Here is a 51823-nt window from a genome sequence, read left to right on the forward strand (position 1 = left end):
GATGCGCACCTGCGCGCCGTCCACGTCGAACACCCGGGTGCGCGGATTCACGCGTCCACCCGCGAGCCGCGTGCCGCCCGCGCGGGACTGGCCGTTGGCGTCGCGCACCACGGAGGGATGGAAGCGGAGCACGGGGCGCGCGCCTTCATCGAGGAACTGGAGGGAGTCGCCCGTGTCCTGGATGCGCCGGACGGAGGGCGGCAACGTGACGGTGTATTCGGCGCGGTGCGTCGGCTCGCCGTCGCGTGCCTCCGGCAGCGCGTCCAGAATCCAGGCCTCCTCGACCCGCGAGGTGCGCCAGCCCTCGGCGGTGGTCTGCGTGCTGCCGACGGGCCACCAGAGGTGCCGCTCGCCGTGGAACGCGGCGAAGCGCTCACGGTGGAGCGCGCCCGAGGTGGAGGCGGCCGGGCGGACATGGAAGCTCAGGCCGCGCGTGGTCAGCGTCAGCGCCCCGTCATCCGCGAGCTGGACTTCGAGTTGCCGGGCCGAGGGTGTCGCGGGCGCTGGACGCGTTCCGAGGTCGGGGAAGGAGGCCTGCGCCAGCGCCAGGGCGGTGGTGGCGGAAGGGGCCTGTTCCCACTGGGCCAGGGCCTGGCCTCGTGCGGAGGCCAGCGCGTCCTCACCGGGCGGCGTCAACCCCTCCTTCCCGCATGACAGGAGGATGACGCTCCCCACGAGTATCAGGCGCCTGCTCCAGACCGCGCGATGTGACTGCATCCAGGAACTCCGGTTCGAAAGGAGCGGCGGGACGGCGCGTGCCGTGCCCCGACGCTGTGAGTCATCTGTGACGGAATATCCGCTCCTCGGTAGGATGGGCAACGCGAACCGCGTCGCAGGCGTGAGTTGTGCGCCGTGTGGAGCTCCAGGCGCTCGACGCTGGAAGCTTCCGTTCCCCCTGTCGCGGAGCGGGTACGTCAACCGAGGAGAACGCACCATGCAGAAGATCACGCCCTTCCTGTGGTTCGACGGCAACGCGGAAGAAGCCATGAAGTTCTACGTGTCCGTCTTCAAGAAGGACTCGAGGATTCTCAGCCTCAACCGCGCCGGGAGCTCGGATGCCGCGCCTGTCGTCTCCGGCACCTTCCAACTGCACGGACAGCAGTTCATGGCCTTGAACGGGGGGCCTCAGTTCAAGTTCACGGAGGCCATCTCCCTGTTCGTGGATTGTCAGACGCAGGTGGAGGTGGACGCGCTGTGGTCGAAGCTCCTGGAGGGCGGAGGCCAGACGCAGCAGTGTGGCTGGCTCAAGGACCGCTTCGGCCTGTCCTGGCAAATCGTCCCGTCCGTGCTGGGGAAGATGCTGGGCGACAAGGACCCGGAGAAGGCGCGCAGGGTCATGGAAGCCATGCTGGGCATGGTGAAGCTTGACATCCAGGGACTGCAGCGCGCGTACGACGGCGCGGGCCAGTAGGTTGAATGATTGCGCTGCGGGACTGCATGCAAAGACTAGCGCGCGTTGCCTGACTTCCGTGAGGGGCCTTGTCTCACACGCCGGGCCACTCGCGCGCGGAGGTTGAAGGGCACGCCCCATTCGCGCGCGAGCCGCCCGGCGCGTGCCAGCAGCTCCGCCCGGAGGGGCCTGTGTGCGTGAGGCAGCCCCACGAGGATGCGGTTGTCCGACGTCTTCACGTCGAAGGCATAGAGCTGGGGGAAGCTGGCCTTCCACAGTGGGTCCATCAGCGAGCCGGGCCGGCCTGACTTCCGGAGCACGTTGCCCACGACCACCCCGTCCGGCGTCAGCCTCGCCTGCGTGGCTTGCATGAACTCTCGCGTCGCCATCGCCGGAGGGATGGTGCGCGCGCCGTAGGCATCCAGGATGATGACGTCATACGGCGCCCCGGGTGATTCGATGAAACGCCGTCCGTCCGTGAGATGGGCGTGCAAGGCCTCGTCTTCGTGGAAGTCGAAGTATCGCCGGGCCATGTCCAGCACCTGGGGCTGGATTTCCACCGCGTCGATGTGCGCGTGCGGGAGCACCGCGCGGAGGAAGGTGGGAATGGCGCCGCCTCCCAGGCCCACGACGAGAATGCGCGAGGGCTCCGGCACGAAAGCCAGCGTCGCCGCGACGGCGCGCGTGTAGTCCAGCTCCAGGCGCAGAGGGAAGCCCGGCCACACCGCGCTCTGGAAGGCGCCAATCCACCCGAACTGGAGGTAGCGACGCCCCTCGTCGTCCTCACTGACGATGATGGGGCCACTCGCGGACTTCGCGACGTGCAGAATCGTGCGGGGAAACTCGAAGGCGCGGGAGACGCGACCCAGGGCCACGACGGTCCGGTGGAGCCGCCTCGCCCGCGAAGGCCCCTTCGGTTTCCGCCGGATGGGGCTGGCGGTTTCCTGCCTCCAGGGCTCCAGGCCCCACGCTTGTCCTGCCTGACGCATCCACCTCACGCCCCGAGCATACGGGCTCCTCGGCGCAGGGGAAGGGTGCGTCGAGCGCCCCGCTTCCGCCCCAGGACGCCGAGGAGCGCGAAGGCCAGTGGGCCCGCGAGGCTGGCGCCGGAGGCCGCGCAGCCGCCCGAGCTTCCCGAGCCCTCGTCATCCGGCTGCTGGGGCGTCGTGCCGGCGTCGGCCGGCGTGCCCGTGCCCGCGTCGGCCGGGGTGCCCGCGTCGGCCGGCGTGCCCGTGCCCGCGTCGGCTGGCGTGCCCGCGTCCGGCGTCTCCGTTCCCGGAGCGGAGACATCCCCATACGCGCCGATGTGTGCCGGGCTCACCTGGGCGCGCGGCTCACTCGCGGTGTGTTTCACGTACTGCCGGGTGACGGGCTCGCTGCTGGCCTCGGCGGGGAGCGCCACCGCCTGACTCCTCAGGGATGAGCCCGTGGCCAGGCGGAAGTCCTGTCCAGCGAGGTCGATGAACCCGGGGGCGGCGCCGGTGAGATTCCCTCCCGCGTCCACGACGGCGCCGGTGAGCGTGCCGAAGGTGCTCACGTAGCCGGGCTTGTACCAGTTGCCGCCATGCCGGAGCGTGCCCGCCGCGTCCGTGAGGGACAGGGTGTTGCCATTGGCCGCGGCGACCAGCACCACGTTGTTCGTCACGTGCGCCGTCTGGTCCTGGTGCGACAGCCGCAGCAACGTGGTCCGGTCCGTCCGGCTGGACACCACGGTGTTGTGGAAGAAGTAGAGCGTGCCCCGGTAGTTGGCAGTGGTGTCGGAGTCGCCACCGAAGTGGACGACTTGCCGGTTGCCCGCGCCCTCGGGCTCCAGCAGGACATTGCCGTAGACGAACGTCCGCGCATACGACGGCGCCGCGCGCAGCGTGCCGCTGGACGAGTCCACCAGGTCGAGCTGCCGGTTGCCGCCCTCAATCCAGTTGTACCGGATGACGCTGCCCGCCGAGCGGTCCTTCAGGTTGTTGCCCAGGCAGCCAGCGCAGAGCGGACCGAAGCGGTTGAACTGGTAGGTGATGCCCAGGGCTTCGGTGTACGCGTTGTGCTCCAGGATGCTGCCGGAGTTGCCGTTGCCCAGGAGGTGGCTGTGCTCGACGGTGATATTCGACGCCTGGTTGGCGATGAACAGGCCGTTGCCACTGTCCTCGAGCACGCAGCCCCGGATGGTGATGTGCTCGCCCTTCTCGATGAAGATGGCGGCGGCGTTGTCCAGGTAGGTGGACGCGCCATTGCGGCCGGTGAAGGCGCCGCGCGCCCGGCGCAGGTGGAGGTTCTCCACCACCAGGTGCGCGGGCAGCGTGTCCGCGGGCTGGTTGGAGCCGCCAATCTTCAGGATGCCGCGCTCCTCGCCCCAGTAGTTGAGCTGCGAGCGCGTGGTGGCGTTCTCGCCGACGATGACGGGCAGGTTGCCCTGTGCGTCCTTCACGCCGCGCACGGTGATGGGCGCGGCGGCCGTGCCCCTGCGGCCCAGGACCCACTTCTCCGCGTAGGGCGTGGGCCGTGCGTGGACGAAGACGGTGTCCCCGGGCTCGAGCGACTCCCAGGGCACGTCACCCAGGCGGGTGTACTGCTGGTCGGGGCCCACGCGGTATTCCGCGGCCTGGACGGCCAGCGGCTGGAGCAGGACGAGGAGGGCGGCTCGCGAGAGGTTCATGGCTCGCAGTCTGGCGGCTCCGCCCGGTCCAGGTCCACGCGAGCCTGACGCTCCTCATGGACGTGGGTGAAGTGCACCGGGAAGTTTGTACGCGGGGCGTCCGCGTCCACGGTTGGGGCGAGCCCCGCATGCTTCAGCGATAGCGGCGCCCCTCCGGGCCCTGATAGGGTTCTGCACGGGGCGGCCCTGGGTTTGCTTCCTTCTCACTCCAGAGGTAGCGGATCCGCTCTCCGCCCCGTTTTTTCCTCCCGCTTGGAGTCACCATGGGCGCCCCTTCGCTCGACGTGACGGGTGATACCGCCGCGCTGCTGCTCCGGACCACGGGGCGGGTCTTCCTCCCCTCCGGACTCTCGCCCAGCGGTGACCGGCGGGCGCGGGAGCAGGGAATGGATGCCCTGGAGGCGGACCTCGCGGGGGTGGGCTACACGCTGGACGGCCCGCTCCGGGAGGCGCTGCTCGCGCTGCCCACCGAGGTCATGGCGGCCTCCGGCCGCTTCGTCTACGACACCTGCGCGGCGACCCTGGGGGCCAACCGGCCCTTCGTTCCCTTGTTCCGGAACTTCCCCGAGAGCGTGCCGCACGACACCCATCGGCTGTACGTGCAGCGGATGCTGGGCTGGTTGTTCCAGTCGCCCGAACAGCCGTGCATCCACTGCGGCGCGCAGGACACGGTGCATGCGCTGTCGCCGTGCGCCCACCTGGTCTGCGAGCGTTGCTTCGATGGGAGCGACTACAGCGCGTGTCCCAGTTGTCACCGCCGCTTGTCACCGTCGGAGCCGTTCCTCAAGCCCACGGCGCTCAAGGCCGCCGGCAGCGTGTATGGCCAGACCGCCGGCCGGTTGACGCGGCTGTCGCTGGGCACCGACTTGGAGGCCACGGCGAGTGAGGTGCTGCGGCGCCTGGTGTCCCGGTCCACGGTGCTGCGTCCGGGCGAAGTGATATTGCTGAAGCTGCTCGTCTCCTCCTTCGGGGTGCGCATCCTGGGGTGGCTCCCACCGCGCATCCCGGTGAAGGAGACGCTGGCGCACGTCATCGGCCTCCTGCTTCAAGATGCCCACACAGCGGGAGACGTGCTGGCCGGCGCCGCGGCGCACGTGAAGACCGCCACGGATGTGCTCCGGGTGCTCGTCGCGTGGGCGGGTGGCAACCCCGACCTCACCGTCAAGATTCCGCTGAAGAGCCCTCCTCGTCCGGTGCGGCGCGCCGTCCTGCGGATGCTGGAAGGCCTCTCCGTGCTGAACCTCACCGAGGACCTCCGGCGCCACCCTGGCCTGTGGAAGGCTCAGGCGAAGCTCCTGCATGTCTTCGAAGAGTGGCAGCGCCATCCGAAGGTCTCGCTCGCGTTCGCTGTCTTGCGTGAGACGGTGTTGGCGCCGGAGACACCATTCGGAGCAGCCGTGCTGAGTCTGGCCAGCGAGCATCCGGCGGACTTTGAAAGGGTGGAGGTCGACGGAGGCGTCCGCCTTTCCTTCCGCTCCTGGGCCTCGCACGTCGAAGCGGCGCTGGACGCGAGCGATGTCCGCGGCGCGCTGCGGCTGCTGCGGCAGCGGCCCGGCGAGTTGCTGCGCCGGTTGGACCATGTGAGCCGCCTGTCGGTGGCCCAGTCGGGCTCCGCCGCGCTCGACCCGGAGCTGCTCGCGGCGCTCGAGGCCGTGCTGCCTCGGGCCGCGCCCGCGCTGCTGCTCACCGCCGCGGCGCACCTGCGCCAGCGGCACAAGCCCTTCGCCAGGCGCGTGTTCTTTCCCAAGGGCGAGGCCACCCACGCCTGGGGCATGGAGGACCGGCGCCCCTTGCTCCCCGGTGACGCCATTGGCCAGCTGGTGGCGCCGCTGGAGCGGGAGCTGCTGCGCCGGGCGGAGGCGCTGCCGGCCTTCCCTCAAGCGGTGCTCGACGAGGCCCTGGCTGACCTGCTGGTGCCGCTGGCGGAGAAGACGGCCTCCCGGGCGTTGGTGGCGGTTCCGCGTGGAAGCCTGCTGCCGTTGCCGGAAGGGAAGACCTTGCGCTTCTTCGTCCATTGGACGGAGCCCAAGGGGACGCGGGTGGACCTGGACTTGTCGGTGGCCTTCTACGACAAGGATTGGTGGTTGGTGGACCTGTGTGACTTCACGAACCTGCGGCTGGCGGACGACGCCGCGGTGCATTCGGGGGATGTCACGTCCGGGCCGCTGCCGATGGGAGGCGCCGAGTTCCTGGATGTCCATGCCCCGCGACTGCTGGCGCAGGGCGTTCGCTACGCCATCCCGGTGGTGTTCTCCTACAACAGCGTCTCGTTCGACCGCATGGAGGACGCGTTCGCGGGCTTCATGGTCCGGGAGGGCGCTGGCGGACCTCACTTCGATGCGCGCGCGGTGGAGCAGCGCTTCGACCTGCAAGGGAGCGGGCAGATTTCAGTGCCGCTCGTCATCGACCTCGTCGAGAAGCAGCTCCGGTGGGTGGATGTGAAGGTCCCTCCCGAGGACGGCTTCCAGAGCGTGCGTCGCTCCCGGGGGGAGCTCGCGCACCTTGGCAAGGACACCCTGGCCTACTTCGGCACCGGCGCCCGCCCCACGCTCTGGGAGCTGGCCTGTCTTCATGCGGCCACGCGCACCCGCACGGTGCAGGTCCGGCGCAGGGATGGCACCGTGTCCGTCCTGAAGCGGGCCCCAGGCGAGGACACCACCGCCTTCCTGCGCAGGTTGCGTGGCATTGAAGCGGATTCCATCACCCACGCCTTCACGCCCGGCACGGCGCCCACGTTCTTCGCGGGGATGACGGACGCCCCGTCGCTCCCAGCCGGCAGCGAGGGCTATGCGCTGCGCTTCCTCCACACGTCCGCGGAGTCCGTTACACGGCTGGCCGCGGGTGACCTGGTGTCCGCGCTGAAGCCCTGACGCGGTCCAGGTGTGCCCGGGTGGAAGTGTGAATAGTTGGTGGAAGGGCAGGGCGAGGCCATCGAGTACCAGGCGGACGGCGCCGGCTCCTTCACGATGAGCGAGAGCCCGGTGCCGACCCGGCTGAAGCGCGTCGCCTGGCAGTAGCCGGTGGAGGGAGCCCTGGCCGGGTGTGGCCAGGGCCCCCTGTCCGCGCGTTACTGACAGGCGATGCCAGGCAGCCCGCGGTAGGCGCCCTGCGACGTCCAGCGCGTGAAGGGCGTCCCGCAGGCGCCGCCGTAGGGGTCATCCGTGCCGTAGCCGGGCACCCAGTATTCGAAGTGCAGGTGCGGTCCCGTGGATGCGCCGGACGATCCGACCTGGGCCACCCAGTAGGCACACGAGAGCGAGGTGTTCCGGGCGAACTGCTGGGTGAACTTCTTCAGGTGCCAGTACAGCGTCTTGGAGCCGTCACCGTGCCGCATGATCATGTAGTTGGCGGTGTAGAGGCCACAGGCGGCGTAGGGGTTGCTCTGGTTCCAGTAGTTGCAGCGGTCGTAGTAGCCATCCACCGAGGACTCGATGACGCCGCTGGCGGCGTTCATGACCCAGACGCCGTAGTCCATCTTCCCGAACCCGCCCGACAGGGCGTAGTCCGTGCCGGTGTGGCCGCTGTAGCGCACGCCGCCGCACGCGTAGTCCCTGCCGCCGTAGTCCTTGTAGGCACTGACGACGCAGCCTCCGTTGCCGCACTGGTCCCCGAGCATCGAGATGGGGAAGCGGAACATCGTCTGGGCATGAGACGCGGCGGGGAGCGCCAGCAGGGTGAGCGCCAGCGCCAGGGTGAGCTTCCGTGTCAGCGCGCGAATCATCGGGCATCTCCCAGGTCCGGAGCCGCCTGGCCCGTGCGTACATTGATTTTCCAGAACGCGCCGCCGCCGGCGTTGTAGCGAAGGACGTCAGGGCCGAGCCACTCCATGTGGTGGCTCGAGACGGGTGGGGGCACGAAGTTGGCGGGGACCCCTTCGAAGAGCATCCAGTTCTCCATGCCGACATTGGTGAGCTGCCTGGGGGCCTCACCCTCCACCGACGTGACGTAGAATGACGCCACGCTGGTCCTGCCGGACACGAAGACCACCGTCTTCCCGTCCGGAGAGATGGAGGGCGTCGCGTCCACGCCAGGCCCGTCCGCCAACACCTTCACGCGGCCGTTCAGGTCGATGATGCCCACGGACGTCTCGTGCGCCTCGTTCCCGCGGGCCTTCAGCGTGGCCACCAGCGCGTCACCCTTCGCTGTCGGGAACAGGTCTCCGCCCACCCCCTGTGCCAGCAGCTTCTCGCGGACGCCGGGGCCGCGCAGGCGCAGGTTGCCCTCTCCGTCCAGCAGCGCGACGTTGGGCCCCACCGTGCGCGCCTCTCGGTACTTGAACTCGCGGTCCACGACCTTCACGGCGCCGGTGGCCTCGTCGTACTGGACGATGGCCAGCAGCGGCAGGTCATCCGTGCCCAGGGGCTGCGTTGGGATTTCGGCGACGATGCCCGCGAGCATTCCCGGGCCCTGTCCGAAGAGGTTGATGAACCGGGCCTTGGGGCCGAACTCTCTCTGGACCGCGGGGGCGATGCTCTCGCGGGCCTTGGTGACGCGGCGAAGGTCCGCGGGGTTCATGCGCTCTGTTGCCGTGGCGCTGGTCGCGGCCAGGGTCAGTGTCGCGAGCGCGAGGATTGATTTTTTCATCTCTCACCGAGGAAGGAGGAAACGACGCGGGGGGACACCCCATGGCGTTATCGGGCGCTCCTCGTCTCGGTTTCTTGGAATATTTGTTTTACTGTATTATCGCAATATTCCTGTTTTCGAGAATCAGTGTCTGGCGGAACATGACTCCGGGCGCACTTTCACAGGAGAAACGGAAAGTGCGATAATCGTGAAGGCAACCAACGCCTTCAGGGGAGCGACTGACATGGCTTTGTACTACGTGCAGAACTTCACTTACGACGGTCCTGGCAGCTCGAAGATGTATGGCGCCATGGGGGCCCACAACCACGACCAGGCCAATCAGTTCACCAAGGACTGTATCGCCTACCTGAAGGGCATTGGCTGCACGAACGTGCAGGAGACGGGCAGCTTCGCGAGCAACCAGGCCGAGCCGTTCAAGGGCAAGGAGATGAGCTGGGACGTGCTCCAGAGCAAATGGGTGAAAGCCTAGGCTAGAGGCCCCGGAGCAGGGGCCGGCCGTGGGACAGGCCGGGCCAGGGGATGGCCAGGGCGACGAACAGCATGGCCAGCAGGAGTCCCACCGCCCAGGTGCGGTGTCTGGACCGCGAGGGCGCCTCCCTCCGCGACATCGCGGAGGTGACGTGCGCGGCCGTGAGGGCCAGGAGCATCAGCAGCGGGTGCTCCAGGCCGAAGAAGCGCAGGTGGCCCATGGACATGCTCATCCGCAGCGCGTCCAGGCTCCGCGGCGTGACGGGGCTGAGCGCGAAGTAGAGCGTCATCCCCAGCAGCATCTGGAGGTCGAAGGCGGAGACGAAGACGCGCTGGAGCCGCCGGTCGCTGGACGTCCAGTCACGGCCTCGCGCCCAGCCCAGCAGCGCCTTCACGAGCGCGAGTACGCCCAGCACCACCACCCCCCAGCGCAGCCAGGAGTGGAGGAGCAACACCCCCGAGTAGAGCATGGTGCCTACCCTTCCTTCTTCGGGGGCATCGCCTCAATCCAGCGCTGGATGAGCGCCCGGCCCTGCTCGTCCACCACGCGGGTGCCCACGGGCGGCATCTGCATGAAGTCCCCGCGCTGGCCCATGCGGTGGAGCAGCGAGCTGTGCTGGACGTCGCCCGGCGCCACGCGCTGCGAGCTCCTCCCGAACATGCCCGACGTCTGCATGATCGCCTTCACGTTCACGGAAGTGCGCCAGGTGTCCGTCTCCTGCACGGCGCCGAGCTCGCCCGCCTCCAGGCGCAGGTGCAGGCCGGAGCCGCTGCCCAGCGCCATGCGGTTGGCGCTGTGGCACGACACGCCGCAGTTCATGTGCAGGTAGCCCAGGGCGGCCTGCTCCACTGGCGTGCCGGGAATGCGAGGCACCTTCGCGGGCGGGTGGCTCAAGCGCCCCTCCTCCACCAGCTTCGCCAGCGTGAGCCCGCGCGCGCCGTCATGGGCCAGCGCGACGGCCTCGAAGCCGAGCACCTCGTCGCCGCGCCCGCGGTGACAGGACTGGCAGGCCAACTGGCTGGGGATTTCGTAGCCCTCCGTGCCGGGCACGTCCTTCTCGCCGTCGGTCAACTCGAGCGCCGTCTTCCCGTCTTCGCTCCAGCGGTAGGTGGTCCGCAGCCAGCCGCCGTCCGGGCGCTTCCAGAGGAAGCGCGTCTCGATGGGGCGCCCCTTCCAGCGGAACTCCTTCCAGAGCTTCGTGCCCACGGGGAAGCGCCACTCGTCGCTATTGGACGTGTCCACCTTCGTGCCGGGCGGCAGGGAGATGAAGCGCGCCTTGTCCAGGCCGTCGCTCCAGAGCTGGAGGCCGGGCTCGTAGGGGCGCACCTCGGGAGGAATCGCCCGGGTCGCCCACCCCGTGCCGCCCTCGCCGTAGAGGCCGGTGCAGGCCAGGTGCTGGAGCGCCTGGCACTGGATGCCGCCGTTGACTTCCTTCCAGCCCGCATCGGTGGGCGTCTTGGTACAGCCTCCGGCGGACACCATGATGCTGAGCAGCAGCGCACTCGTGCGTGGCGCGGACATCGGACCTCCTGACACCTTCCAGCCTAGCGGCTCGGGCGCCGCGCTTCGTGCGTCTTGCTGACGCACCCCGCGGCGCTCACTTGGGGACGGGGTACTTGGCCAGCTTGCGTTGCAGGCTCCGCCGCTGGATGCGCAGCAGCCGGGCGGCCTGGGAGATGTTGCCCCCGCAGTCGGCGAGCACGCGCTGGATGTGCTCCCACTCCGCGCGGGCCAGGGAGGGCACCTCGTGGGTGAGCGCGGCCTCCTGTCCGGAGGGGAGGGTGGCGCCGGCGAAGGCGAGCAGGATGTCGTCCACGTCCGCGGGCTTGGCCAGGTAGTGCGTGGCGCCTCGCCGCACGGCCTCCACCGCCGTCGCGATGCTGCCGTAGCCCGTCAGCACCACGACGGTGATGCTCGCATCCAAGGCCTTCAGCTCGCGCACCAGCTCCAGGCCGGAGCCGTCGGGCAGGCGCAGGTCGACGACGGCGTAGCTCGGGCGCAACGCCCGCGCGGCCTCGAGCGCCGCTTGCGCGCTGGCCGCGCCGTGGGCCTGGAAGCCATGCCGCACGAAGGCGCGCATCAGCCGCTCGCGGAAGCGCTCGTCGTCGTCCGTGACGAGCACCCTGGCGGGGGCTTCACCCGGTGGCATCGGACGACTCCTTCCTCAAGGGCAGCTCCAGCGTCACGCGCGTTCCCTGGCCCTCCTCGGAGCTCAGCTCCAGGCGGCCTCCGCACAGCTCGGCGTACGTCTGGGTGAGGAACAGGCCCAGCCCCATGCCCTGGCCCGCGGGCTTGGTGGTGAAGAAGGGCTCGCCCAGCCGGGGCAGCAGCGCGCGTGGGATGCCGGTGCCCCGGTCCTCCACGATGAAGCGCAGGCGGTCCACCTCGCGGTGCGCGGACACCACGACGCTCGCCTGGGTGGCCTCGCTGGCATGCAGCCCGTTGCGCACCAGGTTCGTCAGGACCTGCACCAGCCCTCGCACGGGGCACCAGAAGGGCACGTCCGGGCCGGGCTCGAACTGGAGGCGCGCCTGGTCCGCGGTGCTCAGTTGTTCCCGGAGGCGCGCGAGCACGTCGCCCGGGGTCGTCCGCTCGGGCACCTCGCCCAGCGTCTGGCCCGCACGCGCGCTCATGCGCTCCAGGATGTCCCGGCAGCGCTCCACCTCGTCCCGGATGAGGCGGGCGTCCTCCAGCGCCTCCTGGGGCGCCTCCAGGATGAGGGTGTCCAACTCGTTGGCCGCGATGGCGATGGTGCCCAGCGGCGTGCCCAGCTCGTGCGCCGCGCCGGCCGCCAGCGTGGACAGCGACGCCAGCTTCTCCGCGCGCGCCGCCAGCCGCTGCGTGCGCGCCAGCGCGGCCTGCCGAGCTCTCAGCGCGGCGGCCACGCGGGCGACGACGAAGGCGATGATGAGCGCCGTCAGCGTGAAGGCGACCCACATGCCCACGACGTGGAGTGAGTCCAGGCCGTGGCTGCCCGGCGGGTTCACCGTGTCCGGCAGCGGGACGTGGAAGGCGAAGAGGCTGGTGGAGCCCAGCACGGACAGCAACGCGATGAGCACCGTCCAGCGGGGGCCCAGCACGATGGCCGCCAGCGTCACGTGGACGAGATACAGCATGGCGAACGGGTTGGCCGGGCCACCGGACAGCGCGAGCAGCCCCGTCAGCAACGCGGTGTCGAACGCGAGCACGGCCCCCAGCAGGCCGGGGCGGACCTCGGGCTCGCGGCGGAGCCAGAGCGCCAGCAGCAGGTTGGACACCGCCGTCGTGGCCACCAGGGCCAGCAGCGGCGTCACGGGCAGCGCCAGCCCCAGCACCCGGACGGCGACGCCCACCGTCAGCGCCTGGCCCGCGGCGGCGTGCCAGCGCAGGCGGACCAGCCACCCGAGCGCGATGTCGCTGGAGGACAGCCGCGCCGCCATGTCTCCGGTGGAGCGCCGGAAGGCGGAGCGCGGCAGGCGCGGGGGCGAGGCCAGGACGTCAGGCGACGGCGCCTCGGCGTGAGTCGGCGCGGTGGACACCCGCACGTCATATCCCGGCGTCGGAGGCGGGGTGTGCGTCAAGTTGACGCATTGCCCTGCCGGGCCGGTGCCCGAGCCTGCCCCTGGAGCGTGCTCCGCAGCTGGGAGATGTCCCGGGCGGGCGGCGCGCCAAACAGCCGGCCGTACTCCCGGCTGAACTGCGAGGGGCTCTCATAGCCCACCGAGTGCCCCGCCGAGGCCGCGTCCAGCGCCTGCCCCAGCATGAGGCGCCGGGCCTCCTGGAGCCGCAGGTGCTTCTGGTACTGGAGCGAGCTCATGGCGGTGATGCGCTTGAAGTGGTGATGGAGCGCGGACGTGCTCATGTGCGCCACGCGCGCGAGCTGCTCGATGCGCAGCGGCTCCGCGTAGTGGTGCTTGAGCCAGGTGATGGCCCGGTTGACGGAGTCGAGCCGCTCCCCGGCCACGGCGATGTGGCGCAGGTTCGCGCCGTGCTCGCTCGACAGCAGCCGGTAGAGCAGCTCCCGGATGAAGAGGGGCGCCAGGAAGGGGATGTCCCGAGGCGTCTCCAGGAGCCGCACGAGCCGGGTGGCCGCGTCGAGCAGGTCCGGCTCGGCCGGGCTGAGCAACATGCCCGGTCCGGCCGGTGGGGTTCCGGTGGGCTCCAGCGCGGCCTCCAGCATCAAGGCGCCCAACTGCCCCGGGTCCAGGTCCACGCGGAGGCACAGGTACGGCGCCTCGGGCGTGGCCTCCATGACCTGGCCCGTGACGGGGAGGTCCACCGACACCACCAGGCACTGCTCCGGGCCGTAGTGAAAGACTTCATTCGCGAGCATGACCTGCTTGCGGCCCTGCGCGACGATGCAGAGCGCAGGTTCGTGCAAGGCATGCAGGGGCTCGCTCGGCTGCGCGGCGCGAATCAGGACGACCCGCGCGATGGCAGTCTGATGGATGCCATCCGCGGGCGTGTGCCTCTGAATCAACCGCGCCAGCGCGGCCGAGTGCTTGGAGGTGGAGGAGGGCGTCATCGGGTGGAGAAGCGTATGCGGCCCGGCCCTCCGGTTCAGCGTCATCCGCCGGTTCGTGCAGGATTGGGCAAGAACCCGGCAGCATCGGAGTACTGCGTCAGCGGCGGGAGCGCGCAGATTGCGGCCATCCACTCCGCAATCACGAGGCGCATCCACATGTCTGGAATCAAGGGGAAGGTCATCGCCATCACCGGGGCGAGCAGCGGAATCGGGGAGGCGACGGCTCGCCTGCTCGCGAGCAAGGGCGCGCATGTCGTCCTGGGCGCGCGCCGGACGGACCGGCTCGAAGCCCTGGCGTCGGCCCTCCGCGCGGACGGAGGCTCCGCGCGCTACCGGGCGCTGGACGTCACGAAGCGAGCGGACGTCGAGTCCTTCATGGGCTTCGCCCGCGCCGAGCACGGCCGGCTCGACGTCATCATCAACAACGCGGGCGTCATGCCCCTGTCGAAGCTGGAGGCGCTCAAGGTCGAGGAGTGGGACCGCATGATTGACGTCAACATCCGCGGCGTCCTGCACGGCATCGCCGCGGGGCTGCCCATCATGCAGGCGCAGCGCTCCGGTCAGTTCATCAACCTCTCCTCCATTGGCGGCCACTCCGTGGTGCCCACCGGCGCGGTGTACTGCGCGACGAAGTACGCCGTCATCGCCATCTCCGAAGGCCTGCGCCAGGAGGTCGGCGGTGACATCCGCGTCACCGTCATTTCACCGGGCGTGACGACGTCCGAGCTCGCGGACTCCATCTCCGACGCAGGCGCGCGCGAGGGCATGCGCGAGTACCGCCGAATCGCCATCCCACCCGAGGCCATCGCCCGGAGCATCGCCTTCGCCATCGAGCAGCCCGCCGACGTGGACGTGAACGAAATCATCGTCCGTCCCACCGCCAGCCCCAACTGAGCGTGACACCGCGCGGACGTAGCCTGGCGCGGCTCCGTCCCGCTGTGCGTGAAATGCCGAGCCAGCACGCGTTTCCCGTCTGACCGCCTGCCTTGACATCGTCGCGCGGCCGGGTTTCATTGGGCCCGGTTTCGATATTGAGAGTGATTCTCAATAGCGCCCTTGCTCCGAGGAGAACATGGCGGTTTCGACCCTGCTCATCCTGCTGGGCCTCGCTGTGCTCCTGTCGGTGACGGCCCGCGCCCCCCAGAGTGCCCTCACGCGTCACTGGGGGTGGGTGCGCGCCGTGGGCGCCGTGGCATGTCTGGCGGGCGTGGCCGTGGGCGTGAAGGCGCAGGGGCTGGGCGTCGGGCTGACGACGGCCACGGTGGTGGTGATGCTGGCCACGCCGGTGCTCGCGCTGTGTGGGCCGCTGTGGCCGCGCGCCACGCGGTGGGCGGTGCCGCTCAGCGCGGTGGGGCTGGTGCTGGCCTGGGCGGGGACGCGCTGATGACCCAGAAGCATCAACATGGCGCTGCTCGCATCAGCGCCGCGGTGACGGTGGCGCCCGCGGCCGGGGTGCTGGCGACGCTGGCGCTGGTGGCGGTGCTGCCCGCGTCCGTCGATGTCCGATACCTGCTCGCGTTCCTCGTCGCGCTGCCGGCGATGGCCACCGCGGCGTGCCTGGCGCTGCTGGCCCGGAGTGGCGCGCGGGCCTGGGGGGGCGCCGCGGCGGTGGCGGTGGTGTCGTCGGTCGTCCTGGTGCTCACGTGAAGCTGTCTCCCCGTTCGTACACCATCCTCTGGGACGCGCACGCCTGGGCCGGCGTGCTGTCGTCGCTCATCCTCTTCGTGCTGTTCTTCATGGGCTCCTTCGCGCTCTTCGCGGAGGAGCTGGCGCCGTGGCAGGAGCCGACGTTCCGGGCGCCCATCGCGGTGACGGAGGCGCGGGCCGTCCAGTTGGCCCAGCAGTTGGCGGAGGCGGAGACGGCGGCGAAGCCCGCCTGGTTCGGCATCTCCCTGCCCACCGCCGAGGAGCCGTGGATGCGGCTGTGGCGCATGACGCCCGAAGGCCCCATCCGCTCCACCTGGTGGGACCCGGTGTCCGGCCAGCAGCTGGGCGAGCGCAGCGACCTGGGCGAGTTCCTCAACGCGATGCACTTCCTGGAGCCGCTGCCCTTCGGCAAGCACCTGGCGGGAATCGCCTCCGGCGTGCTGCTGCTGCTCGTCATCACCGGCGTGCTCATCCAGTTGGGGCGGCTGGTGCGGGAGCTGGTGCAGTTCCGTCCGGAGTCGTCGCGGCGGGCGCTGTGGTCGGACGCGCACAAGGTGATTGGCGTCATCAGCGCGCCCTTCCTGTTCGTCTTCGCCCTCACCGGCGGAGTCCTCTGCCTGTCGGACTGGTACCTGCCCGCGGTGGTGTCGTCCGCGCTGAACGGTGACGCGAAGGCGATGGAGGTGGCCGTGGACTGGCCCGCGCCGCTCGCCCCCTCCGGGCAGCCCGGCGGCCCTCCCGACCTGGGCCGGGCGCTGGCGCTGGCCAAGGCGCGCTTCCCTCAGTCGGAGCACAGCTGGTTCTTCTTCGACCACCTGGGGGACGCGAACGGCACCGTCCACCTGCCGGGCGAGGCGGAGGGCACGCTGCACGCCTTCACGCACCTGCGCGTGTCGCGCGAGGGTGACGTCCTCTGGTCGCGCGAGACGGGCGGCGGCACGCGCTACACGCAGGTGATGGACCCGCTGTACGGGCTGCACTTCGCGACCTGGGCCGGCTTCCCCGCCAAGGTCCTCTACGCGCTGCTCTCCTGGCTGATGGCGTTCGGCATCCTGGCGGGCAACCTGCTCTGGCTGGAGCGGCGGCGCCTGCAGGGGAAGAGCCGCTTCGACGCCGTGCTCGCGAAGCTGACGGCGGGGGTGTGCGCCGGGCTCACGGTGGCGGTGGCGGTGCTCTTCATCGCCAACCAGCTGGTGCCCGCGGAGCTCGCGGACCGTCCCCGCTGGGAGCACACCGCCTTCTTCGTGGCCTGGGCGCTGGGCGTGGGAGGTGCGTGGGTGGGCGGCTCGCCCGGCGTGTATGCGCGCCGCCTGCTCATCCTCGCCAGCGCGGGGCTCTTCGCCGTGCCCTTCATCGACGCGGTCCGGATGCAGCGGCTCCCCTTCGCCTCGGGCTCCGCGTTCGTGCTCGCGACCGAGGTGGGCCTGTGCCTGCTCGCGGTGCTGCTGGCCGGCGCGGCCCACGCCATCTCCCGCCTTCAGAAGCAGGCCCCGACGCCGATGCCCGCCGCGGTGCCTGCCTGAAACCACGCCGTACCCCTCATGGAGAATCCAATGCGCAAGCGCAGCCGTCTGGCGACTGCATCCACCGCGTCCCTCATGTTCCTCGCCGCCTCGTTGACGGCGTGCGGCTCGTCGGACTCGGACCCGAACGTGAACCCCGACGAGACGGAGACCGGGCCGGTGTACAGCCTGGCCACGTCCGTCTTCGGAGACTCCGGGTCGGCCACGTATGTGAGCGTGTTCAACTCGCTCGACGTGACGAGCATCGACCTGGAGCAGGCGAGCGAGCACGCTGGCTTCGCGACGATTGGCGCCGTGGACGGCAAGCTCTTCGTCGGCGCGGGCGAGGCGCCCGAGCTCACCCGCTACACGGTGTTCGACAGCGGGCGCTTCCAGGAGTCGGGGAAGCTCAGCTTCGCCAACTACGGGCTGACGGCGGCGCCGCTGTACCACAACCACTTCGTGGACGGGACGTCGGCGTACATGCAGTTGGAGGAGTCCCGGCGCATCGTGTGGAACCCGGAGGCGATGACCATCTCCGGCCCCGTGGAGTCGCCGGGGCTGGTGACGGAGCGCGACGGGCTGGTGGTGAAGGCCAGCTTCGACCGCGGCGTGGTGGCGCACGGCGGCTATTCGTTCCAGCCCTTCTACTGGACGGACGCCAACTACTACCGCTTCTCCCCCAGCTCCCAGATTGCCGTCTACTCCCACGCGGATGACAGCCTGGTGGAGCTGCTGGAGGCGCCGTGCCCGGGCCTGGACGTGGCGACGAAGGACGAGAACGGCAACATCTACTTCAGCAACTGGGTGTTCAGCGCGGGCGCGCCGGTGGTGGACGACACCGCCCCGGAGACGTGCATGGTGCGTTTCGACGCGAACGCGCGCGCCATCGACGGGGACTGGACGCGCTCGCTGGCGTCCATGGTGGGCGGGCGCCAGACGGCCGCGTTCCGCTACCTGGGCAACAACGTGGGCGTGGTGGCGGCCTTCCATGACGACAGCCCGACGCTGAGCGCGACGCCGACGGCGTCCGACGTCACCAACGGCACGCACTGGAAGCTGTGGCAGGTGAACGTGGAGACGGGCGAGGGCGCGCCCATCCAGGGCCTGGATTGGATTGCGGGCGGCTACTACGCCTTCACCATCGAAGGGCGGACCTTCCTGCTGCTGCCCACCGCGGACTACGCGTCCACGTCCGTATGGGAGCTGAACAGCAACGGCTCCGCGGTGAAGCGCTTCGAGACGCTGGGCTGGGCCTACCAGTTCGTGAAGGTGCGCTGAGCAGGGTGCGCCAGGTGCCGCCCGCGTGAGTGACGCGGGCGGCGCCGTGCTTCAGTACTCCACGGTGGCCTTGAGCCAGCCCGAGCGGCCGGGCCGCTGGACGCCGAAGAAGTCGAACAGCCTCGCGTCGGTGAGGTTGTCCAGCTCGGTGCTGAGCCCCAGCGAGAAGCCGTTGAGGCGGACCTTGTAGCCAACGCCCGCCGCCTGCGCGAACTGGCTGTCGATGGTCTGCTTCGTCTCCACGGAGCCCAGGCCTCCCCAGTAGCGGAAGAAGCCGTGGACGTAGCGCGCGGTCCAGAAGGGGGACAGCTCGTCCTCCGCGGTGGCCACCCCTCGCAGGGACAGGCGCGCGGTGGCGTTGAGGAAGAACCAGGGCCGGTTGGGCAGCCGCTGTCCCTCGAAGGCGCCGAAGGTGCCCTGGCTGGACACGTTGCGGAGGTCCTGGACGGTGGCGTTGGCGTCCACGTGCAGCCAGCCGCCAGGGGCGCTCCAGCCCGTCGCCCCCTCCACGCCCAGCGCCCGCGCGCCGTAGACGTTCTGGAACGTCCAGTCGCGGTCCCTGCCCGCCAGCATGATGAGGTCCCGCGCCAGCCGGGCGAAGCCGTTCAGCTCCCCCCGGAACACGCCGAGCCGGGTGCGCAAGGGCGCGGTGGCCAGGCCGGCGTTCACGTTGTGGCTGCGCTCTGGCGCCAGGTCGAGGTTCTCCCGGATGAGGACCCCGTTGCCGAACAGCTCGTCCATCCGCGGCAGCCGCGTGGCGCGCTCATAGCTGACCTTGACGTAGAGGGGCTCGCTCACGCGCAGCCGCAGGGCCGCGCCGCCGCCCAGTTGGTGCAAGTCGCGGTCCTTGCTGAGCCACTCGCCGGTGGGCTGCGGTTGCTGGGCCTTGGCCGCGTAGAGGTAGTCCTTGGCGAAGACAATCAGCTCCAGCGCGTCGTTGAAGGCGTTGAGCTGGTACTCCAGGCCCGTGACGGCGGTGAGGAGGTCGCGGTCCGCGGAGAGCGGGTCCTGGTCGATGGGGCTGGCCAGCCGCCGTTGCTCGCCGGTGCGGCGGGTGAGGGTGGGGGCGAAGGCGAGCCGCAGCGTCTGGGACGGGCTCAGGGCCCAGCTCGCGTTGGCGCGGCCATGGAAGGATTGCTGCCAGAGCGTCTGGTCGGTGGCGTCGCCGCCCAGCTCGCCCGGCTGGGTGCGCTCGCGCAGCCGGTTGCCGAACCAGTCGTAGACCCACTGGGACGTGTCCTGGAAGTCGGAGGCCTGCCACGCGTAGCCGGCCAGCGCGTCGACGCGGACCGCGTCGGTGAGGGCCTTCTCGTAGAGGAGCTGCGTGCCGAGCGCGGTCGCGCCGTAGCGGGCCTCGCCGAAGGGGCCTCCGCTCATCACCAGGTTGTGCTGGAGGTCCTTGTCGTAGCCGGAGCCGAAGACGCGCAGGGCGACGCGGTCCGCCCAGCCGACCTGTTCGAAGCCGGCCTCGAGCCCGCCGCCCAGCGCCTGGTAGCCGTCGTGGAAGCGGCTGACGGTGACAGGGCGAAGCTGCCCGCTGTCGTCGGAGGCCTCCACATTCACGCGGTAGTCGTTCCGCGTGGTGTCCGCGAAGAGGTGGGCCCGGGTATAGAGGCCGCCAGCGGCGGGCCGGTAGCTGCCGCCCAGCGTCAGCCGGTACGTCCCGAAGGCGCCGCCCTGGAGCGACACGGCGCCATGCGCGCCGTCTTGAAGCGGCGCGGAGGTGAGGTTGACGGCGCCGCCCAGCGCGTCGGCGCCGAAGCGGGAGGGCACCACGCCCCGGTAGATTTGAATCGAGTCGACCAGGTTCACCGGCACGTTGGCGAAGCCAAAGGGATAGCCGGAGAGCTCGAGCGGCACGCCGTCCAGGAAGAAGCGAATCTGGTCGTCGGTGAGGCCGTTCAGTGAGAAGCGGATGGTGCTGCCCAGGCCGCCGCTGCGGCGAACCTCCACGCCTTCCTGTGATGCCAGCACCTGCCCCATGTCCACCGAGCGGGCCCGCGCGCGGGTGGTGCTGACCACGCGCACCGCCTCCGCGGACTGGCGCCTCCGCTCCGCCTCCGAGCGGCCAGACACCGTGGTCTCCATCGTCTTCTCTTCCGGAGGCGGTGGTGGCGCGGCCGGCGCCTCCGCCTGCACGGGCGGTGGTGGCTCGGAGGGGGGCGCGGCCTCCGGCGCTGACGCGGTGGCCGCGTCCAACCGGAACGAGTGGACCAGCTCAATCTGGCAGGCGACCGCGGCTCCGCCGACGCGCGCGGGCTCGAAGCGGAAGGTGAGGCTGGCGGCGCGAATCGCCTGGTCGAAGGACTCGCCCGCGGACCGCACCACCTCCGACGCCGTCACCACGCCGTGCTCGTCGATGGTGAGCCGCAGCACCACGTCCGCCTGGCGCCCCGCCGCCAACTCCACCTCTGGATAGGGGACGGTGACGCTGTCGATGCGGCTGGGCGGCTGGACTTGGGAAAGCGCGGCTTCGGAGGGCGCGGGCGCCGCCGCGGGTGCTGGCCCCGCGGGGGCCGCCGAGAGCAGCAGGGCGAGCGAGGTGAATGCCGAGAACATCCGCAATCCCGTTTTTGGTTTTGCGTCGCAGTCTCAACTGTGACGCGAGCCGCTTATCGAGGATTGCGACAGGCCGGTCAAGATAGGGCGCCCGTGGAGAGGGGCCCGGGTCTTGATTGACAACCTGTCTCATATTTCAGTAATCGAGCAAAAACAGTTTATACTGAAATAGTCGGAGCCGCGGCGTGCTGTGACGCGGCTCCCAGGCGTTGCTGTACCGGAACGACACGACCTTCACCGCGAACGGAGTGAAGGCCGGCACGTCCCCTTTCTCACGTGGGAGGGGCCGCGCCGGGGTGCCGTGCCTTGCGGGCTGCCTCATCGCGGGGATGAGGCAGCCCGTGTTTTTTCGCGGCTCAGGCCCGTTCCACGCGGAGGCGTGCGGGCAGGCCATTGAGGCTGACCTCTTCTTCCTTGCCGGTGAGGCCCTCGGGGCCCACGAGGATGCTGGAGGCGAGCGTCTCCCGCGCAATCAGCTCCCGCGCTTCGTCCGTCACGCGCTTCACGCGCGCGTCGCCGTCCACCCAGAGCTGGATGCGGTCGGTGTAGCCCAGCTCCAGGTCCTTGCGCGCGCCCTGCACGCGGGCGAGCAGCTCGCGCACCAGGCCCTCATCCACCAGGCCTTCCGTCAGCTCGGTGTGGAGCACCACCACGCCCACGCCCATGCCCGCGGCGGCGTAGCCGGGGTTGGCCTCCACCAGCGTCTCCAGCTCCTCGGCGGTGAAGACCAGGTCCTCGCCGGCCACCGTCAGGGCCACGCGGCCCGTCTGGAGCAGCTCGCGGTGCAGCGCGGCGCCGTCGCCCGTGTCGAAGGCCTTGCGCACCGGGGCCAGCTTGGGGCCCAGCCGCCCGCCCACCGCGCGCAGGTTGGGCCGGACGCGGAAGCGCACCACGTCCGCCTCCGGGCTGCCCGGCTCCACGAAGCGCACCTCGTGGACGTTCAGCTCGTCCGCGATGAGGTCGCGGTACACCGCCACGCGGTCCGTCAGCTCCTTGCGCGCCAGGATGACGTCCGCGCGCGACAGCGGCTGGCGCACCTTGAGGCGGTTGTCCGTGCGCACCTTGAGGCCCAGGGAGACCAAATCCCGCACCGCGCCCATCTCCGCCGCGAGCCCCTCGTCGATGAGAGACGCCTCCACCGTGGGGAAGCGCGCCAGGTGGACGCTCTCCGGCTGCGTGGTGGGCCAGGGCTTGCGCACCAGGTTGCCCCACAGCTCGTCTGCGAAGAAGGGGATGAAGGGCGCCGACAGCGAGGCGATGGTGGTGAGCGCCTCGTGGAGCGTGAAGTACGCGTCCTGCTTGTCCTGTTCGAAGCCCGGCGCCCAGAAGCGCGAGCGGCTGCGGCGCAGATACCAGTTGGACAGCGCGTCCACCAGGGCCACCATCCGCTGGGCCGCGTCGTAGACCTGGTAGGTGTCCAGCGCGCGGGTGACGTCGCGCAGGGTGAGGTGGACCTCCGACAGAATCCAGCGGTCCAGCACCGGCCGCGCCTTCACCTCGCGCCAGCCCTGGCTGCGGCGGATGGCCTCCCACGGCGAGTCGGACGCGTCCGCGTTGCCGGCCGCGGGGTTGAAGCCGTCGATGTTCGCGTAGATGGTGAAGAACGAGTAGACGTTGCGCAGCTTGACCTGGAAGTCCTTCTGCAACAGCCGCACGTTGCTCAGCGAGTGCCGCGTGTTCGACCAGGTGGGGCTCGCCGCGTAGAAGAACCAGCGGAACGCGTCCGCGCCCGGCGCCTTGGCGGCGGGGTCCTTCAGCACCACGCGCTCGGAGGGCGCCAGCCGAGGCACCTCCACCGGCATGACGCTGGCGCCGCGCGCGGAGGGCGCCACGTCCAGCGCCTGCAAGTCAGCGGGCGCCAGCAGCAGCACGCGGCGCTTGAGCTTCTTGTGCGCCTTCACCGTCGCCGTGAGCGCCACGTCCGGGCGGTCCGGGCGGAAGAGCCGCACCTGGGCGCCCTCCTGGAGGTCCAGGCCCTCCAGGTCCTCGCGGGCGATGAGCGCCACGCCCGGCTCACCCGGCACGCCGGCCTCCGCGGCCGTGAGGACGGCGAAGTCCATGCGCACTTCGTCCAGGATGATTTCCGGCGGCGTGTAGTTGCCCTTGGACTTGGACTCCTTGCGGCCCTCCTTGTCGGAGACGTGGCCCAGCACGATGCAGCTCTTGTACGGCTGCGGCCAGCCGCGCAGGGGCGACAGGCCCATGCGCGCCTGCGTCTCCTCGTCGAAGAGGAGCGTGCTCACCATCAGCAGGGAGTAGAACCAGCCGCGCGTCTGGTCGATGGCCTCGGAGATGAAGTCCGCGGGGAAGGCGCGGTTGAAAATCTCCCGCGAGCCCGGCGCGTGCGGGAAGCCCCACTGCGCGAAGGGCATGCAGCCGGAGTCGAACCACACGTCCACGACTTCGGGCACGCGCTGGAAGCGCCCCGGGGTGCCGGGCTTCTCGAACGTCACCTTGTCAATCCACGGCTTGTGGACCAGGAGGTGCCTGGCGTTGGCCTCGTGCGGCTTGCCCGCGAGGAAGGCGTTCAGCTCCGCCTCCACCGCGGCCACGTTGTTGCCCGGCTTCTCGCGCAGTGCCTGGAGCGAGGGGACGGCCTCCACCTCACCGGTCTCCGAGTGGACCCACAGCGGCAGCGGCGTGCCCCAGTAGCGCTCGCGCGACAGGGCCCAGTCCACGTTGTTGGCCAGGAAGTCGCCGAAGCGGCCTTCCTTGATGTGCTCGGGCACCCAGTTGACGGCGCGGTTGTTGGCGATGGCCTCGTCCTTCACGGACGTGGTGCGGATGTACCAGGCGGGACGGGCGTACTGGATGAGCGGGTCGTCGTCCGCGCGCCAGCAGAAGGGGTACTCGTGCTTGTACTGCTCCGTGAGGAGGATGAGCCCGCGCTCCTTCAGGTGGCGCTGGATGTCCTTGTCCGCCTCCTTCACGAAGCGCCCCGCCACGAGCGGCACGTCGTCGGAGAAGGTGCCGTCCGGCTTCACCGCGCAGAACAGCTCCAGCGCTTCGGGCTGGGCGAAGCGGGCCTTGTCCTTGCGGAAGGCCTCGTAGTCGTCCTCGCCGAAGGCCGGGGCGATGTGGACGATGCCCGTGCCGCTGTCGAGCGTCACGAAGTCCGCGCCCAGCACGCGCCAGGCCTGCGCGTCCTCACCGCCGTCCTTCAGCGGCAGCCGCGTGTCGCCCGCGCGCTGGTGGTACTGCTCGAAGGGCGGCTGGTAGCGCTGGCCCACCAGGGCGCTGCCCTTCTGCGTGGCGACCACCGGCAGCTCTTGCTTGAGCTTCTTCGCCAGCGCCTCGCGCAGGGCCGCGGCGACGATGAGCTTGCGCTCGCCCGCGTCCACGGTGACGTAGTCCACGCCCGGGTTGACGGCCGCGTACATGTTGGACGGCAGCGTCCAGGGCGTGGTCGTCCACACCACCAGCGCGGTGTCCGGCGCGTCGCGCAGCGGGAAGGCGACGTAGACGCTCGGGTCGTCCACCGTCTTGTAGCCCAGGCCCACCTCCGCGGCGCTCAGCGCGGTGCCGCCCTGCGGCCACCACCACACCACCTTGTGGCCCTGGTACAAGAGGCCCTTGCGGTGCAGCTCCGCCAGCGCCCACCACACGCTCTCCACGAACTGACGGTGGTAGGTGACGTAGGCCTGGTTCAGGTCCACCCAGAAGCCGATGCGCTCGGTGAGCCGCTCCCATTCTGAGGTGTAGCGGAAGACGGACTCGATGCAGCGCTCGGTGAAGGGCTCCACGCCGTAGCGCTCAATCTCCGCCTTGCCGTGGATGCGCAGCTCCTTCTCGACCTCCACCTCCACGGGCAGGCCGTGGGTGTCCCAGCCGGCCTTGCGGGGGACGTAGTGGCCCGTCATCGTCTTGTAGCGGGGGAACAGGTCCTTGATGACGCGCGTGAGGACGTGGCCGTTGTGCGGCAGGCCGTTGGCGGTCGGCGGGCCCTCGTAGAAGACGAAGCTGGGGGCACCCTCACGCGTTTCGAGCGAGCGCTCGAAGATGCGGCGGTCCTTCCAGAAGGCCTGGATGCGGCGCTCGTCGGAAGGAAAGTCCAGCTCCGCGGGCACCACGTCGAACAGGGAAGGGGGCGTTTCAGGCATGGTGCGGTGCTTGATAGCACCGCCCGCGCCGGGGATGGATGCCCGTCCTGTGAATCAGAGCAGCGGACAGAGCGGCCAGTTGCCACCACAGATGTCGCGTTCGATGTAGTAGCCCCAGTCCGGGCTGTAGAAGGCGTAGTGCGTCGGCCCGCTGCCGCAGGACACATACTGGGACCGGACCCGGCAGTGGATGTCCGGGTCGTACTCCGGATAGAGGGCCTGGGACGTGGACTCCGTCGCGGCGGGCTCCGCCGTGGCTTCGTCCAGGGCTCCACCGCAGCCCCCCATCAGCAGGGCGGCAAGGCACATCAGGGTCGCGCGATTCTGGGGCATGGGCCTCTCCTGAGACCGGCGTTTGTCGCCGGGGTGTCGAGTCTAAGCGGGGATGTTCTGAATTTCAGGGTGAGCCTGTTGACGCCCATGTATGCATCTTTCTAGGTTCTCGGGAGTTGAGAATTTCCGCACCCCTGGAATCGAGAGAGACATGAAGAGGCTGCTGCTCTGTGCCCTGTCGCTGGCTGTCGTGGTGGGCTGTTCCGATGCGCCGTCCGGGCAGCCCCTTGAACAGGAGGGCTTCCAGGTCCTCCAGCACGACGCGACGACGCTGGAGGCCACGTACGGCTCCGGGGGCGCGGTGGTGCGGATGCTCGCGGTGGAGACGCAGGCCAACGTCGTCGAGGTGACGTACGACTTTGGCGACCCCGTCATCGGATTCCACATCGACTTCAACCAGGGCGTGGGCCAGTTCACGCCGTCGGGCAGCCCGCTGGACGCGTCCCACGCGCACCTGCTCGCGTCGTTGTTGGAGGGGCTCGCCCACGAGCTCCCCGCGGAGGGCCGCACCCGCGTGGAGGAAGCCGCCGAGCGCCAGACGAGCTTCATGCAGATTGTCCCCGTGGGCGAGGTCCTCACGGCGTACGAGTACGTGTCCGAGCGCGGCTGGGTGCACCTCTCCTGCACCTGCAGCCGTCAGTACATCGGCTCCGGCTACTACCGAACGGTGGGCCGGGGCTGCGGCTGCACCGGTGGCTCGGGCAACGGCTGCAAGGGCCGCTGCGGCCAGGGCTGCGGCGTCACCAGCCTGCCGCGCTGCGTGGGCACCACGGCCTACACGCAGGACTGCGCCAAGCACGACTACGGCCTGGGCAGCTTCGCGGCGGCGTCGGATGACTATTCGTTCGCGCGCAACAACTGCAGCTGCAGCGGCGTGGGCTCTTGCAGTTGAAGAAGCGCGTCCTGGCAGGTGTGGCGCTGGCGCTGGTCGCCGGGATGGCCCTGGGCTGCAACCGGGCTTCCGGGCCCTGTCCCGATGGCGCGCGGCTCCAGGGCCGCGCGCCGCCCGACGGCGTCCTCCAGTGGTGCGCCCGGCCCGATGGCCAGAAGCACGGCCGCTGGGTGGAGTGGCACGCCACCGGGAAGCTGAAGACGGAGGGTGCCTACGTCGACGGGAAGATGGAGGGCCGCTGGGTCACCTACTTCGAGGACGGCGTGAAGCAGTTCGAGGGTGACTACCGCGGCGGGCTCAAGCAGGGCCTGTGGACCCTCTACTACGAGGAGGGCCCGAAGAACCGCGAGGAGCTCCATCCGCCCGGCGCCGGTCCGGTGCAGTGGACCGCCTGGCGTTCGGACGGCTCGAAGTGGGCGGAAGGGACGCTGGCGGGGCACCGCTCGCAGGGCGCCTATTCGGAGTGGCACCCCAATGGCGCGCTGGCCGTGCAGGGCCAGTACGAGAAGGGGGAGAAGACGGGTGAGTGGAAGTACTGGGACGCCGCGGGCGCGGCCACGGACGTTCCGCAGGGCGACTTCGACAGCGAGTGACGTCACGTCCGCCGCAGTGGGGCTCCTGCTGGCGGCGGGCGCGTGTGGTCCTTCTGTCGTCCCCATCTCCCCGGAGCCGCTCACCCCGGCGCGGCGGGCCGTGGTGGGCGGAGCGCCCGAGCCGGGCTTCCCCTCGGTGGCCGCCATCGTCCCCGTCTCGCCCTTCTGTGGTGAGCCTGACGAGGCGGCTCGCGTGCTCTGCACGGGGACGCTGGTGGCGCCCCGGGTGGTGTTGACGGCGGCGCATTGCGTGGAGAACGCGGAGGCGCCGCGGGTCTTCTCGGTGGTGTTCGCCGCCGAGACGGCCCGCGCCTCCGCCGCGGAGCGCGTCCGCGTGGTGGAGGGCCGCCTCCATCCCGCGTGGCGTCCGGGCGTGAATGACGTGGGCGTGTTGATTCTCGCCAGCGATGCGCCAGTCGCTCCGCTGGCCTGGGAGGCGCGGGCGTTTCCCTCTGACGGCGTGGGGCGGCTGGCGCGGGTGGTGGGCTTCGGCGTGGACGGAGCCGGGGGCGCGGGGCTGCGCCGTGGCGGCCTGTCTCGGGTCACCTCGGTTGAAGCGGGCATGTTCTCCATCGAAGCGGCGCCGGCGATGTCGTGCGGCGGGGACAGCGGCGGCCCGGTGTTCATCGAACAGGACGGCTACGAGCGCCTGGTGGGGGTGACTTCGTTTGGCGACCTCAATTGCGCCACGGGCACGAACACCCGCGTCGACGTGCACGCGGACTTCATCCAGGCGGCCATGGACGATGCCTCACGAGGCGCGCGCGTCCGGACGCCGATGGACCCGGCCGTGGACGCCTGCGAGCAGCAGTGCCAAGCGCATGCGGACTGCCCCGTGAGCATGTCGTGTGCCGCGCGGGAGGACGGCACCCGGAGCTGCGCGGTGGCGGGGCTCGAGGCGGGCCACTTCGGGCCTTCATGCACCAACGCGCAAGGCGAGCATCCGTGTGTGAAGGCGGGCTCGGCGTGTCGGCTGTGGCTGCCCTGCCCCAAGCAGCGGGATGCAACAGCGCAGGGAGGGTGCGCGGCGGCAGGGGGCGGAAATCCCAGCCTGCTCCCGCTGGTGCTCCTGGCCTGGGCCTGGAAACGCGTCCGTCGCCCGATGGGCGGGTCGTCCGCGAGCGCCTCCCCGTCGCTGCTCGCCCGCCCACCCCTCTGGCATGTTGTTTAACTGGGTGGTTTAATTTTGGGCGGAGGTCGTTATGGTCACCCCCATGGTTCAGCAACGTTCCGAGCAACTCGACGCGGTCTTCCACGCGCTCTCCGACCCGACGCGGCGGGAGATGCTGCGCAGTTTGTCCTCGGGGCCCCGGAGCATTGGCGAACTGGCGGCGCCGTTCAGCATGTCCTTCGCGGGCGCTTCCAAGCACGTCAAGACGCTGGAGCGCGCGGGGCTGGTGAACAGGTCGGTGGAGGGACGCACGCACCGGTGCAGCCTCGCGCCGGCGCCGCTGGCCGGAGCGGCCGACTGGCTGCGTTTCTACGAGCGCTTCTGGAATGACCGGCTGGATGCCTTGGAGCGCGAGCTCCGCAAGCCCGAGCGCGGCGGCGACAGGAAGGGCGCGCGGAAGGAGTGAGGTCCGCATGCGTCCCGCCGTCCCTCGGACAGGGGGCACGGACGGTGAACGCACCGGCGACTCGCAAGGACAGACGCCTCAGTGTCTGTCGTCTTCTCGCGGGGCATCACCCGTCGCGGGCCGCGGGCCCCGTTGCTGCTTGAGCCGTTCGCGCGGCCAGACGAACAGCGCCATCCCGGCCAGGAACAGGAAGAAGATGACGACAGACAGCACGAGCCCGCCGCCGACGAAGCCCGCCGCCATGCCAGCCAGGCCCCACAGCAGGCCGTGGGGAAAGCCCAGGACGGCCCCAATGACGGTGCCCACCGCCGCGCCCGCGTAGGCGAAGGGCTCGATGAGGTTCACGATGCGCTCCCACGTTGATGCTCGTCACGAGCCTGGGCAGGAACACGCATGAGCAAGTCGCGACGCAAGGTGGTCCTCATCACTGGCGCATCCTCTGGCATCGGTCAGGCCTGCGCGGAGCTCCTGGGGGCGCATGGCCACGCCGTCCATGGTACCAGCCGCCATCCCCGCGCGGAGGGTGCCCACCACCGGATGGCTGTTTTGGACGTCACGGATGAGGATTCCGTTCAACGCGTGGTGGCGTCGGTGCTCGCGGCCGAGGGCCGGCTCGACGTGGTGGTGAACTGCGCGGGCTTCGTGATGGCCGGCGCGGTGGAGGACGTGTCCATTGAAGAGGCCCAGCGGCAGATGGACACCAACTTCTTCGGCGTGCTGCGCGTCTGCCGGGCGGTGCTGCCCACGATGCGCGCGCAGCGGTCGGGCCTCATCGTCAACATCAGCTCCATGGGCGGCGCCGCCGGGCTCCCGTTCCAGGGGCTCTACAGCGCCAGCAAGTTCGCCCTGGAGGGGCTGACGGAGAGCCTCCGGCAGGAAGTCGCCGCCTTCGGCATCGAGGCCACGCTGCTGCAGCCCGGGGATGTCCTCACGCGCGTGCGCGAGTACCGCCAGCGCGCCCGTCAGTCCGGTCCCGGGTCCGCCTACCAGGAGGCCTTCGAGCACGTCATGGACCTGGTGGAGTCAGCAGAAGGCGCGGGCGTCCCTCCCGAGCAGGTCGCCCGGAAGCTCCTGTCGCTGGTGGAGCGCCGGCGCGTGGACGTGCGCTACTCCGTGGGACACCTGTCGCAGCGCGTCGGCCTGGTGTCGAAGCGCCTGCTACCCGGGCGCACCTTCGAGCACCTCGTGATGGCCCTCCACGGCCTGTCGCGGCGCTGAGCGGGGCCCAGCGGCTTGCACATTCCTGACATAGGACTGTCAGGGGCGGGTCGCAGGATGGCGTCCACGAAGCCCCTTGGGTTCTCCCGACCCATGGGTGTTCGCATCCCACCCCCAGGTGCCAACCGACATGATTCCCTTCTTGATGATGTTGCCAATGCTCGTCCCCGCGGGTGTCAAACGTGGGCGCACCAGCAAGGCACGGAAGGAGCGGGTGCTGAGTCCGGTGCCTTCACCCACGAAGGAATCAGGAAGCGCGCCGCCTGTCCGTGCCTCCTCGCGGCGGCGGAGCCCGCCGGCCCAGGTCCTGGGGCAGCGGGCCCTCAACCGGGCCCTGCTCCAGCGTCAGTGGCTGTTGCAGCGCTCCCGAGCGGGCGTGGTGGAGGCACTGGAGCACCTGGTGGGGCTCCAGGCCCAGGCCACCCATCCTCCCTACGGTGGATTGTGGATGCGGCTGGAGGGCTTCCAGCAAGAGGCGCTGACCCGGCTCATCACCGAGCGCCAGGTGGTGCGCGCCGGGATGATGCGCGGGACGCTGCACCTGGTGACCGCGCGAGACTGCCTCGCGCTGCGTCCCGTGCTGCAAGCCGCGCTGGACAGGGGGCTGAAGCACGCCTCCCATGGCAAGCAGCTTGCGGGCGTGGACGTCCAGGCGCTGGTGGCGCGGGGGCGGGCGCTGCTGGAGGCGTGTCCCAGTCCTCGCGGTGAGCTGGGCCAGCGGCTCCAGGAGCAGTGGCCCGGCCATGATGCGAGCGCCCTGAGCATGGGCTTCTCGAGCCTGGTGCCGCTCGCCGTGGTGCCGCCCTGTGGAACGTGGGGCCATGGCGAGCGGATGGTGTACGCCACCGCTGAGTCCTGGCTCGGCCAGCGCTTCGAGGCCGCCGCGCCGCCAGACGCGCTGGTGCTGCGCTACCTCGCCGCGTTTGGCCCCGCCAGCGTCAGGGATTTGCAGGCCTGGTCGGGCCTGTCACGCATGGGCGCTGTCCTGGAGCGGTTGAGGCCCGGACTGCGCACCTTCCGTGACGAGCACGGCGTCGAGCTGTTCGACGCCCCCGAGGCCCGGAGGCCCGACCCGGACACCCCCGCGCCCGTCCGCTTCCTGTCCGAGTTCGACAGCGTGCTGCTGGCCCACGCGGACCGCACGCGCATCATCTCCGATGCCGCTCGCAAGCGGGTCTTCACCACCAACGGCATCGTGCGTCCCACCCTCCTCGTCGATGGCTTCGTTCGAGGAACCTGGCGCATTGAACGTGCGCGTGGCACCGCGACCTTGTGCATCACGCCCTTCGCGCGGCTGTCGCGCGAGGACCGCGCCGCGCTGAGCGACGAGGGCGCGAGGCTGCTCGCCTTCGCCGCCGCGGAGGCCCGGCGCGCCGACCTCCGCTTCGAGCGGGTGGGGTGAGGGCACCGGGAGCAGGCCTCCCCAGTCCCGCTCCATGCAAAAGAGCCGTGTCTCCATAAAACGCCATTTACCTTCAATTCCTGATTTTCAGGTGATATCCGGCGCCCTCTTTCCCGCATTGGGAGTGAGGAGGCACGTCGAATGGCACAGGGACACTCGGTGGTGGTGGGACGTGGCTGGGTGCTGGCGTTGGGACTTGGAGGTCTGCTGGTGGGGTGTTCGCCGGCGGAGGAGGCGGCCTCCGCGGAGGTGAAGTCACCGGAGGTGGCGGCGCGGGCCCAGGGGCTGGCGGCGCCCATCGGGCGGAGCGTCACGCTGAGGGCCTGCTCGACGCAGCAGTTCGTGTCCGCGGACCAGAACCTCGCGAACACGCCGCTGGTGGCGAACCGGGCCACGGCGCAGGACTGGGAGCAGTTCCAGGTGGTGGACGCGGGCGGTGGCCTGGTCGCGCTGCGCTCCGTGTCGTCGGGGCTGTATGTGTCGGCGGACACCAACCTGGGCGGACAGCTCGTCGCCAACCGGAACAGCGTCCAGGACTGGGAGCGCTTCGAGTGGGTGGAGTTTGGCGGCGACTCCGTGGGCCTGAAGGCGCGCAGCAACAACCTCTTCGTGTCCGCGGACACGAACCTGGGCGGGCAGCTCATCGCCAACCGCGCGTCGGCGGGGTGCTGGGAGTCCTTCTCCGTCAGCGTCATTGGCGGCGGCGGCGGTGGCTGGGTGGAGCGCTGGCGTGACGACTTCGACGGCAACAGCATCAACGCCGCCAACTGGTTCGCCAACACCGGCATCCATGTGAACAGCGAGCAGCAGCAGTACACGACGTCGCCGCGGAACATCGAGGTGAGCAACGGGACGCTGAAGCTCATCGCGCGGCACGAGTGGAACAACGGCTATCCCTTCACGTCGGGCCGCCTGGAGAGCGCGGGCAAGCAGGAGTTCGGGCACGGCAAGGTGGAGGCGCGCATCAAGATGCCGGTGGGCCCGGGGCTGTGGCCGGCGTTCTGGATGCTCGGCAACAACATCAACCAGGTCGGCTGGCCGGAGTGCGGTGAGCTCGACATCATGGAGAACGTCGGCTACGCGAACTGGACGTCGGGCGCGCTGCATGGCCCGGGGTACTCCGGCAACACGCCCATCAACCAGCAGTTCTTCCCGAGCTCGCCGGTGAGTGACTGGCACGTCTACGCCACGGAGTTCTCGTCCCAGGACATCAAGTGGTTCATCGACGGCGTGCTGCTGAAGACGGTGACCCGCGCCGAGGTCGAGCGCTACGGCCGCTGGGTCTATGACCGCCCCTACTTCATCATCCTGAACCTGGCGGTGGGAGGCACCTATCCGCACGGCGTCAACGGGGCGACGACGCCGTACTTCGGCGTGCCGCAGTCCACGCTGAACCACATCCGCGACACGGCGCCCGCGTTGGAGGTCGACTGGGTCCGCTATTCCCAATGGCAGTGAGCCGGAAAGGCGCCAGACGTCATGCGAAACGAGCGTGTTTCACTCAAGTCCCTGGCCTTCGCGGCCCTGTGTGTCACCACCCTGCTGGCCTGCTCCGGCGCACCGGATGAGGCGGCGCGAGAAGGAGCGCCCACCGGGAGCTCCGAGCATGCGGCCCTCGCGACGCGCGTGGTGGGGTACCTGCCCACGTGGGCGGGTGACATCAACGCCCTCCAGTACGACAAGCTGACGCACATCAACTACGCCTTCGCGCTGCCCACCGCGCAGGGCGGCCTCACGGGGGTGAGCAGCAACGACGCGCGGCTGCGCTCGCTGGTGCAGACGGCGCATGCGCGCGACGTGAAGGTGCTCATCGCCGTGGGCGGCTGGAACAACGGCGACGACAGCGGCTTCGAGCAGCTGGCCGCCAACGCCTCCACGCGCACCGCGTTCGTGAACAACCTCATCAGCTTCGTCAACGCGGCGGGGTTGGACGGCGTGGACCTGGACTGGGAGTACCCGGACCCGGGGCAGTCGTCGCAGAACTTCGCGGCGCTGGTGCGGGAGCTGGGCGCGGCGCTCCGGGCGCGGGGCAAGCTGCTCACCGCGGCCGTCATCGCCAACGGCTACTACGGCGAGGGCATCCCCACGTCGACGTTCAGCGACTTCGACTTCCTGAACATCATGGCCTACGACGGCGGCCATCCGCATTCGACGTATGAGTTCGCGGTGCAGTCGCTCAACTACTGGGTGAACCGCGGGCTGCCGCGCGCGAAGGCGGTGCTGGGCGTGCCCTTCTATGGCCGCTCGCCGTCGTCCTACGTCAGCTACGCGGAGCTGGTGGGGCGTGACTCCCAGGCGCCCTACAAGGACTGGGTGGGGGACGTGCAGTACAACGGCATCGCCACCATCCAGGCCAAGTCGCGGCTGGCGTTGCAGCAGGGCGGCGGGGTGATGATCTGGGAGCTGTCCCAGGACACGCAGGGCGCCACGTCACTGCTGAGCGCGATCGCGCAGGTGGTGCAGACACCCGGCGGCGGCAACGTGTACCGGCTGGTGAACAAGCTGACGGGCAAGTGCGTGGACATCGACGGCCCGAGCACGGCCGACGGCGCGCTCATCCACCAGTGGGCCTGCCACGGTGGTGCCAGCCAGCAGTGGGCGATGGAGTCCACCGACAACGGCTACGTGCGCTTCGTGTCCCGCCACAGCGGGAAGGCCCTGGACGTGCGGGATGTGAGCACGGCGGACGGTGCCCGGCTCCAGCAGTGGAGCTATTCGGGCGGCGGCAACCAGCAGTTCCGCGCCGTCTCGCTGGGCAACGGCTTCCACCGGCTGGAGGCGCGGCACAGCGGGAAGGTGCTGGACGTGGCGGACTGCTGGACCAGCGGTGACGGCGCGGCCGTGCAGCAGTGGGCGTGGTCCAACAACGATTGCCAGCAGTTCCGGCTCGAGCAGCGCTGAGCCGGTGCGGGGAGGCGGCGCTCCAGCCGGGCCGGGCTGGAGCGCCGTCGTCTTCCCCAGGAAGGTGTGAGGCTCAGGCGTTGAGCGTGCTCTCGTCGACGCCGGCCTCGGCCATCAGCGTGGCCAGCGCGAGCTTGAGCTTGTCCTTCGCGCGAATCTCCAGCTGACGGGCGCGCTCGCGGGAGAAGCCGAAGTGCTCGCCCAGCTCGCTGAGCGTCATCTCCGCGTCACCCATGACGCGCTGCTCGATGATGAAGCGCTCACGCGGGTCCAGGCGGCGCAGGGCGCGCTGCACGAGCTCGCGGGTGAGGTTGGCCTGCTGCCGGTCGGCGACCTCGTCCACCGCGGAGGCGGACTCGGACTCCACGAAGTCCAGGTGCGTGGCGTCGCCGTCCTCGCCCATGGGCGCGTCCAGGGACAAGTCACGGCCGCCCATGCGCTGCTCCATCTCGCGCACCTCGGAGGCCTTCACGTTCAGCTTGCGCGCAATCTCCTCGGCGTTGACGACGTTCGCGTCGCCGGCGCCCAGCTTCTCCAGCTCGCGGCGCGTGCGGGCCAGGCTGAAGAAGAGGCGGCGCTGCGCCTGCGTGGTGCCCAGCTTCACCAAGCTCCAGTTCTTGAGGATGCAGTTCTGGATGTACGCGCGAATCCACCAGACGGCGTAGGAGATGAGGCGGATGCCCTTGTCCGGGTCGAACTTCTGCACGGCCTTCATCAGGCCGATGTTCGCCTCCTGGATGAGGTCCGACATCTTCAGGCCGTAGGAGCGGTACTCGTAGGCCACCTTCACCACGAAGCGGAGGTTCGCCGTCACCAGCTGGTGGCCCGCGGCCAGGTCTCCGTCGCGGAAGCGCCTCGACAGCTCCTGCTCCTTCGGCTGGGTGAGCAGCGGGTACTGGTTGATCTCCGACAGGTAGGTGGAGAGCGAATCAGGGGAGGAGAAGGAGTTGGAAGCCTGCATGGTGTCTCTCGGGGAAAAAGAGATCTGGTTGGGGGACCGCGATGACGCTACGTGGGGGTTGCCCTTTGCGACCCGCGTGCCAAGGGGTGGCACCACCGTTTCCAAGTGAATCCAGGGGTTTGCATCCATGCTGCCCCATGCTTAAGGGCGGTAATCGGTCGTTTTTACAGCCGGCCTCACGGAAGTCTCTTCCGAACGTTGACTGGCCAACGGCGCTGTTGGCCCGGAGGGCAGGCAGGTGGGAGCGGGCGGGCGGGGCCCTTCCCGGAGGCCCGCTGTGTCGTGCCCGGTGCGTCGTCGCCACCTTGATGGGATGGGGGACCTCTTCCAGCTCTTCGCCGTCTCCGCCGTGGTGATGGGCGTGTCGCAGACGCTGTCCCGGGAGCGCATCTTCGCGCCGATGCGCGCGCGGCTGGGGGGCAAGGACTCCTGGCTGGGCTACCTGGTGTCGTGCCCCTACTGCGTGTCGCACTACGTGGCGTTCGTCCTGGTGCCGCTCACGGGGACGGCCGTCATCCGGGTGACGGTGGGGGGCTGGCCGGGCTACGTGCTCAGCTGGGTGCTGTCCACGCTGCTCATCACCGTCATCGCGGCGTTCTTCCGGGTGGTGTTCTGGTTCGTGGATGAGACGCAGGGCCTGGTGAAGCGGCGCCAGCGCACGGAAGAAGAGGAGACGGCCACGCGGCGCCTCCATCGCGAGCAGGCGGAGCAGACGCTGAATCACCACGACCCTGATTCACATGAGCCCTCACCGCCCGTGCCGCATTGATGCGATGCGTCGCGTGCCCTCTGTGTGGATCGACCTGGGTGAGGTGAGGAGGACGCAACTTCCCTCCGGGCGCTTGAGAAGATGAGGGGAACACCCGTCCCCCACCGGGCAGGAGGTCCTCGTGAGCACCATTGACCGCAGCCGCAGCGCCGTCACCCCTCCGACTGTGAAGGCGCCCACGGCGGCTCCGAAGAACGCCCTGTTGGGCGGGGTGGTGGAGGCCATCAAGGGCGGCATCGCGGACGTGCCCCGCTTCATCGAGATGGGCAAGGACGTCTTCCAGGCCGCGCATGTGAGTGAGCTGAAGCGCCTCTTCGGCGGGGACGCGAAGCCGGACCGGATGAATGACGGGAAGTTCGTGGGCGCCAAGGGGCAGACGTTTCCGCCCGGCACGCCGCTGAAGGATGTCCCGGGCGTGACGCCGCTGGACAACCCGAACCCGTCGAAGACGGTTCTCTACGTCAACGGCATCATGACGCCGACGTCGGGCCAGCTGAGTGAGATGCAGGCCATCGCGGAGACGGCGGACGCGAAGGTGGTGGGGATTCACAACGCGACGCAGGGGCTGGTGGCGGACCTGGCGCAGTGTGTGGGGGACAAGCTGGACAAGGGCCGCAACCCCGCGGTGGATACGCTGGCGGACACGCTCTACGGCGAGCTGAAGGCGGGCCGTGAGGTGCACCTGATGGGGTACAGCCAGGGCGGCCTCATCACCGCGCGGGCGCTGGATGACGTGGCGAAGCGGCTGCGCATCGAAGACGGCATGTCCCCGGCGCAGGTGGAGAAGACGCTGGGCAAGCTGAGCGTGGAGACCTTCGGCGCGGCGTCCACGCGGTATGTGGATGGGCCCAAGTACGTGCACTACGTCAACAACGCGGACCCGGTGCCCACGCTCACGGGCCTGGGCGGGAGCGTGGACCCGACGGCGTTCCTGAAGGACGCGGGCAAGGGCGCGGTGGTGCACCGGTTCACGGCTGGCAATGCGAACCCCATCAGCAATCACATGCTGGACACGCTGTACATGAAGCACCGCGTGGACTTCGACCAGGCTCGGGCGGGGCAGTTCTAGTTTGTGAGGATTACACCGGCGTGAACTTCACGCCGGTGGCCTGGAGGCGCTCCAGGGCGTGTTTGATTTCCTCGGCGACGATGAGGGCTCCCGTCCAGCCCTCGGGCCTGAGCACCCTGGCGTTTCCTGCTTTTGTCTCGTCGATGCGCAAATCACGCACAGAGGCGTAGTGTCCCACCTTCTCGGGCACTCCGTCTTCATCCGTCCACAGCCGGATGCGCGAGGCCTTCTCGTCGATACAGCGGATGAGGCGGGTTGCTACCAGAATCAGGTACTGGTCTGGGTGGCCCTGGATGTCCACGGGGATGAGCTGCACGTCTCCTGGAGCCAGCTCCGTGAAGAGGGCCGCCACCTTGACGTGGACGACTGGGATTCGGACCCCCGCCTCCGTGAAGTCCAACGGTCGGCCTGGCTCTTCGATGGGGATTTTCAGCCGCCCCTTCACCTGGACGGGGGCTCCCTGCCCGAATCGGTCGGGGTCACGCAGCTCGCGGCCCTTGGTGTCAGCGGGCGTATCCAGGTGCCCGCGTCCGGGGACCTGGACCTCGTCGTGCAATTCGAAGAAGCGCCGAGACATAGGAGGGAATCCAGGGTGTTGCTCCTCGGGTGGGGAGCAGGTTCAGCTCGGTGCCGCGAGTGGTGACTTCCCTGGCCAGGCGTCTGAGTGCTGATTGTAGGGCTGCACGACACGCTGTGACTGACCGGCAGTGGACCGTCGCGGTATCCAGTTCCGCGAAGACCAGGTCGTGATACCGCTGAGGGTGAGGCCCCAAAGAGCAGACGCTCGCTGAATCTTTGGAAGGCGCTCCTTCCGGCATCCTCGTGGAGCCCGGTTGGAACGCTCTGGCCCGCGAGTGCTTGGCCACGCTGGGCATTCCAGCGCCTCCCGAAGGATGGGAGTCCTTCGAGGGGTGGCGTGTCGGCAGTGAGTGAGAGGGTATGCGTTCGAAGTGCTCGACTCTCACTTCTTGCAGGACAAATCATACCCGGTGTTCCAGGTCCGGCCATCCAGCGAGTACTGGCCACGCATGTTCATCATGCCTGGTGAAACGACATGCTCTGTGTCCCGGATCTTCATCTCGCCCATGGGACCGCTCGACTCCCCGAGCCAGGTGATGCCGTCCGTGGACGAAGCCCTGGCGTGACCGCCCAGGTTGTCGACAATGACATTCACCCATGTGCTCGATGCCGCGTCGAACGTGCGGTACGAGGTGAACTTGTATTTGTACTCGCCGGACAACACCACGAAGTCGGTGCGCAGCCATGCCTTGTCGAGGTCGGGCCTGACCTCCAGGGTGACCTCGCTGGGGCTCGCGCCACCTGGCCCATGGACCGAACCGGTGCAGGTCCACGTCCCCGCCAGGGCTTTGGCGGAGTCAAGCCGCGCGGACTCGACCGTTGAGGTCGAGGCTTCCGCAGCGACAGCATTGGGGGCAGCGGCAGGCGCCTGCCCGCCCATTGGGACAGCCTCGGGGTCTTCCGGCCACTTCGAAGCGCTGCCTCGACATCCGAGCAGACCGGCAATGGCGATGAACATGAATGCGGACGGACGTATGAACATGCATTCCTCGGGCAGAATAGTGGTGCAGCCGAGTTGCATCTGAGGCGGTCAGTCGCCATGCGGAAAGAGCGCCGTTTACGCCCGATTCGGCGGATCCTACGGTGCTCTTGGTTGGGACGGGTCAACTCCCAAGCGGCGGGCTCGGAGCGCCAGCCAACGCCGAGCAGCAGATACTCGCGAAGCGATGTCCATGCATCGTTGAACCTGCTCACGCCGATTGAGCCAGCGCGACGGCGTCGGGACCCGCGGGGAAGCGGAGCTGCTCCGACGTGTCGTTCGCGGCGAGCCAGACCGCTTCGGCCACGTCGGACTCGCGCGTCACCGCGGCCGGCTGTCCGAAGGACGCGAAGATGCGCTGTGCGAAGGGCGCATACGGCTCAGGGAACAGCCCCTCCATGCGGGGGCCGCCGTTGCTGGTGAAGCGGGTGCTCGGGCAATAGCCCGGCTCGACGAGCTTCACGCGCAGGTTGAAGGCCTCGAGTTCGAACGCGAGCGACGCCGTGAACCCTTCGATGGCCACCTTGCTCGCGGTGTACACCGCCACCAGCGGCATCGGCGACAGCGTCGCGCTGGACGTCACGTTCACGACCACTCCCGACCTGCGTGCGCGAAACAGGGGCAGCACCGCCTGCGTCATCGCCATCACACCGAAGACGTTGGTCTCGAACACGTCGCGCACCGTGGCCATCGGCGTCGCCTCGAAGGCCCCCATCAGCCCGATGCCCGCGTTGTTGACGAGCACGTCGATGGGGCCGCTCGCCTCCAGCGCCGCCGCGATGCTCTCCGGCTTCGTCACGTCGAGCGGCACCACGCGCAGCCGCTCCGACCGGGGGAGGACGTCCTCGCGTGGCGTTCGCATGGTAGCGACCACGTTCCAGCCCCGCGCATGGAAATGGCGCGCGGTCTCAAGCCCGTAGCCGGAGGAGCAACCCGTGATGAGCACCGTCTTCATGACAACCCTCCCACGTTGAGCTTGCCGCCGACGGGCACTTCGTCCTGATACCGAGGCTCGCCAGTGACGAGCGGGGCGAGCTCCGTGAGAAGCGCCTGGGCCCGTGGGTCCACGCCGCGCGTCGCGGTGAGCAACAGGGCCGCCAGCTCATCGCCGCGCCCCGGGAACGCAGTCATTGTCGCCCGGAATCCGTACGTCGCTTTCATGTCGACTCCTTGCATTGCCGCGATTCGCGCGGCGTCGATAATCCCAAGGTACTCGCGGCCGACAGGACGCTCCACCACGTAGGGTCCGTATTTCTTTCGCGAGCGTCCGGGCATACAGTGCCGCGCCACCCCTCTGCCCATGACCGACCCTCTCTCGGAAGTCATTGCCCTGCTTCAACCACGAGCCGTCTTCTCGAAGGGCATCAGCGGCGCGGGCCGCTGGGGTGTCCGCTACTCGGACTTTGGCCAGCCGAGCTTCTGCGCCGTGCTCGAAGGGCGCTGCCGACTCGCTGTCGACGGCCAGCCCGCCATCACGCTCGAGGCTGGCGATTTCGTGCTCCTGCCGGCGACGCCGGGCTTCGCCATGTCCGGCTTCGAACCGGTGGCGCTCCAGCGAATCAATCCCAAGACGACGCCCGCGCCGAAGGGGGAGGTGCGTCACGGCACGCGTGGCGGCCGTCCTGATGTGCGCCTGCTCGGTGGTTACTTCATCTTCGACTCACCTGACGCGGCCCTGATGGTGTCGTTGCTTCCGGCCATGGTGCACGTGCGAGGCGTGGAGCGGCTCTCGGTGCTGGTACGACTCGTCGGCGACGAGACGGGCGCGCAGCGCTCGGGCCGCGACCTCGTGCTCTCGCGCCTCGTGGAGCTGCTGCTCATCGAGGCGCTGCGGTCGACATCGAGCGACGACGCGCCTCCTGGCCTCCTGCGCGGCCTGGCGGATGCGCGGCTCGCACCCGCGATACGGCAGATGCACGGTCACCTCACGCGGCAGTGGACAGTGGCACAGCTCGCGAAGAGCGCGGCGCTCTCGCGCTCGGCGTTTTTTGAGCGCTTTACGCGCACCGTGGGGCTCCCCCCAATGGAGTACCTGCTGGACTGGCGGATGGCCGTTGCGAGGGGGCTGCTTCGCCGCCGGGAGCTCGCCATCGCCGAGGTCGCCGAGCGCGTCGGGTACAGCTCGGCGAGCACCTTCAGCACGGCGTTCAGTCGACGTGTGGGCCAGTCTCCGGGGCGCTATGCACGGGCAAGCTAGGCGGTATGCCCCGCGTCGGAGCGTGTGCTCGGGCGTGATGGCTCACCAGAGCGCCTGCTGGCGCAGCAGCTCCGCCAGCGGGTGTGCGCCCAGCCCGTGCGCGTCGAAGAGCCGGCCCGCGGCCTCGTGCGTGGGATTTCTCCACGCGATGCGCTCCGGCCCGTCCTCTTGGGTGTTTCCACACAGCAGGAGCGAGGCCCGCAGGACCTCGGCCGACGGGAAGAGCGTGTGCTCGAAGAGGAGGGGATTCTGGCTGGTGAGGAACACCTGCCGTGCCCCCAGCTCCCGCATGCTCGCCTCCACCCAGCGTGGGTGCAGGCCATTCGCCAGCTCATCCGCGATGGCGAAGTCCTCATTCACATCCAGGTAGTACAGCAGCGACAGCAATCGCTTCTGGCCGAAGCCCAGCGCCTCATGCGTCATCACCCGGCCGTCGCGCCGCGTGAACTCGAAGCCGAAGCCTCCAAAGCCCACGCGCCCGCCGTTCTCGAACGAGCGCTTCTCCACCACCTCCACACGGAAGCGGCCCGCCTCGAAGCCCGCCAGCGCGACGAACTTCGCCAGGAAGCTGCCTTCGCGCGCGTCGTGCGTCAGCTCGAGCACGTCCGTGACAGACGGCTGCTCCATCCGCTCGCGCAGCCACCCCGGCATCCACGTGGGCAGCGCCATCAGCCCCAGCGGGAACACTTCGCCGTCCCGTACCTCCATGGCGTAGCGGATGGCGCCGATGCGCTCGAACATCCCCAGCGCTTCATCGAACCGCTGCGGCGCCAGCAGGAACGTGCGGCGCAGCAGCTCCTTGAGCCGCTCCTTCATCCCCGCGTCGATGTACTGCGCCGCCATGAACAGCAGCGTCCACACCGACCGGTCCAGCAGCGACCAGTGCATGCTCCGCGACCACACCGCCTCGCCGTCCACCTTGCAGTCCATGCCCGCGGCGTCCGCGCGCATCACCAACCTGGCCGACGGTGAATGGAACCGCACGTCCACCTCGATGCGCGGGTGCAGCGAGGACTCCAGCGCGGGCGTGCGCAGCGGCATCAGCGCGGAGCCCTTTCGCGGCGGCGCCTCCGAGTCTGGCGCCGGCGCGTTCTCCTCGTTCCGGACGAAGACGTGCAGCTTCATGCCCGGAAACGCCAGGTCGTACTCCAGCGCGAACGGCTCGTGGAGGAGGCCGGAGAAGTCCGAGCCGAGCACCGTGGAGATGAGCTCCAGGAGCGTTGTCCTGCCGGTGCCGTTCTCCCCCAACACCAGGTTGTACGACGGGCTGAACACCAGCGAGGTGCCAGGGGCGACGTTCCGGTAGTGGTGGACCTCGAGCCGCGTGAGCTTCATGGGTCTCCTCGGCGCGCAGCATGGCCAGGGTGGACGCGTGGAGGAACCACGCAATGTCACGGAATGTCCACCTCCCTTCGTATGTAGAGGGCGCCCGAGCCCCTCCCTGGCCGATCGCCGCATGACGCGGTGCGGGCCAAGGTGGAACGTGAGGTGGAGCCAGACCTCGTCTATACACTCCACCGGCTCTGCGACCCCTCCCGGGTCGGAAAGGATGAAGTGAGGACGATGAAGAACCAGCTTCTCGGCTGTATGGCCTCCGCGCTCATGACCCTGTCGGCGATGCCCGCGCTGGCGCAGCTCAAGCTGCCGGCCCCCAGCCCCGCGGCGAAGGTGATGCAGGAGGTGGGCGTCTCAGAGATTTCCGTCGAATATTCCAGCCCCGCCGTGAAGGGCCGGAAGGTCTGGGGCGAGCTGGTCCCCAACGACAAGGCGTGGCGCAGCGGCGCCAACGCGGCGACGAAGATTACCTTCAGCCACCCCGTCACCTTCGGCGGCAAGGCCGTCCCGGCGGGCTCGTACGCCATCGTCAGCCTGCCCTCGCAGAAGGGCTGGAAGGTGATGCTGAACACGGACCTGGGGCTGTGGCGGGGCGGCGCGCCCTATGACGCCTCCAAGGACGTGGCCGCGGTGAGCGCCACCACCACGGCGATTCCGGCGCGCGAGCGCCTGACGTACCTCTTCACCGACACCACGGACACCGGCACGCGGCTGGACCTGGAGTGGGAGAAGCTGCGCGTCTCCGTGCCCATCACCGTGGACACGGCGGCCCTCGCGAAGGCCAACATCGAGCAGGCGGAGAAGAGCACGGCCAGCATGCACGCGAGCGCCGCCGCCTATCTGGCGGGCACCGCCAAGAACCACGCCGCCGCGCTGAAGCACGCCGACGCGGCCGTGGCCGCCAACCCCACCTGGTACACCCACTGGATTCGCGCGGACGTCCTGTCGCAGATGGGCAAGTACGCCGAGGCCCGCAAGGCCGCGCAGGCCGCGTGGGACCTGGGGCAGAAGGACAAGAACTTCTTCTACCGTGACCAGGTCTCCAAGGCGCTGGCGGAGTGGAAGAACAAGAAGTAGCCCGCCGCGCTCCCGGGGCTCCTCAGCGACGGAGGGGCCCCGTCAGGAGCCGGCGGTAGAGCGCCTCGTAGCGGTCGACAGCGGGCTCCTTCTGGAAGCGCTCAAGGACCCGCGCCCGCGCGCGATGTGAGAAGCCCTGCCAGCGCTCCGCGTCCTCGACCAGCGTGAGCACGTGCCGGGCCATGGCCGGGACGTCACCCAGCGGCGCCAGGAAGCCTGTCTCGCCGTGCGTGACGAGCTCCGGGATTCCGCCCAGGTCGCTGGCCACCACGGGGATGCCGCAGCTGAGCGCCTCCAGCGCGGCGAGCCCGAAGCTCTCCTGCTCGCTGGGGAGCAGGAAGACGTCGGAGGCGGCGAGCAGCTCCTCGAAGCGGTCCTGCTTGCCGAGGAACGCGACGCGGCCCTCCAGGCCCTTCTCCCGCAGCATCCGCTCCACGGGCGAGCGCTCCGGGCCGTCTCCCACCATCACCAGCCGGCAGGGACGGTGGCGGTGGACCTCGGTGAAGATGGCGGCCACGTCGGTGATGCGCTTCACCGGCCGGAAGTTGGAGACGTGGACGAGCACCGGCTCATGGTCGTGCAGGGCCGGGAAGAGCGCGCGCAGGCAGGCGCGGTCTCTCACCGGTGCATAGCGCGCGGTGTCCACGAAGTTGGTGATGACGTCGATGTGGACGCTCTCGGGGATGTCGAAGCCCCGCCACGTCGCGCGGCGCAGGTAGGCGGACGGCACCGTCACCGCGTCGCTGCGCATGATGGAGAAGCGCGTAATCGGCAGGTAGCTGGGGTCGATTCCCACCAGCGTGGTGTCCGTCCCGTGCAGCGTGGTGACGACGCGCGGCGCCCTGTGGCCCAGCACCTCGCGCGCCATCCACGCGGCGGTGGCGTGGGGCACCGCGTAGTGGACGTGCAGGATGTCCAGGCGCTCGTAGCTGGCGACCTCAATCATCTTGGAGGCCAGCGCGATGGGATAGGTGCTGGACTGCTGGAGCGCCGGGTAGTCGCTCTCCGTCACCTCGTGGAAGACGACCTTCCGGTTCGCGCCATGGAGGCGCACCGGCAAGTCCCGGGCGATGAAGTGGACGCGGTGGCCCCGGTCCGCCATCGCGAGGCCAATCTCCGTGGCGACCATGCCGCTGCCTCCGAAGGTCGGAAAGCAGGTGATGGCCACGTTGAGCGGGGCATTCATGTGCGTGCCGGAAAGAACAGGGGCCGGGCGAAGCTATTCCTGCGGAAGTGGTCGAGCGGGTCGGCCAGTCCCAGCGTCTCGCGGAGGACGTAGGGCTCGCCGTGGGTGACGCCAATCCGCGCGCCATAGAAGCGATCCCTGGCCTCCAGCGAGGACAGCGACAGCGGTGAGCCCACCAGCGTGGGCGGCGCGTCCGGGCGGGGCTGCACCTGACTGGCGTAGCAGTGCACCGCCGCCAGCTTGCGCTCGTAGATGGCGGAGACGTCCACGACGACGCTGGGCTCGGCCAGATGCCGCAGCGGGTAGTAGAGGACCTGCCGCGGCGTGAAGGGCTCCGCGGCGGGCTCCGCGTCGAACTTGCGCACGCCCGCGAAGAAGAGGGCGCGCGTCACCAGCGCACTGGCCGCCTCGTGGTCCGGGTGCCGCTCCTGCTCCCAGGGCACCACGACGAGCTCCGGACGCAGGCGGCGCAGCGCTTCCACCACGCGGGCCACGGCGGCGGTGCGGGCGCGCTCGGGCTCGGGCGCGTCGAAGCCCGCCCACGGATTGAGCCAGCCGTCGGGCAGCTCCAGGTTCTCCCGGTGGGCCAGGCCCAGCGCGCGGGTGGCGGCCTCCGTCTCCTCCGCGCGGGACTGGAGCGTGCCGCGCGAGCTCTTCTCGCCGCGCGTCAGGTCGACGATGCCGGTGCGGTAGCCTCGGGTGGCCATGCTCGCCAGCAGCCCGCCGCAGAACAGCTCCACGTCATCCGGGTGGGGGCCGAAGGCGAGCACGTCGATGCCGTAGGCGGTGTCGTTCGCGCTCATGGCGTCAGGTCCTTCGAGTCACCGGAGAAGGGGACACACGCGTCCAGCACCAACCGGGTGAAGGCGCGCGTCCCGATGCGGCAGGCGAAGTAGGGCAGCCCGAGGACACGCTCCTGGGGCGCGTCCTCCGGGAAGAGGAAGGTGCGCAGGCGGTCCACCTGTTCGGCCGCCGTGGCATCGCGCCGGGCGAGCGCGCGGCGGTAGCGGCCCGTCAGCCGGGCCACCGCGACCCGCACCGTGCCCTGGGTGCGGCGCAGCGCGTCCTGGAGGTTCGCGTCCACCGCCGACACCTGTCCGGCGACGCGCTCCAGCTCGGAGGAGAACGCGCCGAAGAGGCGGGCCTCCAGGGCCTCGGGCGTCTCCAGCGGCTCCGCGGCATTGCGCGTGGCCAGCCGCGTGAGCAGCGCGTCGCGCGGCACGTTCACCTCATCCGGCTGGAGCCCCACCTTGCCCAGCCACCGGCGCGCGCGGTCATCGAGCACGCGGAAGCGGGCCCGGGGAATGGCGAGCGGCATCGGCCGGCCCGCGTGGGCGTAGAGCGGCGCCAGTTGCGCGAAGTAGGCCAGCTCGCCCGGGCCACCGACATACGCGGCCGTGGGGAGCCAGGTGTCCTGGAGGAGGGGACGCAGCAGCGCGGACGTGGTGAAGCGCAGCGGCTCGCGCTCCAGGGCCGCGTGCAGCGCGTCCTGGGTGATGGCGCGGCGCTCCGGGTGGCCCACCAGGCTCCACGCGCCCGCTTCCGCCGGGTCCAAGCGGTAGCGCGGGCCATCGAGCGCATCCGGAGAGAAGAAGCTGAGCGGCGAGCCCGGACGGACGTGGACCTGCACCGTGTAGCCCGCGCGGGTGAGCGCCTCCGCTCGGGCCGCGAGCACCGAGGAGAGCGCCTCCGCCTCCTGCAGTGCGAAGCGATGCACGGGCGCGGCCAGCGGCGCCAGCCGTGCGTCTCGCGGGTCGAGGAAGACGAGCCCCTCGTCGGCGAAGAGGGATGACAGCACGTCGGTGAAGGCGCCCGCGAGCGTGGCTTCGGGACGGTAGGCCCGCTCCAGCAGGGAGAGGAACTCCTCCGCGTGGGGTTCTGCCTCCAGCTCGGCGCGGAGGGTGGCCAGGGCGGGGAGGACGCTCGGTCCCAGGTGGCGATGGGCGATGGGCGCTCGAGACGTTGCCGCATCCGGAAGCTCGAGCGCCAGGCGACAGGGCCCTCCGCCCGGGCGTGGGAGGACACAGTGGTCAATCTCCGGGAGGTCGTGGTCCTCCGTCTGGAGCCAGAAGACGGGAACACAGGGCCGGCCGGTTTCTTCCCGAAGCGCGCGCGCCGTGACGATGGCGGACGCCGCCTTGTAGAGCGTGTACAGCGGGCCCAGGAAGAGGCCCATCTGCTGCCCCGTCACCACCGCCACGGTGCCGGGCCGCGCGAGCAGCGCGAAGTTGCGCTCCCGGGCGGGGCTGGGCGCGAGGCGCGCGTTCTGCGCGGCGAGGACGTCCAGCAACGCGGGCGACACCGTGCGCGTCGCGGCGGCGGCCACGGCCCGGGCGCGCGCCTCAGGGTGTCGATAGTCGTCGGGAAGGAAGGAGCGCGCGGACGCATCTCCGCGAAGCCACGCGGTCGAGAACGAGGACGTCACGGCATGTCGTGATAACAGGTCGGGGCGGGCGCGCCACCGGAAGTGCACGCTCGCACGTCGTGTGCGGCCGTGGCGGCGGGTGTCATCCCGCAACGAACGTGAGCCGCGCGCGAGGAAGAGGCCTGTTATAGGGTCCGCCCGAATGCGGAACCTGCTCCTCGGAATGACGCTGGCCATGAGCCTTGGAATCGGGTCGACGGCGGTGGCGCGGCCTCCCCGGCAGCTCCATGCGGGTGAAATCGCGGCGGGCCTGAAGCGGCTCGGCGTGACGGGCAGCGTGCTCTATGTCGCGGCCCACCCGGACGACGAGAACACGCGCCTGCTCGCGTGGCTGGTGGGCGCGCGCGGCCTGCGCGCGGGGTACCTGTCCGTGACGCGCGGCGATGGTGGGCAGAACCTCATCGGCACCGAGCAGGACGCCCTGCTGGGGCTCATCCGCACGCACGAGCTGCTCGCCGCGCGGAGCGTGGACGGCGCGGAGCAGCTCTTCACGCGGGCGCGGGACTTCGGCTACTCGAAGAGCGCGGAAGAGGCGCTGCGCATCTGGGGACATGAAGAGGTGCTGGCGGATGTGGTGCTCGCCATCCGCCGCTTCCAGCCGGACGTCATCATCACCCGCTTCACCACGAAGCCGCCGAACCACGGCCACCACACGGCCTCCGCGCTGCTGGCGGCGGAGGCCTTCATCGCCGCCGCCGACCCGAAGCGCTTCCCGGAGCAGCTCTCCGAGGTGAAGCCGTGGAAGGCGGACCGCCTGCTGCAGAACGCCTCCTCGTGGTGGTTCAAGCCCGACGAGGACCTGTCCCGCTACGTGAAGCTGGAGGTGGGCGGCTACGACGCGCTGCTCGGGCGGTCGTGGGGCGAGGTGGCCGCGGAGAGCCGCAGCCAGCACAAGAGCCAGGGCTTCGGCCAGGCCGCGGACCGGGGCCCCAGCACGGAGTACTTCACGCCGCTGGCGGGGACGCTCCCGAAGCGCGACGTGTTCGAGGGGCTCGACTTCTCCTGGAGGCGTTGGAAGGGCTCCGACGCTGTGTCCCGCGCGGTGGCCGCCGCGACGAAGGCGTTCGACGCGCGCGCCCCTCACCGCTCCCTGCTCGCGCTCGTCCGCGTCCACGAGGCGCTGACCGCGCTGCCGGACACCCACCCGTGGAAGGCGCCCAAGCTGCGTGAGACGGAGGCGCTCATCGCCGCCTGCGCGGGGCTGTTCCTGGAGGTGCGCGCCGCCGCGCCCACGGGCATCCCGGGGCTGCCGGTGGCGTTGGACGTGGTGGCGCTGAACCGCTCACCCGCCGCCGTCGAGTGGGTGGGGCTGACGCTGCCGGGCGAGAAGCCCGAGGCCGTGGGGAAGGCGCTGGGGGCGAACGCGCCCTTGAAGCTGTCGCGCACGGTGACGCTGCCGGCGACGGCGCCCATCTCCACGCCCTACTGGCTCCGCGAGCCCGTCACCGGGGGGCGCTACACGCTCGAGGGCGAGGACCGCGCGCTCACCGGCCAGCCGGAGGGCGTCCCCGCGCTGTCGGTGGCGTTCGACTACCAGGTGGCGGGCCGGCGCTTCCGCGCGGTGCGTCCGGTGGTCTACGTCTGGACGGACCCGGTGCGCGGCGAACTCTACCGTGACTTCGAGGTCGTCCCGCCCGTCACCGCCACGCTGGCGCAGGACGTGCTCATGTTCCCCAACGGCGAGTCCCGCGCCGTGCCGGTGGTGCTGGCCGCGGGGATGGACCAGGTGCCGGGCACGGTGCGGATGGTGGCGCCGCCCGGCTGGCGCGTGGAGCCCGCGTCGGTCGAGTTCAAGCTCGCGGCGCGCGGAGACGAGCGCACCATCACCTTCCAGGTGACGCCGCCCCAGGGCTCGACGCGGAAGGCGGACCTCTCCGTGGACGTCGACGTGGGAGACCGCGCCTGGTCCTGGCGTGCCCGCTCCGTGTCCCATCCCCACATCCCGCCGCTGACGGTGCGCCATCCGTCCACGGCCACGGCGGTGCCTCTCTCCCTGGCCATGAAGGGCAAGCGCATCGGCTACATCCCCGGGCCGGGCGACCGCGTCGCGGAGAGCCTGAGCGCGGTGGGCTACGAGGTGACGCTGCTCCCCGAGGAGCGGCTGGCCCGGGAGAAGCTGGAGCGCTTCGACGCCATCCTCGTGGGGGTGCGCGCCTTCAACGCCAACACGCACCTCATCGTCCACCGGGAGCGGCTGCTCCAGTACGTGGAAGGCGGCGGGCGGCTGGTGGTGCAGTACAACACCAACAGCCGCGTGGGGCCGCTCACGTCCTTCGTCGGGCCCTATCCGCTGGAGCTTGGCCGCGAGCGCGTGACGGATGAGACGGCGGTGATGACGCCGCTGCGCGCCGATGAGCCGCTGCTGCGCGCGCCGAATGCGCTGACGGCCGCGGACTTCGAGGGCTGGGTGCAGGAGCGCGGCCTCTACTTCGCGTCGTCATGGGACGCTCGCTACCAGCCTGTCTTCGCCATGCACGATGCCGGCGAGGCGCCGCTCCAGGGCTCGCTGCTGGTCGCCCGCCATGGCAAGGGCACGTTCGTCTACACGGGCCTCGCCTTCTTCCGTCAGCTCCCCGCCGGGGTCCCCGGCGCCTACCGCCTGCTAGCCAACATCCTCTCTCAATGAGCACCGCTCCCAACCTGACCCCTCGTGAGCCCGTCGGCGACGCCCCCGCGCACCGGCCCGAGCTCGATGACGCGCCGCCGCTGCTGGGCTCGTGGCGCAACATCTACCTCCTGGTGCTGGGCACCTTCGTCCTGTTCGTCGCCACGTTCTGGGTGCTCACCGAGGTGTACGCGTGACGGGGCTCGACTGGCTCGTCCTTGGCGGGACGATTGCGTCCATCGTGGCGTGGGGCCTCTGGAAGTCCCGGGGGACGGCCACCAGCGACGAGTACCTGCGCGGTGGCCGTGAGCTGAAGTGGCCCACCATTGGCCTGGGCGTCATGGCCACGCAGGCCAGCGCCGTCACCTTCCTCTCCGTCCCCGGGCAGGCCTACGAAGACGGGATGCGCTTCGTGCAGTTCTACTTCGGACTGCCGATCGCGATGGTCATCATCAGCGCCGTCTTCGTGCCCATCTACTACCGGCTGAACGTCATCACCGCGTACGAATACCTGGAGTCGCGGTTCGACCTGAAGACGCGGCTGCTGGGCGCCTTCCTCTTCCTCATCCAGCGCGGGCTGGCCGCGGGCATCACCATCTACGCGCCGGCCATCATCCTCTCCACCATCCTCGGCTGGCCCCTGGAGCCCACGGTCATCGCCATGGGCGCGCTCGTCATCCTCTACACGGTGACGGGCGGCTCCAAGGCGGTGAGCCAGACGCAGAAGCAGCAGATGGTGGTGATGATGGGCGGCATGGTGGTGGCCGCCGCGGTCATCCTCTGGCGCTTGCCGGAGCATGTGTCGTTCGGCAAGGCAGTGGACGTCGCGGGCGCGTTCGGCCGGATGAACCTGGTGAGCTTCGACTTCGACATGCAGGACCGCTACAACTTCTGGTCCGGCATCACGGGCGGGCTGTTCCTGTCACTGTCGTACTTCGGCACGGACCAGTCCCAGGTGGGCCGCTACCTGACGGGCCGCTCCATCGCCGAGAGCCGGCTGGGGCTGCTCTTCAACGGCGTGCTGAAAATCCCGATGCAGTTCCTCATCCTCTTCGTCGGGATTCTCGTCTTCGTCTTCTACCAGTTCAGCACGCCGCCGCTGCTCTTCAACGAGACGCTGCGCACCCGCGTGCAGGGCACGGCGCAGGCGGCCGAGTACGCCGCGCTGGAGGAGAAGTGGGAGCAGGTCCAGTCCGGCAAGCGCGTGGAGGTGGAGCGCTACCTGTCGGCCGTCGAGTCGGGCGACGTGGCGGCTGGCGAGGCGTCGCGGGCGCTGCTCCAGGGCGCGGCGCGGCAGGCGAGCGCGGTCCGCGAGGAGGCCAAGGACATGGTGGCGCGCGCGCTCCCGGGCGCGGAGACGAAGGACTCGGACTACATCTTCATCGCCTTCGTGAAGCGCTGGTTGCCCAGCGGGCTGTTCGGGTTGCTCATCGCCGTCATCCTGTCCGCGGCCATGAGCTCCATCGCCAGCGAGCTGACGGCGTTGGGGACCACCACGACGGTGGACTTCTACCGGCGGGTGTTCCAGCCCGGCGCCTCGGACCGGCACGTGCTGGTGGCGTCCAAGCTGTTCACCGTGTTCTGGGGACTGGTCGCCGTGGCCTTCGCGACCTTCGCGTCGCTCCTGGACAACCTCATCCAGGCCATCAACATCCTGGGCTCCATCTTCTACGGCACGGTGCTGGGCATCTTCCTGGTGGCCTTCTTCGTGAAACAGGTGCGCGGCCACGCCGTGTTCGCGGCGGCCGTCATCTCCCAGGCGACGGTGATCGCCCTCTTCTTCCTCTCCGACGTGGGCTACCTCTGGTTCAACGTCATCGGCTGCGCGCTGGTGGTGACGCTGAGCCTGGTGATGCAGGCCGTCCTGCCGCGCGGCGAGACGCCGGCCCCGGCCACGGGGGCCTGAGTCCGCGACGCCCAGGGCGGTGAAGGCCGGGAGGCGTCCGGGAAGGGGCGCCGGCCCGGCCTTGCAGTATGCTCGCCTGGGAGAGGGACGGACATGTCTGACGGGAAGAGGCGACCCGGTCGCCCGGGGCGTTCCGAGGCGCCACGCAGCGCGCCGGAGGAGGACGAGGACGCGACGCGGGACATTCCGCTCCTCACGCGCCCCGAGGAGACGCGCCTGGGGCCCATGGAGCCCCGCTTCGAGGAGACGCGCCTGGGCCCGGTGGAGCCGCTCACCGAGGAGACGCGGCTGGGCCCCGTGGCGTCCTTCTCCCAGGAGGAGGACCTGCCCCCCTTGGAGCCTCCCGCGCTGGAGACGCGGATGGGGGCCGTCCCACCCGCCAGGGCGGGCCGCTCGGGCCGCGCCGCCCGGAGCGCGCGGACCGAGCCGCCAGCGCCGCGCTCCACCGAGGTCCACACGGACGTCATGCCTCCGAAGCCTCCCAGGCAGCGCGCCAGCCCGCTGAAGGCCAGCGCGGCCCCCGCCAGCGTGGGCGTGGTGCGCCTGAGCCCGCTGGAGCCCCTGGGCGCGAAGGTGGTGGCCGCCGAGGAGGAGGCGCCCGCGCTGCGGACGATGTTCGCGAACCACTCGGCGCTGCTGGCCGAGCAGCTCCGCGACGCGCTGTCGACGAAGCTGTATGGCCGGGGCCCGCACCGGGTGCTGCGCATCGACGAGCCGGAGGGGCCCAGCACCGCGGGCGGGAAGCTGGCGCGGCAGGCCATCTCCCTGGTGCCTCGCAAGGGTGAGGGGACCTCGCTGACGTGCGGCTGGGTGGACGTGTCCAAGCGCGAGGCCCAGCTCCGCAGCTTCGAGGCGGTGGCGAAGCGGTACGCGCTTCAGCACGGCGAGCCGCTGGAGCTGCAGGCCGAGGAGTACGAGCGCTTCCTCTCAGACGTCGAAGCGGTGCTCATCCAGGCCGTCATCAAGGTCCGCGTCATCGTCCCCGAGGAAGGGGGCGCGGTGCGCGTCGCGGGCCCTTCCGCCTCCACCCGCGCGAAGGGCGTCCCGCCCCTCTGGGCGGGACTGCTGGCCGTGCTGGCCTTCGTGCTGGGCCTGCTCGCGGGGCGGATGGGGGCGGGCGGCTGAGCTACGCC

The 51823-nt window shown here is 70.0% G+C and carries 48 protein-coding genes (1 of these 48 running past the window's edge); 24 read left to right on the plus strand and 24 right to left on the minus strand.

Annotation, left to right across the window (positions count from 1 at the left end):
• Positions 1-717, minus strand: the 5' portion of a protein-coding gene (locus tag HV826_RS12360) for a kelch repeat-containing protein (protein ID WP_255217177.1). The gene continues 3234 nt to the left of window position 1, outside the view; only the first 717 of its 3951 coding nucleotides appear in the window; the start codon lies at positions 715-717; the stop codon falls past the left edge of the window.
• A gap of 217 nt (positions 718-934) precedes the next feature.
• On the opposite strand from HV826_RS12360, the gene HV826_RS12365 reads away from it, so the two are divergent.
• Positions 935-1411 (plus strand): VOC family protein, encoded by a 477-nt coding sequence (locus HV826_RS12365; RefSeq protein ID WP_176417215.1) that lies wholly within the window; start codon positions 935-937, stop codon positions 1409-1411.
• 35 nt (positions 1412-1446) lie between these two features.
• On the opposite strand, the gene HV826_RS12370 is transcribed toward HV826_RS12365, so the two are convergent.
• Together HV826_RS12370 and HV826_RS12375 are read right to left on the minus strand one after the other, a co-directional pair.
• The gene (locus tag HV826_RS12370; protein WP_368670900.1) at positions 1447-2265 is read right to left on the minus strand and encodes a spermidine synthase; all 819 of its coding nucleotides are present in this window, start codon (positions 2263-2265) and stop codon (positions 1447-1449) included.
• A gap of 119 nt (positions 2266-2384) precedes the next feature.
• Positions 2385-4040, minus strand: a complete 1656-nt coding sequence (locus HV826_RS12375; protein WP_176417217.1) for a right-handed parallel beta-helix repeat-containing protein — start codon at positions 4038-4040, stop codon at positions 2385-2387.
• A 263-nt stretch (positions 4041-4303) separates the two neighbouring features.
• Here HV826_RS12375 and HV826_RS12380 point away from each other — a divergent pair, with 263 nt between their 5' ends.
• A complete protein-coding gene (locus tag HV826_RS12380; RefSeq protein ID WP_176417218.1) occupies positions 4304-6910 on the plus strand; it encodes an MXAN_6230/SCO0854 family RING domain-containing protein in 2607 nt (868 codons plus the stop codon).
• A 197-nt stretch (positions 6911-7107) separates the two neighbouring features.
• Here the strand turns inward: HV826_RS12380 and HV826_RS12385 are convergent, their stop codons facing one another.
• Both HV826_RS12385 and HV826_RS12390 read right to left on the minus strand, forming a co-directional pair.
• Positions 7108-7761, minus strand: a complete 654-nt coding sequence (locus HV826_RS12385) for a M23 family metallopeptidase (protein ID WP_176417219.1) — start codon at positions 7759-7761, stop codon at positions 7108-7110.
• Positions 7758-8555 (minus strand): PD40 domain-containing protein, encoded by a 798-nt coding sequence (locus HV826_RS12390; protein ID WP_176417220.1) that lies wholly within the window; start codon positions 8553-8555, stop codon positions 7758-7760. The genes HV826_RS12385 and HV826_RS12390 overlap by 4 nt, the downstream gene beginning before the upstream one ends.
• Positions 8556-8847: 292 nt before the next feature.
• Here HV826_RS12390 and HV826_RS12395 point away from each other — a divergent pair, with 292 nt between their 5' ends.
• Positions 8848-9093, plus strand: coding sequence for a hypothetical protein (locus tag HV826_RS12395; protein ID WP_176417221.1), 246 nt, complete (start codon positions 8848-8850; stop codon positions 9091-9093).
• A gap of 1 nt (position 9094) precedes the next feature.
• Here the strand turns inward: HV826_RS12395 and HV826_RS12400 are convergent, their stop codons facing one another.
• From HV826_RS12400 to HV826_RS12420, 5 genes are all read right to left on the minus strand, one after another.
• Complete coding sequence (locus tag HV826_RS12400; RefSeq protein ID WP_176417222.1) at positions 9095-9562, minus strand: hypothetical protein; 468 nt, start codon at positions 9560-9562, stop codon at positions 9095-9097.
• Positions 9563-9567: 5 nt separating this feature from the next.
• Positions 9568-10614 carry a hypothetical protein gene (locus tag HV826_RS12405; protein WP_217917694.1) on the minus strand — a complete coding sequence of 349 codons (1047 nt, stop codon included), beginning with the start codon at positions 10612-10614 and terminating at the stop codon, positions 9568-9570.
• A 76-nt stretch (positions 10615-10690) separates the two neighbouring features.
• Positions 10691-11242, minus strand: a complete 552-nt coding sequence (locus HV826_RS12410) for a response regulator transcription factor (RefSeq protein WP_176417224.1) — start codon at positions 11240-11242, stop codon at positions 10691-10693.
• Positions 11229-12611 (minus strand): ATP-binding protein, encoded by a 1383-nt coding sequence (locus tag HV826_RS12415; protein WP_176417263.1) that lies wholly within the window; start codon positions 12609-12611, stop codon positions 11229-11231. The genes HV826_RS12410 and HV826_RS12415 overlap by 14 nt, the downstream gene beginning before the upstream one ends.
• A gap of 38 nt (positions 12612-12649) precedes the next feature.
• Entirely contained in the window at positions 12650-13597 is a 948-nt protein-coding gene (locus HV826_RS12420; protein WP_176417225.1) for an AraC family transcriptional regulator, read from the minus strand.
• 156 nt (positions 13598-13753) lie between these two features.
• Between HV826_RS12420 and HV826_RS12425 the strand changes: the two genes are divergently transcribed.
• The 5 genes from HV826_RS12425 (at position 13754) to HV826_RS12445 (ending at position 18027) form a co-directional block, all read left to right on the plus strand.
• Complete coding sequence (locus HV826_RS12425; RefSeq protein WP_176417226.1) at positions 13754-14491, plus strand: SDR family oxidoreductase; 738 nt, start codon at positions 13754-13756, stop codon at positions 14489-14491.
• A gap of 178 nt (positions 14492-14669) precedes the next feature.
• Positions 14670-14981: a hypothetical protein gene (locus tag HV826_RS12430; RefSeq protein ID WP_176417227.1), complete on the plus strand. Its 312-nt coding sequence runs from the start codon at positions 14670-14672 to the stop codon at positions 14979-14981.
• On the plus strand, positions 14981-15244 hold the full coding sequence (locus HV826_RS12435; protein ID WP_176417228.1) for a hypothetical protein: 264 nt from the start codon (positions 14981-14983) through the stop codon (positions 15242-15244). The genes HV826_RS12430 and HV826_RS12435 overlap by 1 nt, the downstream gene beginning before the upstream one ends.
• The gene (locus HV826_RS12440; protein ID WP_176417229.1) at positions 15241-16767 is read left to right on the plus strand and encodes a PepSY-associated TM helix domain-containing protein; all 1527 of its coding nucleotides are present in this window, start codon (positions 15241-15243) and stop codon (positions 16765-16767) included. Before HV826_RS12435 ends, HV826_RS12440 begins: the two co-directional genes overlap by 4 nt.
• Positions 16768-16797: 30 nt before the next feature.
• A complete protein-coding gene (locus HV826_RS12445; protein ID WP_176417230.1) occupies positions 16798-18027 on the plus strand; it encodes an MxcI in 1230 nt (409 codons plus the stop codon).
• A gap of 51 nt (positions 18028-18078) precedes the next feature.
• On the opposite strand, the gene mxcH is transcribed toward HV826_RS12445, so the two are convergent.
• The 3 genes from mxcH to HV826_RS12460 all read right to left on the minus strand — a co-directional run bounded on the left by mxcH (position 18079) and on the right by HV826_RS12460 (position 25019).
• The gene (gene mxcH, locus HV826_RS12450) at positions 18079-20586 is read right to left on the minus strand and encodes a TonB-dependent siderophore myxochelin receptor MxcH (RefSeq protein ID WP_176417231.1); all 2508 of its coding nucleotides are present in this window, start codon (positions 20584-20586) and stop codon (positions 18079-18081) included.
• A gap of 356 nt (positions 20587-20942) precedes the next feature.
• Entirely contained in the window at positions 20943-24686 is a 3744-nt protein-coding gene (gene ileS, locus HV826_RS12455; protein ID WP_176417232.1) for an isoleucine--tRNA ligase, read from the minus strand.
• Between the two features lie 54 nt (positions 24687-24740).
• Entirely contained in the window at positions 24741-25019 is a 279-nt protein-coding gene (locus HV826_RS12460) for a hypothetical protein (protein WP_176417233.1), read from the minus strand.
• 151 nt (positions 25020-25170) lie between these two features.
• Between HV826_RS12460 and HV826_RS12465 the strand changes: the two genes are divergently transcribed.
• Genes HV826_RS12465 through HV826_RS12480 form a run of 4 tightly spaced genes read left to right on the plus strand, consistent with a single transcriptional unit; the run spans position 25171 to position 28081 of the window.
• Positions 25171-25911, plus strand: a complete 741-nt coding sequence (locus HV826_RS12465; protein WP_176417234.1) for a hypothetical protein — start codon at positions 25171-25173, stop codon at positions 25909-25911.
• On the plus strand, positions 25908-26504 hold the full coding sequence (locus HV826_RS12470; protein WP_255217179.1) for a toxin-antitoxin system YwqK family antitoxin: 597 nt from the start codon (positions 25908-25910) through the stop codon (positions 26502-26504). Before HV826_RS12465 ends, HV826_RS12470 begins: the two co-directional genes overlap by 4 nt.
• Before the next feature lie 16 nt (positions 26505-26520).
• The gene (locus HV826_RS12475) at positions 26521-27675 is read left to right on the plus strand and encodes a trypsin-like serine protease (RefSeq protein ID WP_176417236.1); all 1155 of its coding nucleotides are present in this window, start codon (positions 26521-26523) and stop codon (positions 27673-27675) included.
• A 31-nt stretch (positions 27676-27706) separates the two neighbouring features.
• A complete protein-coding gene (locus HV826_RS12480; protein WP_176417237.1) occupies positions 27707-28081 on the plus strand; it encodes a helix-turn-helix transcriptional regulator in 375 nt (124 codons plus the stop codon).
• A gap of 78 nt (positions 28082-28159) precedes the next feature.
• Here the strand turns inward: HV826_RS12480 and HV826_RS12485 are convergent, their stop codons facing one another.
• Entirely contained in the window at positions 28160-28426 is a 267-nt protein-coding gene (locus HV826_RS12485; protein WP_176417238.1) for a hypothetical protein, read from the minus strand.
• A gap of 48 nt (positions 28427-28474) precedes the next feature.
• Here HV826_RS12485 and HV826_RS12490 point away from each other — a divergent pair, with 48 nt between their 5' ends.
• The 4 genes from HV826_RS12490 to HV826_RS12505 all read left to right on the plus strand — a co-directional run bounded on the left by HV826_RS12490 (position 28475) and on the right by HV826_RS12505 (position 33602).
• Positions 28475-29299 (plus strand): SDR family oxidoreductase, encoded by an 825-nt coding sequence (locus HV826_RS12490; protein WP_176417239.1) that lies wholly within the window; start codon positions 28475-28477, stop codon positions 29297-29299.
• A gap of 130 nt (positions 29300-29429) precedes the next feature.
• The gene (locus HV826_RS12495) at positions 29430-30701 is read left to right on the plus strand and encodes a winged helix DNA-binding domain-containing protein (RefSeq protein WP_255217180.1); all 1272 of its coding nucleotides are present in this window, start codon (positions 29430-29432) and stop codon (positions 30699-30701) included.
• Between the two features lie 141 nt (positions 30702-30842).
• The gene (locus HV826_RS12500; RefSeq protein ID WP_176417241.1) at positions 30843-32159 is read left to right on the plus strand and encodes a family 16 glycosylhydrolase; all 1317 of its coding nucleotides are present in this window, start codon (positions 30843-30845) and stop codon (positions 32157-32159) included.
• Positions 32160-32180: 21 nt separating this feature from the next.
• Complete coding sequence (locus HV826_RS12505) at positions 32181-33602, plus strand: RICIN domain-containing protein (RefSeq protein WP_176417242.1); 1422 nt, start codon at positions 32181-32183, stop codon at positions 33600-33602.
• A gap of 73 nt (positions 33603-33675) precedes the next feature.
• Here HV826_RS12505 and HV826_RS12510 read toward each other — a convergent pair whose 3' ends face one another.
• Entirely contained in the window at positions 33676-34563 is an 888-nt protein-coding gene (locus tag HV826_RS12510; protein ID WP_163777306.1) for an RNA polymerase factor sigma-32, read from the minus strand.
• Positions 34564-34876: 313 nt separating this feature from the next.
• On the opposite strand from HV826_RS12510, the gene HV826_RS12515 reads away from it, so the two are divergent.
• Positions 34877-35332 carry a hypothetical protein gene (locus HV826_RS12515; RefSeq protein ID WP_176417243.1) on the plus strand — a complete coding sequence of 152 codons (456 nt, stop codon included), beginning with the start codon at positions 34877-34879 and terminating at the stop codon, positions 35330-35332.
• A 121-nt stretch (positions 35333-35453) separates the two neighbouring features.
• Positions 35454-36401, plus strand: coding sequence for a hypothetical protein (locus tag HV826_RS12520; protein WP_176417244.1), 948 nt, complete (start codon positions 35454-35456; stop codon positions 36399-36401).
• 10 nt (positions 36402-36411) lie between these two features.
• Here HV826_RS12520 and HV826_RS12525 read toward each other — a convergent pair whose 3' ends face one another.
• The 5 genes from HV826_RS12525 to HV826_RS12545 all read right to left on the minus strand — a co-directional run bounded on the left by HV826_RS12525 (position 36412) and on the right by HV826_RS12545 (position 39120).
• A complete protein-coding gene (locus HV826_RS12525) occupies positions 36412-36978 on the minus strand; it encodes an imm11 family protein (protein WP_176417245.1) in 567 nt (188 codons plus the stop codon).
• Positions 36905-37276, minus strand: a complete 372-nt coding sequence (locus HV826_RS12530) for an AHH domain-containing protein (RefSeq protein WP_368670901.1) — start codon at positions 37274-37276, stop codon at positions 36905-36907. Before HV826_RS12530 ends, HV826_RS12525 begins: the two co-directional genes overlap by 74 nt.
• Before the next feature lie 86 nt (positions 37277-37362).
• A complete protein-coding gene (locus HV826_RS12535) occupies positions 37363-37938 on the minus strand; it encodes a DUF1579 domain-containing protein (protein WP_255217181.1) in 576 nt (191 codons plus the stop codon).
• 232 nt (positions 37939-38170) lie between these two features.
• Positions 38171-38914 carry an SDR family oxidoreductase gene (locus tag HV826_RS12540; protein ID WP_176417247.1) on the minus strand — a complete coding sequence of 248 codons (744 nt, stop codon included), beginning with the start codon at positions 38912-38914 and terminating at the stop codon, positions 38171-38173.
• Positions 38911-39120, minus strand: a complete 210-nt coding sequence (locus HV826_RS12545) for a hypothetical protein (protein ID WP_176417248.1) — start codon at positions 39118-39120, stop codon at positions 38911-38913. Before HV826_RS12545 ends, HV826_RS12540 begins: the two co-directional genes overlap by 4 nt.
• Before the next feature lie 139 nt (positions 39121-39259).
• Here HV826_RS12545 and HV826_RS12550 point away from each other — a divergent pair, with 139 nt between their 5' ends.
• Positions 39260-40156, plus strand: coding sequence for an AraC family transcriptional regulator (locus HV826_RS12550; protein WP_176417249.1), 897 nt, complete (start codon positions 39260-39262; stop codon positions 40154-40156).
• Positions 40157-40198: 42 nt separating this feature from the next.
• Here HV826_RS12550 and HV826_RS12555 read toward each other — a convergent pair whose 3' ends face one another.
• Positions 40199-41491: an AAA family ATPase gene (locus HV826_RS12555; RefSeq protein ID WP_176417250.1), complete on the minus strand. Its 1293-nt coding sequence runs from the start codon at positions 41489-41491 to the stop codon at positions 40199-40201.
• Positions 41492-41710: 219 nt separating this feature from the next.
• On the opposite strand from HV826_RS12555, the gene HV826_RS12560 reads away from it, so the two are divergent.
• Entirely contained in the window at positions 41711-42568 is an 858-nt protein-coding gene (locus HV826_RS12560) for a DUF2911 domain-containing protein (protein WP_176417251.1), read from the plus strand.
• Positions 42569-42590: 22 nt separating this feature from the next.
• On the opposite strand, the gene bshA is transcribed toward HV826_RS12560, so the two are convergent.
• Genes bshA through bshC form a run of 3 tightly spaced genes read right to left on the minus strand, consistent with a single transcriptional unit; the run spans position 42591 to position 46227 of the window.
• Complete coding sequence (gene bshA / locus HV826_RS12565) at positions 42591-43754, minus strand: N-acetyl-alpha-D-glucosaminyl L-malate synthase BshA (protein ID WP_176417252.1); 1164 nt, start codon at positions 43752-43754, stop codon at positions 42591-42593.
• The gene (gene bshB1 / locus HV826_RS12570) at positions 43751-44557 is read right to left on the minus strand and encodes a bacillithiol biosynthesis deacetylase BshB1 (RefSeq protein ID WP_176417253.1); all 807 of its coding nucleotides are present in this window, start codon (positions 44555-44557) and stop codon (positions 43751-43753) included. Before bshB1 ends, bshA begins: the two co-directional genes overlap by 4 nt.
• Positions 44554-46227, minus strand: coding sequence for a bacillithiol biosynthesis cysteine-adding enzyme BshC (bshC, locus tag HV826_RS12575; RefSeq protein WP_176417254.1), 1674 nt, complete (start codon positions 46225-46227; stop codon positions 44554-44556). Before bshC ends, bshB1 begins: the two co-directional genes overlap by 4 nt.
• A gap of 94 nt (positions 46228-46321) precedes the next feature.
• On the opposite strand from bshC, the gene HV826_RS12580 reads away from it, so the two are divergent.
• The 4 genes from HV826_RS12580 (at position 46322) to HV826_RS12595 (ending at position 51815) form a co-directional block, all read left to right on the plus strand.
• Positions 46322-48805 (plus strand): PIG-L family deacetylase, encoded by a 2484-nt coding sequence (locus tag HV826_RS12580; RefSeq protein WP_176417255.1) that lies wholly within the window; start codon positions 46322-46324, stop codon positions 48803-48805.
• Positions 48802-48981 (plus strand): hypothetical protein, encoded by a 180-nt coding sequence (locus HV826_RS12585; protein ID WP_176417256.1) that lies wholly within the window; start codon positions 48802-48804, stop codon positions 48979-48981. Before HV826_RS12580 ends, HV826_RS12585 begins: the two co-directional genes overlap by 4 nt.
• Positions 48978-50690 carry a sodium:solute symporter gene (locus tag HV826_RS12590; RefSeq protein WP_176417257.1) on the plus strand — a complete coding sequence of 571 codons (1713 nt, stop codon included), beginning with the start codon at positions 48978-48980 and terminating at the stop codon, positions 50688-50690. The genes HV826_RS12585 and HV826_RS12590 overlap by 4 nt, the downstream gene beginning before the upstream one ends.
• A gap of 93 nt (positions 50691-50783) precedes the next feature.
• Complete coding sequence (locus HV826_RS12595) at positions 50784-51815, plus strand: hypothetical protein (protein WP_176417258.1); 1032 nt, start codon at positions 50784-50786, stop codon at positions 51813-51815.
• Positions 51816-51823 lie beyond the last annotated feature (8 nt).

The sequence above is a fragment of the Myxococcus sp. AM010 genome (assembly GCF_013372585.1).
Classification (GTDB): domain Bacteria; phylum Myxococcota; class Myxococcia; order Myxococcales; family Myxococcaceae; genus Myxococcus; species Myxococcus vastator.

Coding starts and splice junctions, on each gene's coding strand:
- HV826_RS12515 (WP_176417243.1), top strand. CDS start 34,877: ATGGGGGACCTCTTCCAGCTCTTCGCCGTCTCCGCCGTGGTGATGGGC.
- HV826_RS12465 (WP_176417234.1), top strand. CDS start 25,171: ATGAAGAGGCTGCTGCTCTGTGCCCTGTCGCTGGCTGTCGTGGTGGGC.
- HV826_RS12375 (WP_176417217.1), bottom strand. CDS start 4,040: ATGAACCTCTCGCGAGCCGCCCTCCTCGTCCTGCTCCAGCCGCTGGCC.
- HV826_RS12510 (WP_163777306.1), bottom strand. CDS start 34,563: ATGCAGGCTTCCAACTCCTTCTCCTCCCCTGATTCGCTCTCCACCTAC.
- HV826_RS12495 (WP_255217180.1), top strand. CDS start 29,430: ATGATTCCCTTCTTGATGATGTTGCCAATGCTCGTCCCCGCGGGTGTC.
- HV826_RS12435 (WP_176417228.1), top strand. CDS start 14,981: ATGACCCAGAAGCATCAACATGGCGCTGCTCGCATCAGCGCCGCGGTG.
- HV826_RS12395 (WP_176417221.1), top strand. CDS start 8,848: ATGGCTTTGTACTACGTGCAGAACTTCACTTACGACGGTCCTGGCAGC.
- HV826_RS12460 (WP_176417233.1), bottom strand. CDS start 25,019: ATGCCCCAGAATCGCGCGACCCTGATGTGCCTTGCCGCCCTGCTGATG.
- HV826_RS12595 (WP_176417258.1), top strand. CDS start 50,784: ATGTCTGACGGGAAGAGGCGACCCGGTCGCCCGGGGCGTTCCGAGGCG.
- HV826_RS12505 (WP_176417242.1), top strand. CDS start 32,181: ATGCGAAACGAGCGTGTTTCACTCAAGTCCCTGGCCTTCGCGGCCCTG.
- mxcH (WP_176417231.1), bottom strand. CDS start 20,586: ATGTTCTCGGCATTCACCTCGCTCGCCCTGCTGCTCTCGGCGGCCCCC.
- HV826_RS12530 (WP_368670901.1), bottom strand. CDS start 37,276: ATGCCCAGCGTGGCCAAGCACTCGCGGGCCAGAGCGTTCCAACCGGGC.
- HV826_RS12550 (WP_176417249.1), top strand. CDS start 39,260: ATGACCGACCCTCTCTCGGAAGTCATTGCCCTGCTTCAACCACGAGCC.
- HV826_RS12405 (WP_217917694.1), bottom strand. CDS start 10,614: ATGTCCGCGCCACGCACGAGTGCGCTGCTGCTCAGCATCATGGTGTCC.
- HV826_RS12425 (WP_176417226.1), top strand. CDS start 13,754: ATGTCTGGAATCAAGGGGAAGGTCATCGCCATCACCGGGGCGAGCAGC.
- HV826_RS12430 (WP_176417227.1), top strand. CDS start 14,670: ATGGCGGTTTCGACCCTGCTCATCCTGCTGGGCCTCGCTGTGCTCCTG.
- HV826_RS12445 (WP_176417230.1), top strand. CDS start 16,798: ATGCGCAAGCGCAGCCGTCTGGCGACTGCATCCACCGCGTCCCTCATG.
- HV826_RS12480 (WP_176417237.1), top strand. CDS start 27,707: ATGGTCACCCCCATGGTTCAGCAACGTTCCGAGCAACTCGACGCGGTC.
- HV826_RS12385 (WP_176417219.1), bottom strand. CDS start 7,761: ATGATTCGCGCGCTGACACGGAAGCTCACCCTGGCGCTGGCGCTCACC.
- HV826_RS12580 (WP_176417255.1), top strand. CDS start 46,322: ATGCGGAACCTGCTCCTCGGAATGACGCTGGCCATGAGCCTTGGAATC.
- HV826_RS12535 (WP_255217181.1), bottom strand. CDS start 37,938: ATGTTCATCGCCATTGCCGGTCTGCTCGGATGTCGAGGCAGCGCTTCG.
- HV826_RS12525 (WP_176417245.1), bottom strand. CDS start 36,978: ATGTCTCGGCGCTTCTTCGAATTGCACGACGAGGTCCAGGTCCCCGGA.
- HV826_RS12500 (WP_176417241.1), top strand. CDS start 30,843: ATGGCACAGGGACACTCGGTGGTGGTGGGACGTGGCTGGGTGCTGGCG.
- bshA (WP_176417252.1), bottom strand. CDS start 43,754: ATGAATGCCCCGCTCAACGTGGCCATCACCTGCTTTCCGACCTTCGGA.
- HV826_RS12545 (WP_176417248.1), bottom strand. CDS start 39,120: ATGAAAGCGACGTACGGATTCCGGGCGACAATGACTGCGTTCCCGGGG.
- HV826_RS12420 (WP_176417225.1), bottom strand. CDS start 13,597: ATGACGCCCTCCTCCACCTCCAAGCACTCGGCCGCGCTGGCGCGGTTG.
- HV826_RS12410 (WP_176417224.1), bottom strand. CDS start 11,242: ATGCCACCGGGTGAAGCCCCCGCCAGGGTGCTCGTCACGGACGACGAC.
- HV826_RS12585 (WP_176417256.1), top strand. CDS start 48,802: ATGAGCACCGCTCCCAACCTGACCCCTCGTGAGCCCGTCGGCGACGCC.
- HV826_RS12400 (WP_176417222.1), bottom strand. CDS start 9,562: ATGCTCTACTCGGGGGTGTTGCTCCTCCACTCCTGGCTGCGCTGGGGG.
- ileS (WP_176417232.1), bottom strand. CDS start 24,686: ATGCCTGAAACGCCCCCTTCCCTGTTCGACGTGGTGCCCGCGGAGCTG.
- HV826_RS12380 (WP_176417218.1), top strand. CDS start 4,304: ATGGGCGCCCCTTCGCTCGACGTGACGGGTGATACCGCCGCGCTGCTG.
- HV826_RS12540 (WP_176417247.1), bottom strand. CDS start 38,914: ATGAAGACGGTGCTCATCACGGGTTGCTCCTCCGGCTACGGGCTTGAG.
- HV826_RS12390 (WP_176417220.1), bottom strand. CDS start 8,555: ATGAACCCCGCGGACCTTCGCCGCGTCACCAAGGCCCGCGAGAGCATC.
- HV826_RS12555 (WP_176417250.1), bottom strand. CDS start 41,491: ATGAAGCTCACGCGGCTCGAGGTCCACCACTACCGGAACGTCGCCCCT.
- bshB1 (WP_176417253.1), bottom strand. CDS start 44,557: ATGAGCGCGAACGACACCGCCTACGGCATCGACGTGCTCGCCTTCGGC.
- HV826_RS12490 (WP_176417239.1), top strand. CDS start 28,475: ATGAGCAAGTCGCGACGCAAGGTGGTCCTCATCACTGGCGCATCCTCT.
- HV826_RS12365 (WP_176417215.1), top strand. CDS start 935: ATGCAGAAGATCACGCCCTTCCTGTGGTTCGACGGCAACGCGGAAGAA.